Raw genomic sequence first — 57671 nt, forward strand, 5'->3', positions numbered from 1 at the left:
TACGCAAAAGGTAACAAGATGGCAGTGAAATGTGCAGCACCAACGGAAGTGGCTTCTCAGGACCGCTTCGACTACTTCTGGAACCTGCGCGGTGAATGGGTCGAAGAACCCAACGTCCGTCGCGGTGGTGAAAGTGGCGTGCAGCGCGTTATGGGCAGTGATGGACAGCAGCTCTACACCAAGCGTCAAACCGGGCATATCTATCGCAGCGGGTTACACCCGTTCGGTCGGCCGACGGTGTTGCGCGAGCGTGATGCGCTCATCGGTTTGCGCCTGCTTGATGTTCGTGTTCCGGAAATCGTTTTTTGCGGGGCACAGCGCGATCCCGAGAATAATGAATGGCGGGCATTGCTGGTTACCAAATCCCTGGATGGCTTTGAGGAAATCAAACACTGGTACGCGGGTGGTGGTCGCGAGCGTTACGGTGAGGAGGTGCATGACCGCGTGTTGAAGGATCTGGCTGACAACCTCACCCGTATGCACAAGGGCCGTTGGCAGCACAGCTGCATCTACATCAAGCATGTATTCGTGCGGGTCACCGGCGAAAGCGAGTCCGCAAAGGTCGAGGTGGCATTGATCGATCTGGAGAAATGTCGGCAGCGTTTGACCGCCCGTCAAGCGGCGGCCCATGACATGAAACAGCTGCGTCGCCACTCGTCGTTCAGCGATACGGACTGGAAAAAACTCGTCTATTTTTATGAGACGGCGTTTGGCAGCGCTATCAAAGGCTTATAACAATGAAACTCGAAATTGCACGAGGTTTGTTTTTAGCCGGAGCCTTGGCAGTTGCTTCATTGGCGGTGGCGGCTTGGGAGCAGCCCCGCACTCAAGTCCTGAGCTCCGTGCACGGTGACGCGCATTGTCCGTTGCCCCGGGTTGCCAAGGCACCCGTGGCCACTCAACCCGATCATGACTTGTTACTGTTCATGTTCGGACTTTCTCAGGGACTGAGGCCACAGAGTTGAACAAACTGAAGCCCAAATAAAAAGCCTCGCAGATGCGAGGCCTTTTTTGTATCCGTTGACTCAAGTCTTGCGCGATCCCTTGTGGGAGCGAGCCTGTGTGGGCGAGGGGGCTTGCCCCCGTTGGGTCGCAAAGCGGCCCCAAAACCTGCAATCGCGGTGTATCAGGTACACCGCATGCAATGTTTTGCGACTGCTACGCAGCCGAACGGGGCAAGCCTCCTCGCCACACAGGCTCGCTCCCACAGGATTATGGGTGTTTTTCAGGTTTATCGGGCTTGGCCAGCAACGTGTAGATGCACGGCAACACGAACAAGGTGAACAGCGTCCCGATCGACATCCCCGTCGCGATCACCGTGCCGATGTCGAACCGACTGACCGCCCCCGCGCCCGTGGCGATGATCAACGGCACCATGCCGAACACCATCGCCGCCGTGGTCATCAACACCGGACGCAGGCGAATGGCCGCCGCTTCCTCCACCGCTTCGCGAGGCGACAGCCCCTTCTCGTTGCGTAACTGGTTGGCGAACTGAACGATCAGAATCCCGTGCTTGCTGATCAGCCCGATCAACGTCACCAGTCCCACCTGGGTATAGATGTTCATGCTCGACCAGCCAAGGAACAGCGGGATCAATGCGCCGCAGATCGACAGCGGCACGGTCACCAGAATCACCAGTGGGTCGCGGAAGCTTTCGAACTGGGCCGCCAGCACCAGGAAGATGATCGCCAGCGCCAGGGCAAAGGTGACCCACAGCGCGCTGCCTTCCTGAACGTATTGCCGTGATGCACCGGCATAGTCGACGGCATAACCCGCCGGAGCTTCTTCCCGGGCGATCTGGCGCACGGTGTCGATGGCTTCACCCATGCTGACCAGCGGGACCCCGGAAAGAATTGCCGAGTTGAGTTGCTGGAACTGGTTCAACTGACGCGGTCGCGCCCGGTCGGTCACGGTGATCAGGGTCGATAGGGGCAGCAATTCGCCCTTGGTGTTCTTGACGTAATAATGGTTCAGCCAGTCGGGATTATCCCGGAAAGGCCGTTCAACCTGTGCAATGACTTTATAGCTGCGACCTTCGATGGTGAAACGGTTGATCTCCGCTTCACCCAGCAATGTTGCGAGGGTGCCCCCCAAGTCCTGCATCGATACACCCATCTGTGCGGCCTTGGCGCGATCGATATCCACCACGACTTCGGGTTTGTCGAAGGCCAGGTCGACGTCGACAAAGGCAAACTTGCCGGATTCCGTCGCTCTTTTTTTCACCCGGTCCGTCACTTCCAACAATGACTCATAGCTGTTGGCCGAGTTGATCACGAACTGAAACGGCAAGCCTTCACCCGTGCCCGGCAGGGAAGGCAGGTTGAAGCCGAAGATCTGTAAGCCCGGAATGCTTGCCAGTTTGCCCTGGACCTCGGGCAGGATCTGCATCTGGGTCCGGTCGCGTTCGTTCCAGGGTTTGAGCAGGAAGCCACCGATCCCCGATTGCACGCCATTGAAGCCGTTGATCTGGAACGAGGAGTAGTACTCGGGGAACTCCTTGAAAATCGCGAGGAACTCGTCGGTGTAGGTGTTCAGGTAGTCGAGGTTGGCTGGTTGCGGAGCACTGGCCATCATGAAGATGACGCCCTGGTCCTCGTCCGGCGCCAGTTCCGACTGGGTGAATTTGAGCAGCACCGGAATCAGGCAGAGCACGATCACTGCGAACACCAGTACCACCGGCCGGGTGTTGAGGGTGCCATGAAGCACACTCTGGTAACGACGCTTGAGGCCTTCGAAGATCATGTCCAGGCGATGGGCAAGGCCGGTAGGGTTTTCATCGTGGCGCAGCAGCAGGGCGCACATCATCGGCGACAGCGTCAGGGCTACGACGCCGGAAATCACCACCGCCCCGGCCAGGGTCAGGGCGAACTCCTTGAATAGCGCTCCCGTCAGGCCGGTCAGGAAGCCGATCGGCGCATAGACCGCCGCCAGGGTAATGGTCATCGACACCACCGGCATGGCGATTTCCGCAGCGCCTTCAAGCGCGGCATCCAGCGGTGTCTTGCCTTCTTCAATGTGCCGATGGATGTTTTCCACCACCACAATGGCGTCGTCCACCACCAGCCCGATGGCCAATACCATCGCCAGCAAAGTCAGCAGATTGATCGAGTAGCCCATCATCTGCATGAAGAACATCACGCCGATCATCGACAGCGGAATGGTGACCACCGGGATCACCACCGAACGCAGGGCGCCGAGGAACAGGAACACCACCACGATCACGATCAGCACCGCTTCGAACAGGGTTTTCACCACTTCGTCGATGGAGGCCTGGATAAACAGCGTGGCGTCGTAGGCGATTTCACCTTTCAGGTTCGGCGGCAGCTGGGCTTCCAGCTCCGGCATGATCTTGCGCACTTCCCTGATCACGTCCAGCGGGTTGGCGCCGGGCGTGGCCTTGATGCCGATGTACACCGAGGGCGTGCCGCCGAAGGAACTGATGGTGTTGTAGTTCTCTGCGCCCATCTCGACCCGCGCCACGTCCCGCAGCAGTACGCGACTGTCGCCCTCGACCTTGAGCGGGATCGAGCCAAAGGCCTCGGCGGATTTGAGTTCGGTGTTGGCGTTGATGCTGGTGACCACATACTCGCCTTTCACTTCGCCGGCGGCGGAGAGGAAGTTGTATTGGCGTACGGCGTTGGTCACGTCGCTGGCGCTCAGGCCGAAACCGGCGAGTTTCACCGGGTCCAGCCACAGGCGCATGGCGAACACCTGGTTGCCGAGAATCTCGGCTTCGGCCATGCCCGGCAAGGTCGCCAGTTTCGGCTGGATGACCCGTGACAGGTAATCGGTGATCTGCGGATTGCTCAGCTCGTCGCTGAAGAAGCTGATGTACATCAGCGCCGAGGCGTCGGCGGCTTCCTTGCTCAGTACCGGGTCTTCGGCGTCCTGGGGCAGCTGGTTCTTGACCTCGTTGGCCTTGGCCAGCAGTTCGGTGAACAAGCGGTCGCTGTTGGAACCGATGCGCGCGTAGATCGAGATCACCGAGAAGTTCTGGCGGCTGACCGAGGTCATGTAGTCGATGCCTTCGGCGCTGGCCAGGCTCTGCTGCATCGGTTGGGTGATGTAACCCTGGATGGTTTCGGCGTTGGCCCCGGGGTAAGCGGTGGTGACCGTGATCAGGGCGTTTTCCATTTGCGGGTATTGGCGCAGCGGCAACTTGCTCCAGGCCTGGAAGCCCAGCAGCACAATCAACAGGCTGACCACGGTGGCGAGCACCGGGCGGCGGATGAACGGGTCGGTAAAAGCCATGGGGATTCCTTGATCAGTCAGCGCGCGGCTGACTGCTCTTCTCGGCTAGGGTCTTGTCGTCGCTGATGGCAATGTGCGCGCCGTGGTCCAGTTTGATCTGACCCCCCGTGACCACTTTTTCGCCGTTCTGCACGCCTTTGGTGATCATGACCATTCCGTCGCGGCGCTCACCGGTTTCGATGAAGCGCCGCTCGGCGATCAGGATCGGCTGACCCTTGTCGTCTTTTTCGAGGCTGCCGTCTTCGGCCTTTTTCTGCGCGACGACGTACAGCGAGTTGCCATACAGGGTGTAGGTGATCGCGCTTTCCGGCACGACGATGCGTGGCTGCGGATCAGGCAATATCACCTGCAGGCTGGCGAACATCCCCGGCAGCAGTTTGTCATCGGGGTTGGCCAGGGTTGCGCGTACCAGCACGTTGCGGGTGCTGCTCTCGACCTTCGGGTTGATCGCACTGATAGTGCCGGGGAAACTCTCTGTCGGGTAGGCCGAGACAATGACTTGTACCGGTTGGCCGAGGGCGATTTTCGGCACCGATTGTTCGGGCACAAAGAAGTCGACGTAGAGGCTGCTGATGTCTTGCAGGGTGGCGATCATCGTGCCGCTGGCCACGTAGTCGCCGACGTCTACCTGACGAATGCCGATGGTCCCGCTGAACGGGGCGAGGATGCGTTTTCTTTCCAGTGCCGCCTTGAGTTGATTGACCGTGGCCCGGCTCTTTTGCAACACCGCCGAGAGTCGGTCGAACTCGCCTTTGGAAATAGCCTGGCTACCCACCAATTGGCTGCCGCGTCCGTAATCCAGTTGCGCCAGTCCCAGGTCGGCTTGAGCGGTTGCCAGCAGGGCAGTTTCAACGGCGGTATCGAGTTGCAGGATCGGCTGACCGGCCTTGACCTTCTGCCCCGACTCGAACTGCACCTCCTTGACGGTACCGGCGATCTCCAGGCTCAGGTCGACCCCTTGCAGCGCCGTGAGGGTGCCGACCGTTGGCAAACGGCTTTGCCACGGACGTTCGGTGGCAGTGGCCACGGCGACACTTATCGGCGGTTTCGGCGCGGAGAAGCCCTGCATCATCGTATAGATGGAGAAGGCTTTGTAACCGGCCAGGACCAGCACGATTAGCAGAACAACACCCAACATGATCAGCATGCGGCGACGCAGCATATTTCCAGTTCCTTGGAGAAAATCAGGTGAGACAGGCGGGAACATTACTCCGAGTGTAAGGGGGATTCCAACTGGCAGTTATTACAGAATGACGCAAACCCTGTAGGAGCGAAGCTTGCTCGCGAAAGCGGTGTATCAGCCAACTAATGCATTGACTGATACACCGCTTTCGCGAGCAAGCTTCGCTCCTACAAGGGGATGAAGTCAGATCAGATGAAGATGGTTGTCCCAGAGCCCCGCAGGCAATTCCAGAGGTTTTGCAACAAGGGTTGTCTGGCGGCAATCGTAGTACCGGCAACGGCCTTGGCCCGAGGTCACGACAAAACCATCGGCCACGGCGCCGACACCAGCGCAGTCGGGAAGTGGCGCATCCAGGCGTACTTCACCGCTGTCCAGGTCCCAGATAAAAAAGCGGTTGCCCCGCGGCGCGGTCAGGGCGACCAGACGCAGTTCGCTGTGTACGGCGACGCTGGCGGTGTAATGCCCCATGGCCTGCAACTGATGCTCGGGCACCGGGAACGCCACGAACGGTTGGCCGGGCCGCTTGATCGCCAGCAGCTCCGATGACTCGTGGGCAGCGCCCATGAACTGCTGGCCGGCGACGATGGTGCCGTCGCTGGCGACGCCCAAATGCCGCACGCTGTTCATCTGCTGGGCCAGTGTTTCCTTGCTCAACAAAGTGCCATCGCGCTGCATCAACACCAGGCTCGGTTCCATCGCGTTGAGGTTCATCTCGACCCGGCTTTCGGCCTCGGTGCGAATGCCGCCGTTGGCCACAATCAGCGTCTCGCCATCGGGCATCCACGACACCTGATGCGGGCCGACACCGTGGGTGGAAAGCTCGCCGCTGTGCACCAGTCGCTCACCTTCGAACTTATACACACCGAGCAGGCCACGGCCCGGATCGGAGGTGTCGTTCTCGGTGGCGTACAACCAGTCGCCGCTCTGGTGAATCACTGCATGACCGTAGAAGTGCCGGTTCGGCTGCGAGACCACGGTTTGCAGCAGCGTGCCGTCGCGCAGGTCGATCAGGTAACTCTCGGTGCCGGGACGTCGGGCAACGAACAGCGCTATCGGCAGCGTCGGATGGTTGATGATGTCGTGGCAACGCTGGCCGACCTGGGTGGCAAACACCCGGGTACCGTCCAGCCGATAACCGACGGCGTAATGCTTGCCGTCACCATCGTCCCGCGCCGAGAGCAGCAGCGGGCTTTTGTCCTTTTGCTTGAACAGCGTCCAGCCGCCCAGTGTCACCGCACCCAGCAGCAAACTCCCTAACGTCAGAGCCTGGCGTCGCAGCATGGCACTTGCCCTCATCAGTCACCGTCGTTGGCGTTGAAGCCCAGTTGGATGCCCAGCGCCTTGGCCAGTTCGCCTTCGTGCAGGCGATGGACAACGTTGAGGCTGTCGTAGATCGCGTTGAGCTGCTGGCGCCCGGCATCGTCGGTGAGCATGTCGGTCAGCGAGCGCTGGTTGCTGGCGAACAATTTCAGGGACGTTGCATAGGCCGCGTCGATCTTGTCGGCCAAGGGTTTCTGCTCGCTCGGCAACAGACCGCGCAAGCCTTTGTTGTCGACACCGACCCAAACGGTTTGCGCCGCGCTCAGGCTCGATTGCAGGCCTTGCAGCGACGATTGGCTGCGCCACGCATCGGCCTGGAACGGCTGTGGAGTACCCTTGCTCTGACGGCCCATCGGCGTGCCGAGTTTTTTCTTCAGGGTGTCCAGCGCCGTCACTTGCACGCGCAGCAGATCGGCGATCGCTTCGTGGGAGTCGGCGTAGCGCTGGTTCGGGAATTTGCTCATCTGCGCGAGCATGCCGTCGTTGGTGTTCCAGCGCGACAGGATCTCTTCGGCCAGTTGCTTCTGACGTTCGCCAATGGCCGTCAGCAGCGGGCAGTATTTGGCTTTCTGAGCGCTGTCGGCCATGTCGATCTTGCTGTCGAACAGAACATATTCATACGCCGAGAGGCCTTGAACCACGACGCTGGACTTGGCCAGGGCGGCGGCATCGATCTGCGGTTGCGTGGTGACCAGTTGCTCGACCTGACGGCCGACGAGGTTTTTCTTGTCCGGCCAGAACTGCACTTGCCACGAACGATTGCCCTCGGCCAGCGGCCCGATCAGCAGCGGTTGCAACTCGGCCCAGGCTTTCTGCGCGTGCAGGAAGTCGGCGCGGGCGGTGTCCAGGGTTTCCTTGCCTTGGCAGAACGCCAGGGCGCTGACCGCCAATTGACGGTCGGCTTCAACCCAGCGGCTGTAGGTCGGCAGGACTACTTGCTTGGCGATAGCCGCCGACGTGACCGCTTGCGGGTCCTGGGGCGAACAGGCGCCCAGGGCGAGGGCGGCAAGGCTAGTGAACAACAATTTGGGACGGAACATGTCGGGCTCCCGCTGAAGGAAAACGTATTAAAGAGAATTCAAAAACGCCAGCAACGCCGCGCGCTGCTCGGCATTGAAAGACAAAACCTGTTGCTGCGCCGCCTTTGCCTCGCCGCCATGCCAGAGCACGGCTTCGAGCACGTTACGGGCGCGGCCGTCATGCAAAAACTGGGTGTGGCCGCTGACTGCCTGGGTCAGGCCGATGCCCCACAATGGCGGGGTGCGCCAGTCGCGGCCGCTGGCTTGAAACTCGGTGCGGTTGTCGGCTAAACCGTCGCCCATGTCATGCAGCAGCAGGTCGCTGTAAGGGCGAATCACTTGATTGGCCAATTCAGGTTCCGCGGCGTTGGCGGCGGTGGTGTATTTCGGGGTGTGGCAGGACTGGCATCCCGCCTGGAAAAACAGATTCTTGCCGGCCAGCACTTGCGGCGCGCCGACATCGCGACGGGCCGGTACCGCGAGGTTACGGCTGTAGAACAGCACCAGACGCAGGATGTTGTCGCTGACTTCTGGCTCACCATCCGGGCCATTGCCGTTGGGCGCCTGCTTGCAAGCGGTTTGCGCGTCGGTGCAGTCATCAACGGTTCTCAGGCTGGTCGTGAGGCCCATATCACCAGAGAACGCGTGAACGTTTTGTTGATTGAGGTTCGGTTGCCCGGCCTTCCAGCCAAATCGCCCGAGGACGGTTTTCTGCTGCGCGTCGTCCCAGACCCGGTTCGGTCGTCCGGCGATGCCGTTCTTCTCGCGCGCCTGAGCCTCAGCGTTGGCCAGGATGGCCTCGTCGGGGATCGCTTCAAGCAAGCCCAGGCCAATCATCGGCGGTGCGATGCGCGCCGAAAAACGCGTGTCGGGGTGCATCGGGCCGTAGCCGAGTTGGGTGATCTGCAGGGTCGGCTTACGCAACTCGATTTCGCTGCCATCCTTGAAACGCACCGGGACCGGCGTGTAATCGACGCGCACCTTGCCTTCCGGGACGACGCCGGGCACCGACATGTCCTGGAACTGCCCGCCGTAAACCGGCTCCGGCACCACACCCAGTTGTTCGATGACTTTGGTGTAGGCCGGCGAATCAGGGATCGACAGACGCACCAGCATCGACACCGCATTCGGCGCATCGGGCGCAGGCGGGTGACCACGCCCGTCCTTGATGTGGCAGTTCTGGCAGGCGTTGGTATTGAACAACGGGCCGAGGCCATCGCGGGCGGTGGTGGTCGATGGGGCAATCACCCAAGGGCTGCGAAAGAAACTGTTGCCGACGCTGAAATCGACGCGCCGTGACGGCGGCAGATTGGCGGACGGCAGGGAGAACGCGTTCTGATCGGTCTTGCGCACCGTCGCACTGCCGCCGGAGCGGGCTTCACCGGGTTCGGCCTGGGTAAAACGCGGGGCGTCATCGCACGCACTCAGGCCCAGGGCCAGCAACAGTGCGGACAAGCGAAGAGGCAGCGAGGGCATCGGACATCCTGCAAGGCGAGCAAAACAAGGGCGCAAAGTCTAACAGGGCAGGGGAGTTTGAATAAGAGGAATTATCGTTTGGTTGATCTGAGGCGGGGATTGACTTGAGACCGTGTCGAGGCCATCGCGGGCAAGCCCGCTCCCACAGGGTCTTGCACTGAACCTGTGGGAGCGTGGCTTGCCCGCGATGAGGCCATCAGCGTCACTCAAAAATCAGGCATGAAAAAGGCGACCCGCAGGTCGCCTTTTTCATTCAGTCAGCGTTGATCAGAACTCGTGATCAGCGTTGTCCGGGTTCAGGTCGCTGATGCCCAGTTTGCCGGCGGCCGCTTCGATCGAACCGGTCTGCTTGACCAGCGAGGCGATGGCGTCGCGCACGATCTGGTTGCCAGCAGTGTTGCCCGCAGCGATCAGTTGGTCGTAGTGCTCACCCTTGTTGGCGTGATCGACCATGACCTGAAGCTTGGCTTCGGTGGCGGCCAGGTCGGCTTTCAGCGCGGTATCGGCTGCCGGGTCGGCTTTGGCGACCAGCGACGACAGGCTGGCGCCAGTCATTTTGCTGCCATCGACGCGGGTGTATTCGCCCAGGTACACGTTACGCACGCCTTTGGCGTCGTAGAAGTGCGAGTTGTGGGTGTTGTCGCTGAAGCAATCCTGTTCGTCTTCCGGGGAGTTGGCTTCCAGGGAAACCTTCATGCGCTCGCCCGCCAGTTCGCCCAAGGACAGGCTGCCCATGCCGAACAGCATTTTGCGCAGACCGGTTTCAGCCGGTTCCGCTTCCAGGGTGGCGCGGTAGTTGTCGGCCACGTTCGGCTTCCAGTTACCGACCATTTCCTGCAGGTCGTTGACCAGCAGTTGGGTCACGGATTTCAGGTAAGCGCGACGACGATCGTTGTGACCGCCGGTAGCGCCTTTGCCTTCCAGGTAGTCGGAAGCTGGACGGTTGCCGGCGCCAGGGCCGGTGCCGTTCAGGTCCTGGCCCCAGAGCAGGAATTCGATGGCGTGGTAGCCGGTGGCGACGTTGGCCTCGGAACCGCCCAGCTCGTTCAGGCTGGCGAGTTTTTCCGGGGTGATGTCTTTCACGTCGACCTTGTCTTCGCCGACCTGAACTTTAGTGTTGGCGATGATGTTGGCGGTGGCGCCCGGGTTACCCAGTGCGTGTTCGTAGGATTTGTCGACGTAGTCGATCAGGCCTTCGTCCAGTGGCCAGGCGTTAACCTGACCTTCCCAGTCGTCGATGATGGTGTTGCCGAAGCGGAACACTTCGCTCTGCAGGTAAGGCACGCGGGCCGCGACCCAGGCAGCCTTGGCGGCTTTCAGGGTGTCGGCGTTCGGCTTGGCGAGGAATGCGTCGACGGCGGTTTGCAGGGTTTTCGCAGTGGATTCGGCATCGCTGTAAACGGCGAAGACGATGTCGGCGTAGTGCGCGACCACAGCCTTGGCGGCGGCTTCATCGACTTTACCGGTAGCAGCAGGTGCAGCCGGGGCAGCGGTGCTGGCGGCCGGGGTCGGCGCTTGTGGAGCGGCAGCCTTGTCTTTGCCTTCGCCGCAACCGGCGAGGGAAATAGCGATGGCCAGCAGACTGGCGGTGGCCAGAGGCATACGAATCATGGCGAACATCCTGCTTCGGTGATTAATGGACGCGCGTGGAGGGCGCGCAAAACTGCGACATAATGCAAATCTTTCGCATTATGTGTAAAGGGTTGTGCTTGTAAATATTTCTTATTCGCGCGGAAGTTGTGTCATAGATCAAGAGATCGCAGCCTCGTTTCGCTCGACAGCTCCTACACAAGCACGCGGTTCATGTAGGAGCTGTCGAGTGAAACGAGGCTGCGATCTTTTGATCTTCTACAAAATAGCTGCGTTACTGCGTTGGGCTTGCTTGAGGTAGGCGCTCAATTCCCGTGCCGGCAGCGGTTTGCTGTAGTGATAGCCCTGACCTTCGTGGCAGCCTTCGGAGATGATGTAGGCCTCTTGCTCGGCGGTTTCCACGCCTTCGGCAATCACCTGCATGCCCAGGCTCTTGCCCAGCTGGATGATGGCGCGAACGATGGTCGCATCGTCGTCATCATCGAGCAGGTCCTGAACGAAGCTCTTGTCGATCTTGATCTTGTCCAGCGGCAGGCTTTTCAGATAACTCAGTGATGAATAACCGGTGCCGAAGTCGTCGATGGCGATCAGCGCGCCGGAGCGACGCAGGCTCAGCAGATGCTGGGCGGCGGTGCTGATGTCTTCCATCAGGCCGGTTTCGGTGACTTCCAGTTCCAGGCTGCGCGGTGGCAGGCGGTACATTTGCAGCAGGTTGTTGACCACCCGCGGCAACTCGGCGTGGTGCAATTGCACGGTGGACAGGTTCACCGCCATGCGCAGGTCGAAACCCTGATCGTGCCATTCGCGCAATTGTTTGCAGGCCTGATCCAGCACCCATTCGCCGATGGCGATGATGGTGCCGTTCTGCTCGGCCAGCGGGATAAACAGGTCCGGCGGCACCAGCCCGTGTTCGGGATGCTGCCAGCGAATCAACGCCTCGACGCCCACCACGCGATGATCGCGGTAGCTGATCTGCGGTTGATAAACGAGGTAGAACTGGTCGCGGATCAAGGCATCGCGCAAGTCTTTTTCCAACTCGCGGCGCCGCCGCATTTCCGTGTCGACGCTGGCGATATAGAACTGATAACGGTTGCGCGAGCGAGTCTTGGCCAGGGTCATGGTCTGCTCGGCTTTTTGCAGCAACTTCTCGGTGCTGTCACCGTCCTCGGGGAACAGGGTGATACCGATGGTGGCGCGCAGGCGGATTTCCTGATGATCGAGGGCGAACGCCGCTTCCAGATCATCGAGAATGCTTTGGGCCAGTTCGGCCGCTTCATAGGGTTGTTCGATGTCGGCCTGGACCAGTGCGAACTGGTCGCCACCCAAACGGGCGAGGGCGCCGAGTCGACCGCTGTGAGCCCGCAGACGATCGGCCAGGGCCAGCAGCAATTGGTCGCCGGTCTGATAGCTGAACTGTTCGTTGATGCCTTTGAAATCATCGAGCCCGACACACAGCACCGCTACCCGGCGCTGCAATTTGCCGGCGTCGACGAGGATTTTGTCCAGTTGTTGCTGCAATTGCTGGCGGTTCGGCAAACCGGTGAGAAAGTCGTACTGGGCCATGCGCAGCAGGCTGTTTTCCGCTTCGTGGCGCAGGTGAGTGTTGCGCTCGATGGATTCGAGCAACTGGTTGGCGGTGTTGATCCAGACCCCCAACTCGTTTCTCTCATGACCCTTGAGCTGCGGAATCTTGTGGGCACTGGGCCGGTCCGGGTTGATTTCGGTCAGGTGCTCGATAATCCGCGACAGCGGTTTGGTCAGCAGCCAGTGATAGACCAGATACAGCACCAGAGCCATGGCCAGGGCGCGCAATACGCCAGAGATGAAGATGATCACCGAGCTGACAATGAAGCCCTTGCCGTAGGTGGCCGTGTCGAGGGTAATGCTCAGGTCGCCGTAGTACTCGCTGTAGGGCCCGCGGCCCACCAGTTGGGTGGTGAAGGTGCGTTCGTTGCCGAGGATCAGGTCAGTCAGCCAGCGGCTGTTGGAGTGCTGCAGTTCACGGGTTTTTTGCGCAAGCATGGCTTCATTAGGATGGCCGATGGAGGCCATGCGCACGGCGTCGTCCTGAAACAGGCCTTCGATCACCTGCATACCCATTTCCCGGTCCAGGCTGTAGACGGCCTGGGTCGAGGGGTCACGGAACATATCGAGGATGCGCTGAGCATCGTTGGCCACGGCCTGGCGTGTTTTATAGGCATCGAAAACGATCTGCGCGCAGCTCAAGACCACGCCGACGATCAATGCCGACAGGAGCACGACCCGGAGCAACTTCACCGACAAGCTGTTCTTGAGTTCCAGCTTCAAAGGGTTATTCCTTGTTCCGTGCGGGTAGCGTCAAGTTGCCATGAGTATTGGCAATCCCGTGATCTCAGTCAAAGGGACAATCCAACCCAGGGGATTTTGCCGGTAGCTTGGCCGATATGCTGTTGTTTGGAGTATTTGCCCTATTAGCACTGTGTCGGTTGTTGAGGCCCTCAACTTGAGGGGAACGGGACAATTTTTCCTCGTAGTTGATGTTAGACCGCTGTGATGTGAGGGCAAGAGGGCGAATGCCACTCGCGTTGTGGGAAAGCGCCCTCCAACTGTCGGGCGCTGGATAACGTCGATCCGGCGTAGCTCTCAGATACACCGCAATACTGTGGGAGCGGGCTTGCCCGCGATGACGGCGGCACATCCAACATCCCTGAGCCTGATACACCGCTATCGCGGGCAAGCCCGCTCCCACAGGATTTGTGTCGTACACAGATTTTGTGACCGCTCCTTGTGGAGCGAGGCTTGCCCGCGAAGGCGGCTGTAGGAATGTACCCATTTCCCCTGCCCATAAAAAAACCCGGCCAAAGCCGGGTTTCTTGACTGGTGCGAAGCTTAAGCGGTGAAGGTTTTGCCTTCGAACTGCTCAGCTACGAATTTCCAGTTGACCAGGTTCCAGAACGCTTCGACGTACTTCGGACGAAGGTTGCGGTAGTCGATGTAGTAAGCGTGTTCCCAGACGTCGCAGGTCAGCAGCGGGGTGTCGCCGCTGGTCAGCGGGTTGCCGGCGCCGATGGTGCTGGCCAGGGCCAGGGAACCGTCAGCCTTTTTCACCAGCCAGCCCCAACCGGAACCGAAGGTGCCGATGGAGGTTTTGCTGAACTCTTCCTTGAACTTGTCGAACGAACCGAAAGCTGCGTTGATGGCATCAGCCAGCGCGCCGGTTGGTTGACCGCCGGCGTTTGGCGCCAGGCAGTTCCAGTAGAAAGTGTGGTTCCAGACCTGAGCGGCGTTGTTGAAGATACCGCCCGAGGAAGTCTTGACGATTTCTTCCAGGGTCTTGCCTTCGAACTCGGTGCCTGGCACCAGGTTGTTCAGGTTCACGACATAGGTGTTGTGGTGCTTGTCGTGGTGGTACTGCAGAGTTTCCTCTGAAATGTGCGGCTGCAGGGCATCGTGTGCGTAAGGCAGCGGCGGCAATTCGAAAGCCATGATGATTCTCCTAATCAGGTCAGTTGCGGTGAGCGCAAGGCCGATCACGGGCGGCCAGACATGCGCCGGGGAGTTTGTACTCTTTGCGGCGCAGGGATCGGATCATAGCACCGGGGGTGCGGCATAACCACGCAACAACTGTGTGGAATAGAGGTTCCAGAGCCTTTTGGAATAAATCATGAAGCGATGATTAACTGGAGCGCTACCGTGAACATCATGACGGCGACCAGCAGGTCGAGGATTCGCCAGGTGCTTGGCCGTGCCAGCCATGGTGCAAGCCATGCCGCGCCAAGGGCTAAAGTGAAAAACCACAACAATGACGCACTGGCCGCGCCCACCACATAAGCCCCGGGTTCTGTTTGTTGTGCGCCGAGAGAACCGATCAGCAACACGGTGTCCAGATACACATGCGGGTTGAGCAGCGTCACCGCCAACGCACTGAGCAGCACCGCCCGCAGTGAACGTACCGTCTGATTTTCACCCTGTTGCAGGCTTTGTTTCGAGCAGGCCCGACGCAACGCCAGGCTGCCGTACCACAGCAAAAACGCCGCGCCACCCCAACGGGCGATGGCCAGCAGGGTCGGATTTTGCGCCAGCACCGTCGCCAGGCCGAACACTCCGGCGGCCACCAGCAACGCATCGCAGGTCACGCAAAGCGCCGCCACCGGCAGGTGATGTTCGCGCCGAAGGCTCTGCGCCAACACAAACGCATTCTGGGTGCCGATCGCCATGATCAACCCCGCGGCCACCAACAGGCCGTTCACATAGCTTTGCCACATATGTATTACTCCGCGTTGGACGCCAGATCCCGCAGTACCTGCAGGGCGCGTTCGGCATCGGCCTGGCCGACGAACAAATGGTCGTGGTAATACCCGGCGATCACGTTGCAACTGATGCCGGCCTTGCCCAGTGCCGTGGCGAACGCGGCGGTCAGGCCGACGGCTTCGAGGGCCGAATGCACGTTCAAGGTGATCCAGGCGGCGACGTAGTCGAAGCTGAAACCGGCCTTTTCAGCGTGGGAACGTTCCAGAATCACCGTCAGGCCTTCCCGTTCACGAAAGCTGCCGACAATCTCAAGGCCGGCGGGCAACTTGCCGTCGCGTAACGTGCAAAACACGTATTCGCCGTCGTTGAGTTGCGGGCTCATGCTACGCAGCAGGGTTGCCAATGACGTTTCGCCAGCCATGTCGGTGATCCTTGTTCAAGAGTTCTTGCTGGCCATTCTCCGGCTGAACGCTGTATAAGAAAAACCAATAGTCCTGATCGCCCATTAGGAAAACTGATGTTCGACTACAAATTACTTTCCGCGCTCGCCGCCGTAATCGAACAGGCCGGATTCGAGCGCGCCGCGCAGGTGTTGGGTTTGTCCCAATCGGCCATCTCCCAACGGATCAAACTGCTGGAGGCACGGGTCGGCCAACCGGTGCTGGTGCGGGTCACACCCCCGGCGCCGACGGAGATTGGCCGGCGATTGCTCAACCATGTGCAGCAGGTGCGATTGCTTGAACGCGATCTACAAACGTTGGTCCCGGCGCTGGACGAAGAAGGCCTGCCGGAACGCCTGCGTATCGCGCTGAATGCCGACAGCCTTGCCACTTGGTGGGCCGAGGCGGTGGGGGATTTTTGCGCGGAACAACATCTGTTGCTCGACTTGGTGGTAGAAGACCAGACCGTCGGCCTCAAACGCATGCGCGCAGGCGAAGTGGCGGGGTGTGTCTGCGCCAGTGAACGGCCGGTGGCCGGTGCGCGCAGCGTTCTGTTGGGGGCGATGCGCTACCGTGCGATGGCGAGCCCGGCGTTCATTGCCCGGCATTTTCCCGATGGTGTGCGCGCCGATCAGTTAGCCAAAACCCCGGCTCTGGTGTTTGGCCCGGATGATTTCCTACAGCATCGCTACCTCGCATCCCTCGGTGTGGATGGCGGTTTCGAACACCATTTATGCCCATCCTCCGAAGGCTTTCTTCGTCTCACCGAAGCAGGGCTTGGCTGGGGCCTGGTGCCTGAATTGCAGGTGCGCGAGCAACTGGAACGCGGCCAATTGCAGGAGCTTTTGCCAGATAAGCCGATCGATGTGCCGCTGTACTGGCATCATTGGCGCAATGGCGGTCAGCTGTTGGGGTTACTCACCGATCAATTGGTGCGCTCGTCGAAGCAATGGCTGGTGCCGTTGGACTGACGGGCAGCGTCAAGACCTCACGCCCTACGCCCTACGCCCTACGCAATATGCAAAGCGCAAAACGCAAAACGAAATATTCGGAGCAATTCATGAAGATTCTGGTCACCGGCGCAAGCGGCTTCATTGGCGGACGCTTTGCGCGTTTCGCCCTGGAGCAGGGCCTGGACGTGCGGGTCAACGGTCGCCGGGCCGAAAGCGTCGAGCATCTGGTGCGCCGTGGCGCCGAGTTCATTCAGGGCGACTTGAGCGACCCGCAACTGGCGCGCGACCTGTGTTCAGACGTTGAAGCCGTGGTGCATTGCGCCGGCGCTGTCGGTTTGTGGGGGCGGTATCAGGACTTTCATCAAGGCAACGTCGAAGTCACCGAGAACGTGGTCGAAGCCTGTCTGAAACAGCGGGTTCGGCGTCTGGTGCACTTGTCGTCGCCTTCGATTTACTTCGATGGCCGCGATCATCTGGGGTTGACCGAAGAGCAGGTGCCCAAGCGCTTCAAACATCCCTACGCCGCGACCAAATACCTGGCCGAGCAAAAAGTCTTCGGTGCGCAGGAATTCGGTCTGGAAACCCTGGCCCTGCGCCCGCGTTTCGTGACGGGCGCCGGCGACATGAGCATTTTCCCCAGACTGCTGAAGATGCAGCGCAAAGGGCGCTTGGCGATTATCGGCAATGGCCTGAACAAGGTCGATTTCACCAGCGTGCAAAACCTCAATGAAGCGTTGCTCAGCAGCTTGCTGGCCAGCGGTTCGGCCCTGGGCAAGGCCTACAACATCAGCAACGGAGCGCCGGTTCCGTTGTGGGATGTGGTCAATTACGTGATGCGCCAAATGGATGTCCCACAGGTTACCCGCTACCGTTCCTACGGTCTGGCCTACAGCCTTGCCGCGCTCAACGAGGGTGTGTGCAAGCTGTGGCCAGGTCGTCCCGAGCCGACACTGTCGCGGCTGGGCATGCAGGTCATGAACAAAAACTTCACCCTGGACATCAGTCGCGCACGGCATTATCTGGACTACGATCCGAAAGTGAGCCTCTGGACCGCCCTCGATGAATTCTGCGGCTGGTGGAAGGCTCAGGACATTCGCTGACACACAAGGGGGACCCCTTACTGAACCGAGTTCGGGGTTCAGGGTCAACCGGTGCGGCAGCGGGGGTTATACTTCGCCGCATCAAGCCATCACCGCGTTCCACAAAGGTTGACCCTAATGCCCATGCGTAACGATGCCAACGACGACTTCGACGATGTCCCGAGCCTGCGCGCCGACAGCCTCGATGACGATGATTTTCCGACTACCGCTCGCACTGCCGTGCATTCGCGCACCACACCGATGGTCAAGGTCAAAGGCCCGAGCACTGGCCCTCTGTGGGCATTGGTCGGCGCGTTGTTCTTTGCCTTCGCCGGCCTTGCCTGGTGGAGTTTTCAGCAGATCTCGCTGATGGAACAGCAACTGGTGGCGACCCAGGAAAGTTTTGCGCGCATCAGTGAAGAAGCGGCGGGGCGCTTGCAGGACATTTCCGGCAAGGTCGTGGCCAGCCAGTCCAACGTCAGCACTGGCAGTGAAGCGTTGAAGCTGCAAATCAAACAGCTCGAAAGCAAACTCCAGGACCAGAGCAAGCAGCTGGAAAGCAAGCTTCAGGATCAGAGCAAACAGCAGTTGGGCGTACTCGGCCAGACCTCCGATCTGGACAAGCGCCTGGCGCAAATGACCGCGCAAGCCACCGAACAACAAACCGCCAATGCTCAGTTGCAGGCCCAGGTCAAAGCCTTGAGCGGCGAACTGGCCGCGTTGAAGAACGCGCCGGACGATTCCAGCAAATTCGACGCCCAACTCAAAAGCCTGGGCGCTGACATCGTCGCGCTGAAGAAACAAAACAACCCGAGCGCCGCCATCGAGCGCCTGGAGCAAGACATGATCGTGCTCAAAAGCCAACAGGACAACCGCCCGGCCGCCGCACAAGGTGGCACTAACACCGCCGAGTTCGACGCCTTCCGCGGCCAGGTCACCCGCAACATCAACACCCTGCAGGCGCAGATTCAGAATCTGCAACAGCAGCTGCGCGCCCGGCCTCAATAGCCCGATGCAGTGACGGGGCCTGTGTGGAGTGGGGCCTGTGGAGTGGGACTTTTGTGGCTAGGGGCTGGCTGTGGCCAGGTTTTTTGTGGCGAGGGGGCTTGCCCCCGTTGGAGTGCGAAGCGCTCCCCTACATTCTTCCGGCTGCACCGCATGCTCAGGTTTTACGACTGCTGCGCAGCCGAACGGGGGCAAGCCCCCTCGCCACACAAAGTCTCTTTAAAACAAACCCTCCCCACCGTTTCCTGAATATTCATACATAGCCCCAAGCCGTCTACGCTCTTGAAACACCAATAAGAACGGGGAATGCGCAATGGGGGTTCTTCACAAGCTAGCCTGGCTGGGCGGGTTGCTTTTGCTGTGCCTGGGGCCAGTTCACGCCGCCACAACGGAAAAGGATGGCAGCCAGGCCGCCAAAGCCTTGCTGGAAAAAGCCCTGGCCTATTACCACGAGCAGGGTGACAAGGCTTTCGCGGCGTTCAGCCGTCAGGGCGAGTTTGTCGACAAGGATCGCTATGTCTTCGTGGTCGACACCAAGGGCGTGATGCTCGCCAGCGGTGGGCCATCTTCGGCGTTGATCGGTCGTGATGTGTCCGAGGTGCTCGGGCCGGAGGTGCAAAAAGCCTTCAAGGACGCCTTGAAAGTGCCGGAGGGCAACGGCATTCAGCAAGCCGAATACCGCTGGCAGAACTGGGCCGACGGTAAGGTTGAACGCAAGCATGTGTTTTATCAGCGCATCGGCCAGCGGATTCTGGCGGTCGGTTACTACCTGCCACGGGCCTCGCCGCAACAGGCGCAAGCGTTGCTCGATAAAGCAGCGGTCGATCTGGCCAAAAACGAAAAGGGCACGCTCACAGCGATCAACTCCCTCAAGGGCGGTTACTTGCAGGATGACCTGTACGTGTTTGTCGTCGACCTGGATACCCAGCGTTATGTCGCCCACGGCACCAATTTGCGACTGATCAATACCGATTTCAGCAAGATCAAGGATCCGGAAGGTAAGCCGGTTGGGGAGCCGATCCTGGCGCTGATGGCAAAGCAGGACTACGGCGAATACGAGTACCGCTGGAAAAACCCGGTGACTGGCAAAGTGGAAGACAAGCATGCCTACCTGAAAAAGGTCGGGCATTTTCTGGTGGCGGTGGGGTATTACAGCCCTTGAAGGGTAGACGTTGATCGTTCCCACGCAGAGCGCGGGAACGATCGGTCGGAGGGGTTAGCGAACCGTGTCCTCCCGCCCCCGCAACACTCTGTTCGGCATGGCAATCGCCGCCGCCAGCCCCAGCAGCGACACCGCCGCGCTGACCATCAGCAAATGCCGGAAGGTCAGCAGCAGCTCAGCGCGCAGGGCGTTTTGTGCATCCCCCGGTGCGGCGTTCAAACCATCGAGCAAGACATTCCCCGAACGCTCTTCGGCCATCAGCGACGAGCCGGCCAAGTGAGCGAAACTCGAATCCTGCAGCAACGCCAGCAGCAGCGCCGACATTAACGCCACACCCACTGCGCCACCCAGGGAACGGAATAGATTGGTGGTGCTGGTGGCGACGCCGATGTCCCGTTGTTCCACCGAGTTTTGCGTGCCCACCAACGATGTCGGGAACTGCATACCGCTGGCGATGCCGCTGAGCAACATGAACAGGCTGCTCAGCACAAACGCCTGAGGCGCACTGAACGCCATGCCGAGAATCGAGAACGGCATGAGCAGGGCACCGGTCAGGATCATCGGTTTATAACGACCGCTCACCGAGGTCTGGCGTCCGGCGAAATACGCGCCTATCGGCAAACCCATGGCCAGCGGCAACAGATGCAGCGCGGCGCTGTCGGCCCCGGCGCCGGTGACGCTCTGGAAGCGCAGCGGCATCAGCACGATCAAGGAAATCGCCTGGAAACTGGTGAAGAAAATCGTACACCAGCAAAGAATCGCACTGCGGTTGGTGAACAAGTGCATCGGCAGCAACGGTTCCCGCGCCCGCCGTTCATGCCAGACGAACACGGCCAGCACCACCACCGCACAACCGAGCAAACCCGACACTTCGGTGCTGCGCCAGGAATGGCCCTGGCCGACCTGAGTGATGCCCAGCAACAACGCCGTCAGGCCGATGATCATTAGCAAGGTGCCGAAGTAGTCGATGATCGGCTTGCGCTGCGGCACTGGCAAACCCACCAGCGTGCGGTGGGCTACCAGCCAGGCACCCAGGCCCAATGGAAGATTGATCAGGAACACCCAGCGCCAGGACAGGTATTCGGTCATGTAGCCACCGAGTACCGGGCCGGCCACGCTGGCCACCGCGTACATGCTGCTGAAGTAACCCTGATAGCGACCCCGTTCGCGGGGCGGAACGATGTCGCCGATAATCGCCTGGCTCACCGAAATCATCCCGCCGGCGCCGATACCCTGAAGGATCCGCGCCAGCACCAGTTGTTCCATGCTTTGTGCCATGCCGCAGAACAACGACGCCAGGGTGAACAGCCCCATGCCGAACAGCATCAACTTGCGGCGGCCATAGAGATCGCCGAGTTTGCCGTAGATCGGCACCGCCACGGTCATCGCCACCATGTACCCGGAAATCACCCAGGCCAGCAGGCTGACATCCTTGAGCTGCGCGGAAATGGCCGGCATCGACACGGCGACGATGGTCTGGTCCAGCGCGCCCAGAAAGATCGCCAGCATCAGGGCGATAAGAACGCTGCGAATGGCCGGTTTGGGCGTTTCAGGCTGGTTGAGATTGGTCACGGGTAAAACCTGCGGGCAGTAATGGACCCGCAGCAGGCAAGGCGAGCGGGATGCTCGCCAGTGTAAGTCGATAGGAGGCTATTCGATAGCCTCATATGGAAGCCCGACGTAATTTTCGGCAATGGTTTTTCGACCCGCCTCGGAGTCCACGAAATAGGCCAGCTCCGATTCGCTGATGCGCTGGCTGAACGCGTCGTGCTCGTCGAAGCGATGCAACATCGAGGTCATCCACCAGGAAAACCGCTCGGCTTTCCACACCCGCCGCAAGCAGACTTCGGAATACTTCTCCAGCAAATCCACACGGCCTTCGCGGTAAACCTTCAGCAGAATATTGAACAACGTACTGACGTCGCTGGCCGCCAGGTTCAACCCCTTGGCGCCGGTGGGCGGAACGATGTGCGCGGCGTCGCCGACCAGGAACATCCGCCCGTATTGCATAGGCTCGACCACGAAACTGCGCAGCGGAGCGATGCTTTTTTCGATTGACGGGCCGGTCACCAGCGCGCCGGCGAGGGCGGCCGGCAGGCGGGATTTGAGCTCATCCCAGAAGCGCTGATCGGACCAGTCTTCGACTTTGTCCTGGGCCGGAACCTGGAGGTAGTAACGGGTACGTGTCGGCGAACGCATGCTGCACAGCGCAAAACCCCGTTCATGCCGCGCGTAGACCAATTCTTCGTGGACCGGTGGCGTGTCGGCGAGAATCCCCAGCCAGCCGAACGGATAAACCCGCTCGAACACTTTCAGGCAATCCGTAGGAATCGACTGCCGCGCCACGCCATGGAAACCGTCGCAGCCGGCGATGTAGTCACAATCGAGTCGATACGTTTCGCCGTCCTTGTCGAAGGTGACAAAGGGTTCGGCGGTTTTCATGCCGTGGGGGACGACATTGCTGGTTTCGTAGATCGTCTGCGCACCGGCGTCCCGACGAGCGGCCATCAGATCGCGGGTGACCTCGGTCTGGCCATAGATCGTTACGGTTTTGCCGCCCGTCAACGCCTGCAAATCGATGTGTACCCGGCGCCCGTCGAGGGCCAGTTCGAAGCCTGTATGGACCAGCCCTTCGGCGTCCATGCGCCGACCCACTCCGGCCTGACGCAACAGCTCTACCATGCCTTGTTCGAGGACACCGGCGCGGATGCGTCCGAGCACGTAGTCCGGGGTCTGGCGTTCGAGGATCAGGGTGTCGATGCCGGCGTTATGTAGCAATTGGCCGAGTAGCAAGCCAGAGGGGCCGGCACCGATGATCGCGACTTGGGTTTTCAGTGTTTTCATTGTTTTTATGACTCGCAAGCTCCACACGGCCAAGACCGGTGAATGATTTTTATGGATCGAGTACTTGCATTTTTCACTTGCGAGTCTGTCAATTGAAGGGGAAAACTGAGCCGATACCTGTACATTCTGCCAATCGGTGCGATTATCGCCCCGTTACTCTCGAGGCCTGGATTGAAGTGATGAACAAGCCTGACCTGCCATCGATTCCGGTGTTCAAACTCTACGGTGAAAGCCTGGACTGGCCGACCCCTGACTTATTGCACTGTGAAACCATTTCCAAACGCAGCCGCGAACATCAATGGGAAATCAAACCCCACCGCCACGCCGATTTGTGTCAGTTACTCTTCGTTTTCAAAGGTCAGGCAGAGCTTGAAATCGAAGGCAAACGCTCACAATTGACCGAGCCGGCAATCCTGATTCTGCCGCCGTTATCGGTGCATGGTTATCGGTTTTCCGAGGACGTCGAGGGTTTCGTCGTCACGCTGGCCGCGCCGCTGATCGCCCACTTGCAAGCACAACTGGGCAATTCGGTGAACGCTCTGGCACAGGCCGAAAGCTACCCGGCGGGCAAGGACAGCGAGTACCTCAACAGCCTGTTTTCAGCGCTGCAAAGCGAGTACACCGGCCATCAACCGGCGCGGGAAATGCTCATGCATTCGCTGGTCAGCGTGATCATGGTGTGGATCAGCCGTCAGGTGATTCAGCGTCAAACCGCCACCCAGCGTCCGCAGCGGGCCCGGGAATACCTCAACGGCTTTATTCAACTGGTGGAAGAGACCTATCGCCAGCACGTCAAGGTCGAGGACCTGGCTCATCGGCTGGGGATTTCCGTGTCCCACCTCAACGGCACATGCCGTGAACTGGCGGGGCAACCGGCGTTGCAGATCATGCATGAGCGTCAGTTGCTGGAGGCCAAGCGCTTGCTGACCTACACCAGCATGACCATTTATGAAATGTCCGATGTGTTGGGGTTTTCCGATCCGACCAACTTCACTCGCCTGTTCAGGCGTCGCGTGGGGATTTCGCCCAAGGCTTTTCGCGACCGCTTGAAGGCCGATCAGGACAACGACGCCTGAACCTTGTGGCGAGGGAGCTTGCTCCCGTTCGGCTGCGAAGCAGTCGTAAATTTCGTTGAGTTCAGTTTCTCAGAAGTTATCCAATCGCAGGTTTTGGGGCCGCTTCGCCGCCCAACGGGGGCAAGCCCCCTCGCCACAGGGTGTTCGTTACCGGAGGGCGTTGAGGGTCGCGTTGTGGGGAATGCAGCGCTCGAAGTTGCAACTCGCGTATTCACGGGGAACTTGTCGCAACTGCTCGACACGCCAGGCGGCTGTGCCATACAGCGCCAATGTCGCCGCGCAAGTGATGAAAATGGCGAGGTATCTTTTTGTTTTGATGTTCATGGCGTTGACCTCTGAACGAATACCTTTCGGTACTGCTTTGAGCATAGGTCAGCGCGGGTGAGTTGTGTAGGAGCTGCCGAAGGCTGCGATCTTTTGATCTTGATCTTCTCGGCGCCGCTGAAGATCAAAAGATCGCAGCCTTCGGCAGCTCCTACAGGGTAATGCATTCCAAATCCAGGAGTTGGCGAAGCCTTAAAGCCCGATATCCCACTCCGGTTCTTCCGGAAATCTAAGCACCAGAAAATCCAGCATGCTGCGCAACGCCGCCGGCATGTGTTTGCGTGAGGCATACACCGCATAGATGCTCAGCTGCCGGGGCTTGGCCTGGGGCAACATGCGGATAAGTTCGCCGCTGTGGATATGCACGCCGGCCAGGTAACTGGGCAGCATCACCACGCCAGCCCCTGCCATCGTCGCGCGCAACAGCGTGCTGGCTTCGTTGGCGCTGATGTTGCCCTGCACCGGCACCGAGACGGGCTCGCCGTCCTGTTCGAAATGCCAGAGGCTCTTGCCGAAGTAGGAATGGGTCAGGCAGTTGTGCAGGCTGAGGTCCTCGACCCGTTGCGGTGTCGGGTGCTCACGCAGGTACGCGGGGGAAGCGCAGATCACCGAGCGGCAGACCGTCAGCCGCCGGGCGATCAGGTTCGGGTCCAGGTCGTTGCTGGTGCGGATGGCCAGGTCAATACGTTCATCCACCAGGTTCACCGTGCGGTCGAGCATTTGCATATCGATGCTGACGCCGGGGTAACGTTTGACGTAGGCCGCCATGGCGTCCGCCAGTTGCGCTTGGCCGAATGAGGTGCTGACGCTGATCCGCAACAGGCCTCGCGGTGCGTCGTCCGGTTCGCTGACGGCGGCTTGCATGTCGGTGGACAAATCGAGCATCTGCCGACAGCGAGGCAGGATCTCACTGCCGGCGGCGGTCAGACTCAATTTGCGCGTGGTGCGATGCATCAGGCGCGCGCCTACCCAATCCTCCAACTCCGCCAGATAGCGTGAAACCACCGGCCGTGACAGGTCCAGGTGATCGGCGGCGGCCGATTGGCTGCCCAGGTCCACCACCGTGACGAACACCCGCATTGCTTGTAGACGATCCATGATTTGCCCGATTTCAGAAACAAACTATGTTCAAGCATCGCATTTTTTGTATCGAACCAGGCAACTAAGCTCTGTCCCATCGCCAAGCATGGCATTCGGACAACGGAGCAACAGATGATCGGCTTCACTTCACTCAAACGCATTCTTCTGGCAACCGCCACGCTCGGCTTCGCAGCCCATGCCGCTGCGGCGTCCACCCTGACGCTGGACGTCTACAACCCTGGCACCAACGCGATCTTCCCGGTGACCTCGGTGCTGGTCAGTGGCGAGAAGGAAGCGATTCTGGTGGACGCGCAATTCGGCAAAGCCCAGGCCGAACAGGTGGTGGAAAAAATTCGCGCCAGTGGCAAGCAACTGACCACCATCTACATCAGCCACGGTGACCCGGATTACTACTTCGGCCTCGACACCGTCACCAAAGCGTTCCCGAAAGCCAAGGTGCTGGCCTCGCAACCGACGGTTGATCACATCAAAAAAACCGTCGACGGCAAACTGACGTTCTGGGGCCCGAAAATGGGCGCCGACGTACCGAACAAAACCATCGTGCCGCAGGTGCTCAAGGGCGATAGCCTGATGCTGGAAGGGCAGAAACTGCAGGTGATCGGCCTGGACGGCAAGCAGCCGGATCGTAGCTTTGTGTGGATCCCGTCGATCAAGGCTGTGGTCGGTGGCGTGGTTGTCGCTGAAAACATTCACGTGTGGATGGCCGACACCCAGACCCCGCAATCCCATGCCGATTGGCTGACGACGTTGCATGCGATCGAAGCGCTGAAGCCGAAAACCATCGTGCCGGGTCACTACCTCGGTGAGAGCGCGCGTTCTCTGGCGGCGGTGCAATTCACCGCCGATTACATCAAGGCTTTCGACGAAGAAACCGCCAAGGCGAAAGACGCTGCCGAACTGATCGCCGCAATGAAAAAACGCTACCCGACCCTGGGCGAAGAAAGCTCGCTGGAGCTGAGCGCCAAAGTCGCCAAGGGCGAGATGAAGTGGTAATCCGCTGCAGCTGAAACTGCTTACCTGTGGCGAGGAGCTTTGTGGCGAGGGGGCTTGCCCCCGTTGGAGTGCGAAGCGCTCCCCTACATTCTTCCCGCTGCACCGCATGCTCAGGTTTTACGACTGCTTCGCAGCCGAACGGGGGCAAGCCCCCTCGCCACACTGATCAATGCAAACCAAGTAACTTCGCGTACACCCAAACCAACTGGAGAACGTCATGAGTAACATCGCAATCATCGGTGCCACCGGTCGTGCCGGTAGCCAACTGTTGGAAGAAGCCCTGCGTCGCGGTCACAGCGTCACTGCCATCGCCCGCGACACCTCGAAAATCGCGCCGCGTGCCGGTGTGGTGAGCAAAAACGTAGACGTGCTCGACGCTGCTGCATTGCAAGCCGCCGTGGCCGGGCATGATGCGGTGATCAGCGCCGCGCATTTCTCCACCATCCCTGCCAGCGCGATTATCGAGCCGGTGAAGAAGGCCGGGGTCAAGCGTCTGCTGGTGGTCGGCGGTGCCGGTTCGCTGTTGCTGCCGAATGGCTCTCGGGTGATCGACAGCGAAGGTTTCCCGGAGGAATACAAGGCCGAGGCCAGCGCCGGTGCCGCGTTCCTGAATACTTTGCGTCAGGAAAAGGACCTGGACTGGACCTTCCTGTCGCCGTCGGCAGAGTTTGTCGAAGGTGAGCGCACCAGCACGTTTCGGGTCGGCAAGGATGACTTGCTGGTGAGTGCCGAAGGCCGTAGCTGGATTACCTTTGCTGACTTTGCGATTGCGCTGATCGATGAAGTGGAAACGCCGAAGCATTCACGGCAGCGGTTTACTGTCGGGTATTGAGTTCACTGATCACTTGTGGGAGCGAGCCTGCTCGCGAAGGCGGACTTACATTCAACATTGATGTCGACTGTACGGCCTTTATCGCGGGCAAGCCCGCTCCCACAGGACAGCGGATATCCTGTGGGAGCGGGCTTGCCCGCGATGCTTTTTGGGTTTCAGCGGCTCTGAGCCTGTTCCACCAACCACCCCATCAATTCGCGCAACTTCGGCGAAGGCTCCGGTTTTTCGGGGAACACCAAGTAATACGCCAACCCTGTTTTCACCTTCAAGTCAAAGGGCATGACCAGCCGTCCGGCACTCAGGTCATCGCCGATCAACGACCAATCGCCAATCGCAACCCCCGTTCCCTGAGACGCCATCGACATCGCCAGGTCCAGGGTTTCGAAATGCTGACCTTTGCCGACATTGCTCAGCCGAATATCCGCAACCTTCAGCCAGGCATTCCAGTCCCGTTCATCGCGGGTGGGGTGCAGCAACAAGTGTTGCTGCAGATCGGCCGGTGTCTGCAAAGCCATCGGCCCTTCAAGCATCGGTCGGGAACACACGGGCGTCAGTTGCTCATCGAACAGATGCCGGGAGGCCAGTGAGCTGTCCGGCGGCGCGCCATACATCACCGCCGCATCGAACTGCTCGCGATGAAAATCCACGCCGTGTTTCACCGTGGTGGTCAATTCCACCGGTACATCCGGGCGTTCCTTTTGCCACTGCAACAGGCGTGGCAACAGCCAGCGCATCACGCAGGTCGGGGCTTTCAGTTGCAGGGTTTCGCGCTTCTCGCCGATCTGCTCCACCGCCTCGTCGATCAGGCCGAAAATCTGCTGCACCCGTGGCAGCCATTCCCGTCCTTCGGCGGTCAGGCTCAAGCCCCGCGCCTGGCGAATGAACAGCTCATAACCCAGATGATCTTCCAGCCCGGCGATCTGCCGGCTCACCGCGCCTTGGGTGATGTGCAATTGTTCGGCGGCCCGGGTGAAGTTGCAGCACTGCGCGGTGATCAGAAAAGTGTGCAGCGCCGGCAGGGGAGGCAATCGTTTCATTGGGATCCAAGGTATGACGTGAGGACATGGCTAGTATGACTTTTTATCCATTGTTGCGGCTACGTGTCGCCCGTTCCAATGAGGCCATCCCTGGACCTGCCAACCCATCATAAACACTGCGCAGGCCCGGCGTCTCAAACGAACAAAAAGGGCAAAGACATGGCGACGTGCGGCGAAGTATTGGTCAAGTTACTCGAAGATTACGGGGTCGAGCAGGTGTTCGGCATTCCCGGGGTGCATACCGTGGAGCTGTATCGCGGGCTGGCCCGTTCGAGCATCAACCACGTCACTCCGCGTCACGAACAGGGCGCCGGTTTCATGGCCGACGGTTATGCGCGCACCAGCGGCAAACCGGGTGTGTGCTTCATCATCACCGGCCCTGGCATGACCAACATCACCACCGCCATGGGCCAGGCTTACGCCGACTCGATCCCGATGCTGGTGATCTCCAGCGTGCAATCGCGCAGCCAATTGGGCGGCGGTCGCGGCAAGCTGCATGAACTACCAAACCAGAGCGCACTGGTCGGCGGCGTGGCAGCGTTCTCCCACACCTTGATGTCGGCAGCTGAATTGCCGGGCGTGTTGGCCCTTGCCTTCGCGCTGTTCCAGGCTGGCCGTCCGCGTCCGGTACACATCGAAATCCCGTTGGACGTGTTGGTCGAAGAGGCCGATGACTTGCTCGCCAGCGTGCCGGTGAACATTGATCGCGCCGGTGCTTCGCCAAGCGCGATCAGCCGCATGACCGACTGGCTGGCCGGGGCCAAGCGCCCGTTGATTCTCGCTGGTGGCGGTGCCATCGACGCGGCGGCCGAGCTGACCGAATTGGCGGAACTGCTGGATGCGCCGGTGGCCCTGACCATCAATGCCAAGGGCATGCTCGAGTCCAGTCATCCGCTGCTGATCGGCTCGACCCAAAGCCTGGTAGCCACTCGCGCGCTGGTCGCCGAGGCCGACGTGGTGCTGGCCATCGGCACCGAACTGGCCGAAACCGATTACGACGTCACCTTCGCTGGCGGCTTCGACATTCCCGGCGTGCTGCTGCGCGTGGACATCGACCCCGACCAGACCGTGCGTAATTACCCGCCGAAAGTCGCGTTGGTGGCCGATTCGCGCAACGCCGCTCAGGCCTTGCTGAGTGCGCTGTCCCACAAGTCGCTGGCCGAGCGTCGCAACGATTGGGGCCAGGTGCGTGCCGCGCGTTTGCGCGATGAACTGGCTGCGACCTGGGACGCCCCGACGCTGGCCCAGACTCGCTTCCTGGAAACCGTTTTGCACGAATTGCCGAACGCGGTTTTTGTCGGCGATTCGACCCAACCGGTGTACACCGGCAACCTCACATTCAACCCGGAACGCCCGCGCCGCTGGTTCAACTCGTCCACCGGTTACGGCACCCTCGGTTACGCCTTGCCGGCAGCGATTGGTGCCTGGCTTGGTGGCAGCATCGAAGGCGGCGCACGGCCTCCGGTGGTGTGCCTGATCGGCGACGGTGGTCTGCAATTCACCCTGCCGGAACTGGCCAGTGCGGTGGAAGCACGCACCCCGGTGATCGTCCTGTTGTGGAATAACCAGGGCTACGAAGAGATCAAGAAATACATGGTCAACCGCGACATCGAGCCGGTTGGCGTGGACATCTACACCCCGGACTTCATTGGTGTGGCCAAGGCTCTGGGCTGCGCGGCCGAGGCGGTCAGCGGTGTCGAAGAACTGCGCAGTGCATTGCGTCTTGCCACCGATCGCCAGGGTCCGACCCTGATTGAAATCGATCAGACCCAGTGGATGAAGGCGGTGTCGAAATGAGTTCTTCTACAACGTTCCCGACCACGCTTGATGGCCTGTACATCGACGGCCAATGGTCGGCAGGCAACGAACATTTGCGCGTGATCAACCCGGCGACCGAAGCACTGCTGACAACCGTCAACGGCGGCGATGAACACGCTGTCGATCAGGCCGTCACGGCGGCGACCAACGCTTTCAAAGCGTGGTCGAAAACCACCGGTACCGAGCGCGGGGCGATCCTGCGCAAAATCGCCGCAGGCGTGCAGGCCGGTCGCGAACAGTTGATGAAATTGCAGTCGAGCAACAACGGCAAACCGCTGTTCGAAGCGGCCATTGATGTCGACGATGTAATCGCCACGTTCGAGTATTACGCCGATCTGGTCGAAGGCCTGGACGCGAAACAGGACAGCGCGGTGGCGTTGCCGAGCGACGATTTCAGCGCCCGTTTGCGCCGCGAGCCGTGCGGTGTGGTGGGGCTGATCGTGCCGTGGAATTTCCCGATGGTCACCACCGCCTGGAAACTCGCCCCGGCCCTGGCCGCCGGTTGCTGCGTGGTGCTTAAACCGTCGGAAGTGACGCCGCTGCCGGAGCTGGAACTGGCGACGATCATTGCCGAGGCCGGTCTGCCAAACGGTGTGTTCAATCTGGTCTGCGGCACCGGCCTGGCTGTTGGCGCACCACTGTCGGCTGACCCACGCATCGCCAAGATTTCCTTCACCGGCAGCAACGCAGTGGGGGTGCAGGTGATGCAGCGGGCGGCGGAAACCGTGAAGGGTGTGAGCCTGGAACTGGGCGGCAAATCTTCGCTGCTGGTACTCGCCGATGCCGATATCGAATTGGCGGTCGAAGTGGCCTGTGGCGGCGGTTTCTTCAACGCCGGGCAGATGTGTTCCGCCACCAGCCGCGTGCTGGTTGCCGAGGAGTTGGCGGATCAATTTGTAGCGCGATTGAAGGCGCGTGCCGAAGCCATTCGCGTGGCCGACCCGTTCGACCCGAGCGTGGAAATGGGCGCACTGGTCAATCAGGCGCAATACCAACGCGTGCTGGGCCACATCGATCGTGGTTTGAGCGCTGGGGCGAAGCTGATCTGCGGCGGTAATCGCCCGGCAGACCTGCCACGCGGCTATTTTTTGCAGCCGACCATTTTCATCGACGTGCCCCTCGACAGTGCGCTGTGGTGCGAAGAGATTTTCGGCCCGGTGATCTGCGTGCGCAGTTTCAGCTCTGAAGCCGAGGCGATTGCCCTGGCCAATGACAGCCAGTTCGGCCTGGTGGCCAGCGTGGTCACTCGTGACAGCGAGGCTGCGGATCGCGTCGCCAACGCTTTGCAGGCGGGGCTTGTGTGGATCAACGCGCCGCAAGTGATCTTCCCGCAGACGGCCTGGGGTGGCTACAAACAGAGCAGCATCGGCCGCGAATTGGGGCCGTGGGGCTTGCAGGCTTTCCAGGAAATCAAACACGTGATTCGGGCCGTCTGACAGCACGAAAAAGGTGAGCGCATGCCTCGCGATGAGGCATGCGCCAGCGTCATGGCTTCAATGAGTTTTTATCGATAGTCAGGTGTTTTGCACGACCTCAGGATGAACCCGCTGGCATCGCCAAGGCCCATTGAACCGGGGGCTTGAAGCTGATCTGGCCGCGCGGATGCAACGGTTGCGACCAACCTCATACTTAAAAAAACAAAGGGAGTCCTTCATGGGCGAGCACGATCTGAACAGACGTCAATTCATCAAAACCGTGGGCGTGGCGTCCGTGGCTGCGGCGGCCATGAGCATGCCGTTCATCAAGGCCAATGCCAGCGATACGCGCTTCCAGGGCAAGACCCTGCGTTTGCTGACCTGGTCCGATGACACCGGCCTCGCGGCACTGCGCAACATCGCGGCAACCTTCGAAGCCAAGTACGGCTGCAAGGTCATCGCTGACCGCACCGGCAGCACCTCGGAAATGGTCGCCAAACTCAAGGCCGGCGGTGATCGTCCGCAGTACGACATCATCACTCTGGCCGGCGTCGGCGCCGAAGGTCTGGCCGCCGCCAACCTGCTGGAAAAACCCGATCTCAACCGCATCCCTAACCTGATCGACGTGCCGGAGCAATACCGCACCGGCGCCAACGGTCACGGCATCGGTTACCTGCTGTGGTGCAACAGCCTGGTCTACAGCACCCGCACCATCAAAGAAGCGCCGGACAGCTACGCCGCCCTGTGGGACGCAGAACTGTCGCCGAACATCTTCCTGCCGCCACCGAACTGGACCGAGGCCATGGACCTGATCATCATCGCCGCCAAACTGGCCGGTGGTGACGAACACAACATCGAGCCGGGCTTCAAGAAACTCGCCGAGCTGAAAGATCGCGTCGTGACCTTGGGCGAAAACCCGAACCAGATTGCCGAGCTGTTCCGCACCGGTTCCCTGGACATGGGCGGCTTGTACGCGCCGGCGTTTTTCCCGAAACAGATTCGCGATCCGGCCTACGGCCTGGGTGCCACGTTCGGCATGAAGGAAGGCTTCTACACCGACCTGATGTTGTCGGTGATGCCGAAGAATCGCCCGGGCGATATCGACCTGGCCTACGCCTTCATCAACCACTCTCTGGACCCGCTGGTGCAGGGCAAGATGGCCGAAGACATCTACAACGGCCCGGTCAACGCCAAGGCGATCATCTCCGCCGAAGCGCGCAAGAGCCCGTACATCCTCACGCCGGAGCAGATTGCCGAGAAGGCGATCATGCACGACAACGCCTTCCTGGCCACCGTGCATGACCAATGGATTCGTCGTTACACGGAAATCTTTTCTTCCTGATCGAGTGGCGAACACAGTTCTTTAGAACACTGCAAAACACTGTGGGAGCGGGCTTGCCCGCGATGATGGCCTCCCTGTCGATAATGATGTGACTGACAGATTGCTATCGCGGGCAAGCCCGCTCCCACAGGGTTCACGGTGGTTTCGAAGGTTGTGCTCGCTCAGCTGCTTTCCATTGACGAGACCCTTGCTATGGAACACCAACCTCTGACCCATCCGGTAAGCGCCGCACCCGTGCGCATAAATCGGGGTGTCTCACCTACGGCGCGTGCCTGGTTTTTCCTCTCGCCGTCGATGCTGTTTCTCGGCGTGCTGATTGCCGCCAGCCTGCTGGTGCTGCGCATGAGCGTCGGCACCAAAGGCGCGGAGTGGACCGGGTTCAGCCTGGCCAGTTACGCCCAATTGCTGGAACCCTATTACCTCAAATCGTTGCTGCTGACGTTGCGCCTGGCGCTGATCAGCGCGGTGATTGCGGTGCTGCTGGCGATCCCGGTGGCTTACACCATGTCACGGCTGACCTCGCCATTTGTGCGGCGGATCTTCCTCGCGGCGGTGCTGCTGCCGTTGTTGGTCAACCTGTTGCTGCAAAGCTACGGCTGGCTGGTGATCCTCGGGCCGGGCGGGATGCTCAATCAGGCGCTGATGGGCCTGGGCCTGATCAAGCGCCCGATCATGCTGCTCTACAACCAGAATGGCGTGTTGATGGGCCTGGTGCAAACCGCGTTCCCGTTGGCCGTGCTGCCGATTGCCAGCGCCATGCGCGGCGTCGCCCGCACTTACGAAGAAGCCGCTGCCACCCTCGGCGCCAGTCGCTTGCAGGTGTTTCGCCAGGTGGTGTTGCCGATGAGCTTGCCGGGGATTATCACTGGCGCGACGTTGGTGTTCGCCTACAACGCCAGCAGTTTTGTGGTGCCGCTGCTGCTCGGTGGTCGGCGCGTGCCGATGCTGGCGGTGATGGTGCATGACCAGATCGCTCCGCTGATGAACTGGCCCGCTGCGTCTGCTGCTGGTGTGGTGCTGATCGTTACCACCCTGGCGATCATGACCTTGTCCGAATACATCACTGGCCGTCGTCGGCGCATGCTGGAGGCTTCCCAATGAGCACCCTGATCAAGAAGCGCCACTCGCTGCTGCCAGGCGATACCGGCAAGTTCGCCGGCATCCTGTCGGGCTTCATTCTGCTGCTGGCGGTGCTGCCGATTTTGACCATGATCGTCATGTCGTTCAGCGGTGCGTCGAACCTCGACTTCCCGCCCAGCAGCTATAGCCTGCAATGGTACAAGGCTGCCTGGAACACCTTCGTGTCACCAGACTCCAGCGATGTGTTGAGCCTCGGCAAAGCCATGACCACCAGTTTGATGGTGGCCTGTCTGACCATGATTTTCGCGACAATCATCGCGGTGCCGGCAGCCTACGCCCTGACCCGTTGCGAGTTCCGTGGCAAGTCCGTGGCGCTGCAATTGATGTCGCTGCCACTGGTGTTCCCGATGGTGGTGTTGGGTCTGGCTTTGCTGCTGGTGTTCGACAGCCTGCCATTCCACATCACCACCTCGCGATTGGTAATTGCCCACGTGATTCTGGCGCTGCCGTTCGTGGTGAAAAACTGCACCGCGGCAATGCTCTCCATCGGCAGCGAAGTCGAAGAGGCCGCGCAAATGCTCGGCGCTTCACCGACTCGGGCGATTGTCGATGTGGTGGTGCCGTTGATGAAATCAGGGATTCTGGCGGGCATGCTGCTGGCGTTCATCGTCTCGTTCAACGAATTCACCGTGACCTATTTCCTCTACACCATCGACGTCATGACCGTGCCGATCTGGATGTACAGCCGCACCGTGTCTTCGCTCGACCCTACCGTTTTCTCGTTTGCCGTGCTGATCGTGCTGATCGACTTCGTCCTCATTTGGGCGTTGGAGAAGCTGGTCGGTGAAGGTGGCGTTTCGTTCTGATTCTTGAGGTGCAACATGACTGGTCTGATTCTGGAAAACGTCGAGAAACATTACGGCTCGGCCTGCGCGGTAAAGGATGTGAACCTGCATTTGCCTGAGGGCAAACTGGTGTGTTTTCTCGGCCCTTCGGGCTGCGGTAAAACCACCTTGCTGCGGATGATCGCCGGGCTTGAAACCCTGACCGGTGGCGAGATTCGCCTGGACGGTGAAGACATCGGCCATACGCCGGCGCACCAGCGCAATTTCGGTATGGTGTTTCAATCGCTGGCGCTGTTTCCGCACATGACCGTGGGGGAGAACATCGCCTATCCGCTGAAACTGCGCGGGGTCAGCAAGGCTGATCAACAGGCACGGGTGGTGGAGTTGCTGGAGCTGATTCAGCTACAGGAAATGATTGATCGCCCGGTGGCGAAACTCTCCGGCGGTCAGCGTCAACGCGTGGCGATTGCCCGGGCGATTGCCTCGCGGCCGAAAATCCTTCTGCTCGACGAACCGCTGTCGGCGCTGGACGCCAAGCTGCGTGAGTCGATGCAGGTGGAAATCCGTCAGCTGCAACAGCGTTTGAACATCACCACGATCATGGTCACCCACGACCAGCGCGAAGCCATGACCATGGCTGACATCGTGGTGGTGCTAGGTGAGCATCGGGTGCAGCAGGTGGGTACGCCGATTGAAATCTATCGGCATCCGGCCAATGAGTTCGTCGCGGACTTTATTGGTTCGGGAAACATTTTCCCGGCCACGGCGCTGGGCAACGGCAAGGTCAGTTTGCCCGGTGGCGATGCGCTGCAAGTGCCAATCTGCAGCAGCATTGTGGTGGGGGAAAAGGTGAAAATGCTGATTCGCCCGGAAGACCTGCAACTGTCGCAACCCCAGGCGACGGCGGGGAATCGGTTGCTCGGGAAGGTGACGTTTGTGCGGGATATCGGGGCGACGATTGAAACCACCGTCGAGTGTTCCGGGGTGTCGTTTACCGCGTTGAGCACGCCGTGTCAGGGGGTTGGTTTGAGCATTGGCAATCCGGTGTCGGTGACGTTGCCGGCGGAGGCGTGCCGCGTGTTGAGCGCCTGATCCAGATTTGATGTTGGCCTTTCTGGCCTCATCGCGGGCAAGCCCGCTCCCACAGGGGTTGGTGTACACCGGTCCAATGTGGGAGCGGGCTTGCCCGCGATGGGGCCATCAGCCACACAACAAATGTCAGATCAAACCGACAACCGCAACCGCGCCAAATCCCGGAGCGGCGGCGCGCCAAACAATCGGCTGTACTCCCGGCTGAACTGGGAGGGGCTTTCATACCCCACCCGATAACCCGCCGCCGAAGCTTCCAGCCCTTCGGCCAGCATCAACCGCCGCGCCTCTTGCAGGCGCAACTGCTTCTGATACTGCAGCGGACTCATCGCCGTCATTGCCTTGAACCGGTGATGCAAAGTCGACACGCTCAGGTTCACTTCCCGCGCCAGATCATCGATGCGCAGCGGTTGCTCATAATTGCCGTTGAGCCATTTGATCGCCTGGCTGATGCGATGGCTCTGGCTGTTGGCGATGGCAATTTCATACAGCCGATGACCCTGCTGGCTGCGCAACAGCCGATACAGAATCTCTCGACGAATCAGCGGCGCCAGCATGGCGATGTCTTTAGGTGTGTCCAGCAAACGTGCCAGACGCAGCACGGCATCGAGCATTGCCGTGTCGATCTGCTCGACATACAGGCCACGGCCAGTAGGCCGTGTGGGTACGCCGATGGGGCCGGCGTCGGCAATCAACGCGCTGATTTCCGCCGGGTCGATGTCCAGCCGCACGGCGAGGATCGGCTCCTCGGGCGAGACATTCACCACCCGCCCGCTCAAAGGCATCGAGACCGAGACCACCAGATAATTCAGCGGGTCGTAATTGAAGTATTCATCCGCCAGCCGCACTTCCTTGCGCCCCTGGGCCATGATGCACAGGGCCGGTTGCGCCAGCACCGGGGCGAAGTCGTGGTTTTGACTGTGGCGCGACATGAACAGCGAACCGACGGCGGTGGCATAAGTGCCATCCTCCATCGTGTTACGGCGGATGAGGGCGGCCAGTTCCGCGCGCTGTTTTTCCATGTCGGCATCCAGCGGGACTTGAAAATGATCGAGCGACGACATGCAGGGCATCCTCGGTGACGCGTTGGTAATGGGCTGAGCTTAAATTTGTGCAAGGGACAGCGGTAGACACATCCTGCCAAAAGCTTGCCTGATTCTGCACGAGGTAAATACGCGAGGCTGCTATGGCAGGTCAGCGCCGGGAAAACTTGCTTGAAAGTCGTGTTGCAGCGATGTGACAGTGGTTTACATGTTGTTACAGACGTTTTTTGCAGCCGCGCAGGATTGTGCAACAAGCCGGCAGGAATCGACTAACGACGACCAGGGCGCGCCGCCTAATCTTGGATCCTGTCGCAGCCCGTCCCTGGCTGCCACTGAATGACCTGGGAGGGTTGAACATGTCTACGCAAATCCCCGTCAGTCATATGGCCTTCGTCCGCGCCCGCGCCGGGCGTTCGGCAGAACTCGGTGCGCGCTTGAGCGCCCTGATCGAGCCATCGCGCAACGCGCCGGGTTGCCTGAGCTTTGCCCTGCAGCACTCGCAATGCGATCCGGAGCTGTGGCTGGTGTCCGGTTTCTGGGACAACCAACAGGCCATGACCGCTTACTTCGGCAGCCCGTCGATGCAGATTTTTGCCGAGCTGGTGCAGGAGTTGGTGGTCAATAGCCTGGATTTCCATACCTTCAAGGATGTCTCGGCGGCCCAGGCCCTTGGCCAGTCCAAGGCAGCGGTACACAAACTCGCCGGTTGAGGGTTTAATGGCGCAATTCTCCATTAGCCAGGATCCGCGACATGGCACGCAAAGCCTTTGAACACTTCGAAGCCGTTTCAGCAGTAGTACCGGGCGAGGGCGGTTACCACGCCGCGATTGCCGTCAAAGCCCTCGGCGGTTCCGGTGCCCCGCGTTTTCACAAAGTGCTGGAAAGCCAGACCTTCAAGACCGCTCATGAAGCCGACGAGGCCGCGGCCAAAGAGCTGACCCGCCTCAAAGACGTTAAAGAAGACGCCGACCTGCTCTGGTAATTACTTGACCGCCCCGGGGCGGAACATCTTGAACAATGCCTCTGACCCCAGCTGAAAGTAATCCGCCGGCCCGCCGCCGCGCAGAATCGGTTCTGCCGCGGCGGTGTCGTATACCCCATCCTTCAACAGCCATTTGGCGATGTGCACGGCGACCACTTCGCCGAGAATCAGCCAGCTCGGCACCACTTCCTTGTTTGCGCGCTGCAACTGAATGATCTGCGTGACCTTGCATTCAAAGGACACCGGGCTTTCGGCAACCCGTGGCACCTGAATGATTTTCGACGCGGCGGTGGTCAGCCCGGACAGTTCAAACTCATCGACCTCCGGCCCGACCATGGCGCAGCTCTGGTTCATCTGCTCGGCCAGTGGGCGGGTCGCCAGGTTCCAGGCGAATTCGCCGGTCTGCTCGATGTTGTTCAGGCTGTCTTTGCGCCCGACGCTGGAAAACCCAATGATCGGGGGGATGTAGTTGAAGGCGTTGAAAAAGCTGTAGGGCGCCAGGTTCAGGCGACCATTGGCGTCCTGGGAGGAAATCCAGCCGATAGGGCGCGGGCCGACGATGGCGTTGAACGGGTCATGCGGCAGGCCGTGGCCGTTGGCGGGTTCGTAGAAGTGGATGTCGTCGGGCATACAGTGAATTCCTGGAGCGTTCGGGAGGTGATCATGGTGCAAGGGCCCGCGGCATATTTCCAGCCCATCCTCGATCACTGTGGGAGCGGGCTTGCCCGCGATAGCGGTTTAACAGTCAACACAGATGTTGAATGTTATGGCCTCATCGCGGGCAAGCCCGCTCCCACAGGTTTTTGTGTGCTTCCCCAGAAATGACTAAGCCCGGCGAAGGCCGGGCTGTGGTGTTGCGTTCAGGGATCAGTTGGTGCGGGCAGAGTCATCTTGAGACCGAGTCGCGGCCATCGCGAGCAGGCTCGCTCCCACATTGGATCTGCGTACACCAGACCTTTGTGGGAGCGAGCCTGCTCGCGATGAGGCCAAAACAGCCACCATCAATGAAACTGTCAGTCCGTCTCGATCCGCGAATGCTTGCGGGTGTCTTTCATGGTCACGTACACCAGCAACGACACCGCGATGCATGCCGTGACATACCAGTAGTAACCGGTTTCCATGCCGATGCTCTTGAACCACAGCGCGATGTATTCAGCGGTGCCGCCGAAGATCGACACGGTCAGTGCGTACGGCAGGCCGACGCCCAGCGCACGGATTTCGGTCGGGAACAGTTCGGCTTTGACTACCGCGTTGATCGAGGTGTAGCCGCTGACGATGATCAGCGCCGCCATGATCAGGAAGAACGCGCCCCACCAGGTCTGGACGGTGTGCAGGGTGGTCAGGATCGGTACGGTGAACAGTGTCCCGAGAATACCGAAGGCGATCAGGATCGGCCGACGACCGACTTTATCCGACAGCCCACCGATGATCGGTTGCAGGCACATGAACAGGAACAGCGTGGCTGCGGAAATCGTGGTGGAGTCGGAGATGCTCATGCCGACGGTGTTCACCAGGTATTTCTGCATGTACGTGGTGTAGGTGTAGAACGCCAGCGTGCCGCCCATGGTCAGGCCGACCACGGTCATCAGTTCCTTCGGATGGCGCATCAAGGTGCGCATCGCGCTTTCCTTGGCTTTCTCTTTCTTGGTGAACGACTCGGTTTCTTCCATGCCACGACGCAGGTAGAGCGCGACCACGGCACACAGCGCGCCGATGGCGAACGGGATGCGCCAGCCCCAGGCGTACAGCTCTTCAGTGGTCAGGGTCTGTTGCAGCACGATCAGCACTGCCAAAGCGATGAGCTGGCCGGAGATCAGGGTCACGTACTGGAAGCTGGAGTAGAAGCCGCGACGATCCTTGGTCGCCATCTCGCTGAGGTAAGTCGCCGAGGTGCCGTACTCGCCACCGACCGACAGGCCTTGCAGCAAACGGGCGAAAATCAGCAGAATCGGTGCGCCGATACCAATGGTTTCATAACCCGGGCTCAGGGCGATCAGCAGCGAGCCGAAACACATCAGGTACACCGAAGCCATCAGCGCTTTCTTGCGACCGGCCTTGTCGGCGTAGAGACCCATCAACCAGCCACCGATCGGGCGCATCAGGAAGCCCACGGCGAAGATCGCGGCGGTGTTGAGCAGTTGTGCGGTGGTGTCGCCTTTGGGGAAGAAGGCTTTGGCGAAGTACAGGGAGAAGGCGGCGTAGACGTACCAGTCGTACCACTCGACCATGTTGCCGACAGAGCCGCTGAAGATCGATTTGATCCGGCTAGCGGTGGTTCTTTCTTTAGCCGGCGCGGCAGCCGACCCAAGAGGCAGGGCGTTAGAGTTATCCATTGAAGGATCCTTCGTTTAATTGTTTTTGTGGAGCGCGTTAAAACGCAGCCTGCTGGAGCTATAGCAGGAGCTGTGCCAAGGAGAGGAGGGCCGGTTTAGAGGGGGTAGCTGGATTTATTGAGCGGAAATCCGCTTATTCAGGGGCGGGTGCGAGCGGAAAACCGCTTATAGGGTCATGGGTTTCTTTGCCTGTGCCGGCCTCATCGCGGGCAAGCCCGCTCCCACAATGATCGAGTCGAACACAGATTTTTTGCATGACACCGATCCTGTGGGAGCGGGCTTGCCCGCGATGAGGTCCATACAGACACCACAAAAATTCAGCTGTCCTGCAAAAACATCTCACGGCTCAACCCATGCCGCTGCATCTTTTCATTAAAGGTCCGCCGCGGCAGTTGCAGTTCTTCTAGCACCGCTTTCACATCACCCTTATGCCGGGTCAACGCCGCGCGCAAGCAATGCGCTTCGAAGGCTTCCTGCTGCGCCGCCAGTGACTGGCCGGGGTCGATCCCCGCCGGTTCCGGTTCGCCAAGGCCCAGCACTTGTCGCTCGGCGACGTTCGCCAGTTCGCGGACATTGCCCGGCCAGTCGTGGCTCAGCAGATGGCTCAGTTGCGGCCCGCTCAAGGGCGCAAAGGTGCGGCCCAAACGCTCGGCAGCACTCTGCGCGAAGAACTCGAACAGCAGGGGAATGTCTTCACGCCGGTCACGCAACGGCGGCAGACGCAACTCGGCGACATTCAGTCGATAGGCCAAGTCTTCACGAAAACGTCCGGCCCGGGCTTCATCCAGCAAGTCGGGTTTGGTCGCGGCAATGATCCGCAAGTCCACGTGGATGCTCTGGTTGGAACCCAATCGCTCAAGCTTCTGCTCCTGCAATACCCGTAGCAGTTTCACCTGTTGGGCCAACGGCATGCTTTCGATTTCATCGAGAAACAGCGTGCCGCCGTCGGCGTATTCGAGCTTGCCGATGCGTTTACCCTGGGCGCCCGTGAACGCGCCGCTCTCATGACCGAACAGTTCGGCCTCGAACAACTGCTCGGGAATCGCTGCACAGTTCAGCGCCACGAAGGGCTTGTCCGCGCGGGGACCAAAGTCGTGCAGGCAACGGGCAACCAACTCCTTGCCGCTGCCGGTTTCGCCCCGGATCAGCACATTGACCGGCAACGTCGCCAGGTCCAGCACCTGCCGACGCAGCGTCTGCAAGCCACGGGAAACCCCCAGCAGGGTGGCATCGAGTTTGGCGCGATTGTCCGCTTGCTCGTGCAAGGCACGGTTTTCCAGCACCAGCCGACGCTTGTCCAGAGCCCGGCGCAGGCTGCTCAGCAGGGTTTCCGGACTGAAAGGCTTTTCGAGGAAATCGTAGGCGCCATCGCGCATCGCTTCGACGGCCATCGGCACATCGCCGTGACCGGTCAGCAAGATCACCGGCAAGTCGGCATCGCGACGCTGGACTTCGGCCAGCAGCTCCAGCCCCGTCATGCCAGGCATGCGCACGTCGCTGAGAATCACCCCGGGGAAATGTTTCGGCAGTTGCGCCAGACACTCGTCGGCGCGACTGAACAGTTGCACCTCGAACCCCGAAAGGCTCAGCCACTGTTCGACGGCGCTGCGGATGCTGCTTTCGTCATCGACCACCATCACCGAATTGAGCATCAAGCAGGCACCTCCAGATCAATGGGCAACGTCAGGGTGAACACCGCGCCGTTTTCACCATTATCGGCACTCAGGCGGCCGCCTGCTTCGTGAGCGATAGCGAACGAAACGGCCAGCCCGAGGCCCAGACCATCACCCACCGGTTTGGTGGTGAAGAATGGATCGAACACCTTGCCCAGATTCTCTTCGGCAATGCCGCCACCGTTATCGGCGACGGTCAGACGCCACAATTGTTCATCGGCTTCGAGGCGGATTTCCAGACGCTTGCAGGCTTTGTCGTGCATCGCATCCAGGGCATTGCGCAGCAGGTTGATCAGCACCTGTTCCAGACGAATCGCATCGCCACGCACCCAAGCCGGGCGAGTCAGATGTAGCACGGTGCTGATGTGCTCGTCACGCAGGCGCGCATCCAGCAACTGCAAGGATTGATCGACCACCGCCGCCAGGTCCAGCCGTTCGCGCAAACCGCTGGGGCTTTTGCGGGCGAAGGTTTTCAGGTGGCCGGTGAGGGCGGCCATGCGCGTGAGCATGTCGTCCACCGGTTTGAGCGCCTTGTAGGCATCGTCGACCCGACCGTGATCGAGTAGCAGCCTCAGAGTAGCAAGCTGCATGCGCTGGGCGGTCAGTGGTTGATTGATTTCATGGGCCAGCGCCGCAGACATCTGGCCGAGGGCTGCGAGTTTGGCTGATTGCACCAGCCCGTCCTGAGCGGTGCGCAAATCCCGGGTGCGTTCTTCCACCAGTCGCTCGAGTTCTTCACGGCTGCGCTGACGCATCTTGGCCAGGCGCCAGCGTTGGTTAAGGAATAGCAACAGAAACACCAGCGTCAGCCAGGCCCCAGCCGCGGCGAGCCCGGCGTTGCGGCGATCTTCGAACGCGACTTGCGGGCGACGCAATAGATGCAGCGTCCAGCCTTCGGCGGCCAGCGGCAGCGATTCCCAGAGGTAATCCGCCGTCCCGTCGGGACCAACGACCCGGGTCAGCGCACTGTTGTCGTCGAAGTGTCGCAGCGATTGATAGTCAAGCGGGGTCAGCGGTTGTTTATCGTATTGGCGGGTGGCTTTGAGCTCGGCGCGGTCGCTGTCGCTCAGCGGTTTCAATTGGCGATAGCGCCAGCCGGGCTGATTGGCGATGAAGATGATCCCGCGCGCATCGCTGACCAGCAACGTGTCACTGCCCTGACGCCATTCGCGCTCAAGTTCCGGGAACTCGAGTTTCACCACCATGGCCCCGAGGAACTCACCACCGTCGCTGGTCACCGCGCTGGACAGAAAGTAGCCGGGAATGCCGCTGGTCACACCCACCGCGTAAAAGCGCCCGGTGCCTTGGGTTCGGGTCTGGCTGAAGTAGGGGCGAAAACCATAGTTGTGGCCGACGTAGCTGCTGGGCAAACGCCAGTTGCTGGCGGCCACGGCCAGACCGGTGCGGTCGAGCAGTTCGAGGGTCGAGGACCGCGCGGCGCCGTTGATTTTCTCCAGTTTGCGATTCAACGCAAGCTGCTCTTCGGGGCTCACTTCACCGTTTAGCGCGGCGCGCAATTCCGGGTCCAGCGCCAATACGGCGGGCAGGGCGCGGTAGCGGTCGATCAGGGTGTGCAGGGAGTTGGCGTACAGCGCCAATTGCTGATTGGCCCGCGCGGCATCTTCCACCAACGCTTGGCGTTCGGTGTGACGGATGGCCAGGGTGGCGGCCAAGGCTGCACCCGCGATGATCAGCAGGGTATAGAACGACAGACGCAAGGTACGAGAAGTCGGCAGCATACTGTGGGAAACAGGTTGAAGGACGGGCGGGCACCATACCATGGGCCCGCGTTTCCTTCGTCCCGACATCACGTGTTCAGACGGAAGTAAATTTACTCGATCGAGAGCGCAACATGGTCTGGGTATACGCCAATTCGTTAGTGACCTCTGCTTAGATCGAAGGATTAAATCGATATCCAAAAAAAGGCCGGGTCGTCTGGGGAGACGGCCCGGCCTTTTTGGCAGTGAGGGAGGTGCTTACTGCACTTCCACCGCCAGGCTTTCACTGATCTTTTTCTGCCAGATCGCAGGACCGGTGATGTGTACAGACTCGCCTTTGCTGTCGACCGCAACGGTCACAGGCATGTCTTTTACGTCGAACTCGTAGATCGCTTCCATGCCCAGTTCGGCGAAAGCTACCACGCGGGATTTCTTGATGGCTTGCGCCACCAGATAAGCCGCGCCGCCGACAGCCATCAGGTAAACGGCTTTGTGGTCCTTGATCGCTTCGATTGCGGTAGGGCCGCGCTCGGATTTGCCGATCATGCCCAACAGGCCGGTTTGCTCGAGGATCTGACGGGTGAACTTGTCCATCCGCGTGGCGGTGGTAGGGCCGGCAGGGCCGACCACTTCGTCACCGACCGGATCGACCGGGCCGACGTAGTAGATGAAGCGACCTTTCAGGTCCACCGGCAGGGTTTCACCCTTGTTCAGCATCTCGACCATGCGCTTGTGCGCAGCGTCGCGACCGGTGAGCATTTTGCCGTTGAGCAGGACGGTTTCGCCCGGCTTCCAGCTCTGCACTTCTTCCGGGGTCAGGGTGTCAAGGTTGACGCGACGAGCCGACGGGCCGGCTTCCCAGACGATTTCCGGGTAGGCGTCCAGCGGTGGCGCTTCCAGCGAGGCCGGGCCGGAACCGTCGAGCACGAAGTGCGCGTGACGGGTGGCGGCGCAGTTGGGGATCATGCACACCGGCAACGAAGCGGCGTGGGTCGGGTAATCCATGATCTTCACGTCGAGCACGGTGGTCAGACCGCCCAGGCCCTGGGCGCCGATGCCCAGTTGGTTGACCTTCTCGAACAGTTCCAGACGCATCTCTTCGATACGGTTGGACGGGCCGCGCTTCTTCAGCTCGTGAATGTCGATGGATTCCATCAACACTTCCTTGGCCATGACGGCGGCTTTCTCGGCGGTACCGCCGATGCCGATGCCGAGCATGCCCGGTGGGCACCAGCCGGCGCCCATGGTCGGAACGGTCTTCAGTACCCAGTCGACGATCGAGTCGGACGGGTTGAGCATGGCCATTTTCGACTTGTTCTCGGAACCGCCGCCCTTGGCTGCCACGTCCACTTCCACGGTGTTACCCGGAACGATGGAGTAGTGAATAACGGCCGGGGTGTTGTCCTTGGTGTTTTTACGAGCGCCCGCCGGGTCGGCGAGGATCGAGGCACGCAGGACGTTTTCCGGCAGGTTGTAAGCCCGGCGCACGCCTTCGTTGATCATGTCGTCCAGGCCCATGGTGGCGCCATCCCAACGAACGTCCATGCCCACGCGCACGAACACGGTAACGATACCGGTGTCCTGGCAGATCGGGCGGTGGCCGGTAGCGCACATGCGCGAGTTGATCAGGATCTGCGCCATGGAATCGCGGGCTGCCGGCGATTCTTCACGCAGGTAGGCCTCGTGCATCGCCTGGATGAAATCCACGGGGTGGTAGTAGGAAATGAATTGCAGGGCGTCGGCAACGCTCTGAATCAGGTCGTCTTGCTTGATCACGGTCATGAGTCGCGCTCCTCTAAAAGACGGGAACATTCAATAAGGTGCTTGCAGCTTGGGTGCATCGGTCGGTTGCAAGCACCTTTCAAGGCACGCCGGGCATGCTGGCGCGACGCTAAAAAGGCGCGGCAGTATACCGCGCCTCGATGGCGGGCACATCCGTTGACAATCAAACGTTGGTCGCATAGGTCGGAAGGTTCTGATTGCCAGTTATCGCACGACGCGCACCCGTAGGAGCTGCCGAAGGCTGCGATCTTTTGACTTTGCTCTTTTTGAAGTGCCGAAGAGCAAGATCAAAAGATCGCAGCCTTCGGCAGCTCCTACAGGGGGAATCGGGTCATGGCTTTGACGCCAGTTTTTTGCCCCTAAAATTGAATGGTCATTTATCAGACACGCCACTAAAGTGGCATCCGGCCTGTAGAGTAGGACACTCCGACAGCCCCCTTTCCCACGGTGAATCAACGATTGACCCATAACGCCATCCAGCGGCTTTTGCTCAAACGCTTTGCCCTCGCAGCTGGCACCTACGCCCTGGCTTTGCTGCTGCTGTGGCTGGCGTTTTTCACCGGTCACTACCAAGAATCCGTCACCGGCATGGCGATCGGGAGCGCGTTGGTGGTATTCAGCCAGGCGGTGTTGTTCGTGGTGTTTTCCAGCGGCCGCAACCTGCGCTTTTCCGACCCGAGCCTGACCGAAGTGCAAATACTGCTGGGGCTGGGTTGGCAAACCTGGCTGATCGCTCATCTGGATGAGGCGCGTGGCGCGTTTCTGGTGTTTTACCTGCTGATTCTGTTGTTTGGGTTGTTTCATCTTTCGCGCACGGCTTTCGCCCGTTGCGCGTTTCTGGTGTTTTTCAGTTTCAGTGCCATCACCTTGTGGGAGGGCTACCACTTCCAGCTACCCAACCCGACGCTGGCGCTGTTGCAGGTGTGCGTGCTGTTTGTGGTGCTCGTGTGGCTGGTGCTTTACGCCCGTTACGTCCAGATGTCGCGCCAGCGTATGCGTCAGCGGCGGTTCGCCTTGCAGGCGCATCAGGACACCCTGCGCGGAATGATGCGCCAGCTCGAAGGCCTGGTGGCAACCGACGAACTCACCGGGCTGTTTAACCGCCGGCATTTCCTGCGCCTGGCCTCCCGCGAGTTGAACGCCATGGAAGCCGACGTGGTGCATGGCCTGGCGTTGATCGACCTCGACCACTTCAAACGCATCAACGATGTTCACGGCCATGCCGCCGGCGATCAGGTGCTGCAAGCGTTTGCCGGAGTGGCCACCGCCTGTCTGCGCGATGGCGATATTCTGGCCCGCTATGGCGGCGAAGAGTTCGTGGTGCTGTTGCCCGATTGTGATCCCGAACGTCTGACCGCTTGCTGCGAACGGTTGCGCGTTGCCTTTATGGATGTGGAGATGATCGGCCTCAATGTTCACCACCTCAGCCTGTCGGCGGGCATGACGTTATTGACGCTTGGCGACGATCTGGATGACGCCTTGCACCGCGCCGATCAGGCGCTGTATCGCGCCAAGCGTGACGGCCGTAACCGTTGCGCGGCGGCCTGGGAGAATGTCGATGCCTGAGTTACGGGTCGGCGAACGCCAATGGACGGTAGCGGCGGGGAGCAACCTGCTCGATGCCTTGAATCAGAACGGCGTGTCGGTGCCCTATAGCTGTCGCGCCGGCAGCTGTCATGCGTGCCTGGTTAAATGTGTCGAGGGCTTGCCCAGCGACAGCCGTCCCGATGCCTTGAGCAATGAGCAGCGTCAGCAGGGTTGGCGGCTGGCCTGTCAGTGCCAGGTGGTCGACGATCTGCAAGTCGAAACCTTTGATCCGCTGCGTGATGGGCTTGCCGCCCAGGTGACCGCCAGCGATTGGCTGAGCCCCAGCGTTTTGCGTTTACGCCTGACCAGCGAGCGACCGTTGCGCTATCAGGCGGGGCAGCATCTGGTGTTGTGGGCGGGTCAGGTGGCGCGGCCGTATTCCCTGGCCAGTCTGCCGGAAGAAGATCGCTTTCTGGAGTTCCACCTCGATTGCCGTCAGCCGGGGGAATTCAGTGATGCGGCACGCCAGTTGAAAATTGGCGATCCGATCCGCCTCGGCGAGTTGCGCGGCGGAGCGTTGCATTACGACCCGGACTGGCACACCCGACCTCTGTGGTTGTTGGCGGCAGGCACCGGTCTGGGGCCGTTGTTCGGTATTTTGCGCGAAGCATTGCGTCAGGATCACCAGGGCGCCATCCGTGTCATTCATCTGGCCCATGATGCGGGTGAGCATTATCTGGCCAAGCCCCTGCAAGCCATGGCCGACGGCCGTGAAAACCTGACGGTGGAGCTGTGGACGGCGGCCGAGTTGCCCGCGGCTTTGGCACAACTGCGCCTTGTTTCGCGGCAAACCCTGGCCTTAGTCTGCGGGGCCCCCGACAGCGTTGATGCCTTTGCCCGGCGTTTGTACCTGGCCGGTTTGCCGCGTAATCAACTGCTGGCGGATGTCTTTCTACCCCGTGGTTGAGCGCTGATTTTTGTGGCAAGCGAGCTTGCCACAATTGATCCTCTCAGATCAGGACACGCCATGCCCGATACCATCCGATTTGAACGCGAGCGCGGCCTGCTGACCCTGCGCATCAATCGCCCCGAAAAGAAAAACGCCCTGACTCGCGCCATGTACAGCCACTTGGCCGAGGCCCTGAAGCAAGCCGATACCGACCCCGAAATCAATGCGGTGCTGATCACCGGTGGCGCTGAGTGTTTCACCGCCGGCAACGACATCCTTGATTTCCTTCAGCAACCCCCGAGCAACCTCGAAAGCCCCGTGTTCCACTTCATGCTCAATTTGCTGGAGTGCCGTAAACCGGTGATCGCCGCCGTGGCCGGTGCGGCGGTGGGGATCGGCACGACGATGCTGCTGCATTGCGACCTGGTTTACGTCAGCACCGACGCCCGGTTGCGTATGCCGTTCGTCAACCTCGGGTTGTGCCCGGAGTTCGGTTCCAGCCTGATCCTGCCGCGTTTGCTCGGCCATGCCAAAGCCGCGCAGTTGTTGCTGCTCGGCGAGGGTTTCAGTGGTGAACAGGCGGCGGCGTGGGGGATAGCGACTGAAGCCTTGGGCAGTGGCGAAGCGGTGTTGGCCAAGGCGCGGGAGATGGCGTTGCGATTCGAGTCGTTGCCAGCGGAGGCCGTGCGCATCAGCAAGCAATTGATGAAAGCGCCGAATCGGGAACAGTTACGCAAGGTGATAGAAGAAGAGGGTGCATTGTTCACCCAGCGGCTGCGTTCGCCGGAAGCGATGGCGGCGTTGACCGGATTCATCAAACGGCATTGAGTTTTTCGCTGACTGTACTGGCCTCATCGCGGGCAAGCCCGCTCCCACAAGGATTGCAGGTGTCCACAAATCGAATATCAACCCAAATCCTGTGGGAGCGGGCTTGCCCGCGATGAGGTCGGCCCAGACAACAATTTTCCAGGATCAGAATGCAAAAAGCCCCGCCATTCACATGGCGGGGCTTTTGTTTTTCAGCGAGCGATCACTCAGACCATCGGGTCGCCAACGTGCAGGATTTTCATCCCGTTGGTGCCGCCGGTGGTGTGGTAGCTGTCGCCCTTGGTCAGGATGACCCAGTCGCCTTTCTCCACAACGCCGCGTTTGAGCAACTCGTCGATCGCGGCCTGGCTGACTTGCTCAGGCGGCAGCGATGCCGGGTCGAACGGTACGGTGTAGACGCCACGGAACATGGACGCGCGGGCCTGGGTTTCGCGGTGCGGGGAGAACGCGTAGATCGGCACCGAGGAACGGATGCGCGACATGATCAACGGCGTGTAGCCACTTTCGGTCAAAGCGATGATCGCTTTCACGCCCGGGAAGTGGTTGGCGGTGTACATGGCCGCCAGCGCGATGCTCTGGTCGCAGCTTTCGAAGACCTTGCCGATGCGGTGGCTGGAGGTCTTGCTGGTCGGGTGCTTTTCAGCGCCGATGCAGATGCGCGCCATGGCCTGTACGGCTTCCAGCGGGTACAAACCGGCAGCACTTTCGGCCGAAAGCATCACGGCGTCGGTGTAGTCGAGTACGGCGTTGGCTACGTCGGACACTTCGGCGCGGGTTGGCATCGGGTTCTGGATCATCGACTCCATCATCTGGGTCGCGACGATCACCGCTTTGTTGTGGCGGCGTGCGTGCAGAATGATTTTCTTCTGAATGCCCACCAGCTCGGCGTCGCCGATTTCCACACCCAAGTCACCACGGGCAACCATCACCGCGTCGGAGGCTTTGATCAGGCCGTCGAGGGTTTCGTCGTCGGCCACGGCTTCAGCGCGTTCGATCTTCGCCACCAGCCAGGCAGTACCGCCGGCTTCGTCGCGCAGTTGACGGGCGTATTCCATGTCGGCGGCGTCACGCGGGAAGGACACCGCGAGGTAGTCGACTTCCATTTCCGCAGCGAGCTTGATGTCGGCCTTGTCTTTCTCGGTCAGGGCCGGTGCGGTCAGGCCGCCACCGCGACGGTTGATGCCTTTGTGGTCCGACAGCGGGCCGCCGATGGTCACGGTGCAATGCAACTCGGTGGCGGTGGCGGTATCGACGCGCATTACCACGCGGCCATCGTCGAGCAGCAGCTCGTCGCCCACGCCGCAGTCTTTCACCAGGTCCGGGTAGTCGATGCCGACCACTTGCTGGTTGCCTTCGGTCAACGGATGGCTGGTAGAGAAGGTGAATTGATCACCGATCTTCAGCTCGATCTTCTTGTTGGCGAATTTGGCGATACGAATTTTCGGGCCTTGCAGGTCACCCAGCAGGGCGACGAAGCGGCCGTGCTTGGCAGCGAGGTCACGCACCAGCTTCGCGCGAGCCTTGTGCTCGTCGGGGGTGCCGTGGGAGAAGTTCAGACGGGCGACGTCCAGGCCAGCCAGAATCAACTGTTCGAGAACTTCCGGCGAGTTACTGGCCGGGCCAAGGGTAGCGACGATTTTGGTACGACGGACGGACATGCAAAGACTCCTGAGTTCAAGCGCTAGCAGAGGCTACTATGGTCTTTGGGTGTAGTCATTGTTCGTTTGCACTACTTATTGGTTTCTTTATTGAACCCCGACAACTTTGCAGCAACATCCTGAAGATTTCAGACAACGGGTCGATACAGAGCGCAAGACAGGAGATCCCCCCATGCGATTCGTGCTCATTGCCGTCCTTGCCCTCAGTGTTGTGGGCTGCACCCGTTGGTCGATGAACCATCATTTGAATAATGCCTACAGCGCCTATGAGCGCGGCAACTGCGAGCAAGTGATGCTCGAGCTGTCCAAGGTCGAGCGCGCCAGCCGTGCGCGGCCTTATGTGTGGCCGGAAGTGTCGATGATGCGCGGCCAGTGCCTGGAACGGCAGAAAATGTTTGTCGACGCGGTCCAGACTTACCAGTTCATCATCGCCTCGTACCCGCAGAGCGAATACGCCTACCGCGCCCGTGCCCGCCTGGAAACCTTGCAGAGCCTGGGGCATTACCCGACCCGCAGCGCGGCGGTCGTGAGCCCGACCCGGTTCTGATTGAAGCGGCTGGCTGACCGGCGGCGGTGAGCTATAGTCGAATAAATCGGTTTAGAGCCTTGTTTCTAATTCGAGGTAACACCTGTGATCGGCAGCAGTAAGCGGCAGCGGAAGGATGGACTGTCGCACCGGGAATCGGGGAGAGCGCGGCTTATGCCTATAAAGCAATAGAGCAGGCCCGTTCCGAAGCATTAGTGCGGCCCTGCTTAAGGGCCTTGCGTAGCGAAATCAGCATGTTCACTGACCGCCGGATCGAGCGGCATCAACTGCCGTATTTTCTCAAAGTGTTCAACAGCGTCACCGACAAGCCCATTGGCTTTCTGGGCAATCTGTCCGAGGACGGGCTGATGTTGATCAGCCAGTTGCCAATGATGGTGGGCGCCGATTTTAATCTGCGCCTGAAAATCCCCATGGATGGCCATTGTCAGCAGGTGATCGACCTCAACGCCTGCTGTCTGTGGTGCCACGAGGACGAAACCCCTCACCACTATGACGCCGGCTTCAGCCTGCAACAGGCACCGCCGGAATATGGGCAATTGGTCGAGGCACTGAAGCAGTACTTCAGTTTTCAGCCTTTGCCTGCTTCGGCCTGAAGGCTGCTGCGCTTTCACAATCGCCATCGCGGGCAAGCCCGCTCCCACAGTGGTCAGCGTCGTTCACAAAAAGTATGTTCACCGAAGATCCCTGTGGGAGCGGGCTCGCCCGCGATGGGGTCAGACCAGACGGCCAATACTTAAAGGCTAGGCCGGGCTGATCGCCCGCTCAATATCCAGCGACCGCTCCACCAGCATCAACCCCAACTCACTCATCTGATAAATCGCCATAGCCAGATGCCGCTGCTTGTCGTCCAGGCTTTCCGCCAGGTCGAGCAGCAAAATGCTGACCGAGGAAAAGGTTTCATAGGTCTGGATGGCGAGGGCTTCGGGATTGGCATTGGCTACGACGGTGAACATCTTCATGGATCGTTCCTCGGTGGTGCGTTCGTCGGCAAAGCACGGTTTAGTGTTTTCCCGTTTGAGATAGTGATCTAGGGCCCTGTCGGCAGCTTCGTGGAGTTTTCTCGAGTCGAGGGTGCTGTAGGGCGAACGGGCGGTGGTTTTGAGTAGATTGGGTCGGGGCGTTATCACGGTTAACTCCTTGTTGGGGCTGCCACCGATTCGGAAATAACGAAAGGGCGGCGGCGACAGGAGAACCTTATGTCGGGACGGACACCACCCACAATCAGACTGGGTCGCTGATATTTGTAGGCAGAGGCGCTTCATTCTGTAGTCATTAGCGCGGTTATTTGAGACGCCTGATGGGAGAGTACAAAAAGCAAATTGCCGGCCATGAACGTCAGTTTTTACACGGCAGAGCTTATTGCCCCTCGTTACTACACGATCAGGAACATCGGGTAACACCTAGGAGAAACTACAAATATTGAAGGTTAGCTAGCCATTAGAATCAGGCCTTTTTGGAATCTGTGATTCTTGAAAATCGGTGGAGATAGAAATAAGTGCCAAAGATATAAAGTCCTGGTTTACATCTAGCGTTTGTAAGGCACATCGGACGTTATCCGCTATTTCGGCAGCTCCTTGCTGCGCCACCCAATTCGATAGTTCCTCTACAGCGGCTCGCAATGCCAGTTGGTTGTCATTGATCTGCGTGATCACTGACGCGAATAGTTTTGCCTCGTCCATGATTGATTCCTTGTGATAGAGCTATCAGATTCTTGGGTGGGGTTGCTTCTCGTAATTACTCTGGGATGAGAGCTAGTCGTACGTGCTCGCACATCATATTCATATGGAATCGTGCGATTGGCCATTACATCGTTCCAGCTTTTTTCCATCCCAAATACCGCGTCACCATCTCGGTCCCCAGTTCTGAGGGCCGAGCATCCAGCACCGGAACTCCATGAGCACTCAACCGCTCATGGAGCTCTGCCCGTACATTCATATAATCCACTGTTCCGCAATAGGCCAGCGCCTCGGGCAATGTTTGTACCGGCGCGTGCCGCAGACTGTCGAGCACCTCTTCTCGTAGGCTGCCCACCAATACCCGATGCTGACGGCTCAGCCGTTGGACGGCGGCAAGCAGTTGTTCGTCATCTTCATCCCTCAGGTTGGTCACCAGCACCACCAGTGCCCGGCGTTTTTGTCTAGCCAATAACTGGTTGGCGGCGGCCAGATAGTCGGCGGGGCATTGTGTGCTGTCGAGATCGTAAACACTGCTGAGCAACACGTTGAGTTGACCAGTGCCTTTGACCGGGGCGAGGTAGCGCGGCTGATGGCTGGCGAAGGTGCTCAGGCCCACCGCATCACCCTGACGCAGTGCCACGTAGCTCAGCAGCAAACAGGCATTGAGTGCATGGTCGAAGTGCGACAACTCATCATCCTGGCTACGCATGCGCCGCCCGCAATCAAGCATGAAGATGATCTGTTGATCGCGTTCATCCTCATACTCACGGGCAATCGGTGTGCGTTGGCGTGCCGTGGCTTTCCAGTCGATCTGGCGCAGGCTGTCGCCTTCTCTGAATTCGCGCAGTTGATGAAACTCCAGACCCAGACCGCGTCTCTGGCGTTGACGTACACCGAGCTGGCTGAGCCAGTTATCCACAGCCAGTAGTTGGCCGCCGTAGAGGCGGGCGAAGTCGGGGTAGACGCGGGTGTTGTCGACTACGTTCAGTAGACGTTTGCCTGACCATAGGCCCATTGGGCTTGGCAGGCTGATTTCGCAGTGTTCGAAGGTGAAGTGGCCGCGCTTGAGTGGGCGCAGGCGATAGCCGATCTGGCTCTGTTGGCCGGGTTGCAGTTCGACCGACAGGGGAAGGAGTTCGAAGTCCAGGCCGTGCGGCACATGGTCGTAGATGTGTACGTTCAGCTGTTGAGCAAAATCGTGCTCGACCTCCAGTCGCACTTCGCCCCATCGACCGAGCGCCAGGCTGCCGGGCATTTGCCGTTGCACGCGGGGCGGGGGCAGGCGTTTGAGGCGGATGGCGTCGATGATCGCCAATGCCAGCAGTGCTAACAGTAATCCCCAGTTGATCGCCAAAAGGCTCGATGGAACTGCGATGTCCAGTGCCCGCAATGCGCCGAGCACGATGCCGATGGCCAGCAGTACTGCGAGCCAGATCAGCAGAAGTCGGGACGGTTTCATGGTGTGACACCGTGTTGCCTGCTGAAAAGATCGCAGCCTTCGGCAGCTCCTACAGGAGACCGCATTCGGCGTAGGAGCTGCCGCAGGCTGCGATCTTTTCTTGGGGCGACGCGGATTTCGATCACGGTGTTCACAGCCGCGGCGCCGGGACTTGATCGAGCAGTTGCTTGAGTACCTGATCGACTTCCAGCCCTTCGATGTCCAGCTCCGGGGCAATTCGCACGCGGTGACGCAGAACGGCCAGCGCGCAGCCTTTGATGTCATCTGGAATCACAAATTCGCCGCCGCGCAACAAGGCCCGGGCGCGGGCGCAACGTACCAGGGCGATTGATGCGCGTGGCCCGGCGCCCAGGGTCAACCCCGGCCAGGTTCGGGTGGTGCGGGCCAGGCGCACCGCGTAATCGAGTACCTGATCGTCCATTGGCAGATCACTGGCAATGCGCTGCAAGGCCAGCACGTCCTTGGCTTGCAACACGGTGCGCAGCGGTTGCACATCAAGCATGTCGGCTCGGGTCGAGCGGCTGACCTGACGCACCATGTTCAATTCCTGCTCGGCTTCGGGGTAGTCCATGCGCACCTTGAGCATGAAGCGGTCGAGTTCGGCTTCCGGTAACGGGTAAGTGCCTTCCTGTTCGATGGGGTTTTGCGTGGCGAGCACCATGAACGGTTGCGCGATGGGCAGGGCGCGGCCTTCGAGGGTGACTTGGCGTTCCTGCATGGCTTCGAGCAGCGCCGCCTGGGTTTTCGCCGGGGCGCGGTTGATCTCGTCTGCCAGCAGCAGGTTGGTGAATAGCGGGCCTTTGCGCAGTTTGAATTGCTCGGTTTGCAAGTCGTACACCGCGTGCCCGGTGACATCGCTGGGCATCAGGTCCGGGGTGAACTGGATGCGTGCGAATTCGCCGCCGAAGCAGCGGGCGAGGGCGCGCACCAACAACGTCTTGCCCAACCCCGGCACGCCTTCGAGCAGTACATGGCCGCCGGCGATCAGGGCGGTTAGCACATCGTCGATCACGATGTTCTGGCCGATCACGGCTTTTTGCAGTTCCGTCCTTATCGCTTGGGCCAACTGGCTGGCGCGCTGGCGTTGCTGGACGGCGTGGGTCTGTGTGCCGGGCTCGATCTGTTCACTCATAAGGCGTTCCTCAAGGTTTGCAGGTGGGCGACCTGACGGCTGAATTCAGCGCTGGGCAGCCGCTGCTTCGGTCGCGGGCTCATGGCCTGGCTGATGGCGCGTGTGGGTTGGCCAGTCAGGCGTGCGAGCACCAGCCATTGTTCGGCAACGCCGAGTTGTTCAAAACCGGGATGACGGTGACGGACACGACGCAGGATGTCTTGTTGCAAGGCTTGCAGCAGGCTGTGCTGACCGTTGTGGCGGAGCATGAAATCGGCGCTGGCACGCAGGTGTTCCTGAAGCTGGCGGCGGGCTCTCGTGGCCGGCTCCAGCAACGGGCCGTTACGCACGCCCACATGCCAGAACCCGAAAACGATCAAGGCGATCAGGGCCACCAAGGCTTGTGGAAAATAGCGCCACAGCAAGGTCGGCAAGCTGTCGTGATCGGTATTGAACAGCAGGGTCACGTCTGTGTCGGCCGTCAGGTACCACAGTAGCCAGGCGTTGTCGTACTGGTCGATGGCCGGGGTTTTCCAGAGGTCGGCGTCGGTGACCACGGTAATCGAGCCGAGCCCGTGACTCAGCTGCATCATGTGCGTGGCCTTGCCGCTGTTGGCCCAGGCCTGGGCGAGGTTTTTCGGGTCGTCGAGGTGGAACGCGGTATCGAAGTTGAAGTAGGCCGGCGCCTCTTCGTTTTCCAGGTAGAGCTTGGTCAGTTTGGGGTAAGGATCGTCAATAGGATCGGGCGGCGGTTCCTTGAGGTCTTTGCTCAGGGACTGGTGCAGCTGCACCCGGTCGAGCAGCAGGTCGTTGCTCTGACCGGTCTTCTCATCCCACAGGGCTTCGGCGACGAATAAAAGACGTCCACCGGCCCGGGTCCAGTTCAACACCTGATTCACCTGTCGTGGCGACATGTTCGTTCGATCGCCGAGCAACAACAAACTGCGCTGATGAGGCTCGAGCGTCGGCAAGATGTCGAGGCTGTTGGCGTGGTTGACGGTCAGGCCCTGTTTGCGCAGAAAGTGCTCGGCCGCCAGATAGGGGTTGGCTTGGGCTTCGGGCGATGGGCCGTGATCGATTTCTGCTGGATAGGGTATGGCCTTGAAATACAGGTAAACACTCAGCGCACACACTAGCAGGGCGATGAACGCACCGACTGAAAGCCACAAGCGCCGGTTCAACGGACCGCTCCCGGGCCGAACAACGTGCGCCAGCCATCACAGAGTTCCTGTTGCAAATGCGCGGGGGGCAATCGATGCCCATACGCCATGTTTTGCCAGTGCCCGGTGAGGTTTTTACTGAAGGCCAGCAAGGCAGGTTGTTGCAATTGTTCAACGCGCTGAAGAACTTCGCCTTCGGTGTCGGCGGGTTTGAGCGCCATGTTGAAATCGTGCAGCAAGTGGCTGAGGAGGGCGCGATAGAGCAACCCGAGGGCTTCACGGGGATTTGTCTGCCAGAGGCTTTCGGCGCTGGCTGCGATGTCGGCGGGCAGGGTTTCGCGGTTGAGGTCCAGGCCGAACGCCTGCTGCGGTAATGGCCGCGCGACTTTGCGATTTAACGGGGGGCGGCGGCTGACGAAGGCCTGCAGCCAGTCGCGGTAACGCCAGATCAATAGCCCAATGGCGCCGATCACTGTGCCCCACAGCAACACTTCGATCAGGTTGGCCAATACGCCAAAGCGTTGGCTGTCCAGCAAGCTGAACAGCGCCTTCAGCCAGGCGGGCGTTTGACCATTGTCCGCAGTGTCGGGGGCGGGTTTGTCTTCGCCAAAGCGATAGCGCGTTACCGTTTCCTTATTCTTGAAGGGGGGCTGGTCGAGGATGGCCTTGATGCTGTCCCGGGACGCCTGGCTGGTCAGTGACTGGTCCAGCAGACGCGCAGAGTCCGGTGAAATAACCGGTTCGGCAGCCCAGACGCTTTGCGCCGTCGGCACCAGCAGGATCGCGGCCAGCAGCAGCGTGACAACCGTGCTGGTCAAGCGTTGGCGCAATCGGCGAAAGACCAGCTCGATATCCCAGGCTTCCAGCCGCGTGCGCCGGTTCAGATAAAGGCTGAAACCGCAGGCCACATAGATCGGTTCCCAGACAATCAGCACCAGAACGTAAAAGGTATTGGTCAGGTGTTCCAGCCAGAGCCAGTCTTGGGTGGCGGCGGTAATCAAGGTCTGCCAGCCCCAGTCGAGTTCGACCTGTTGCGGCAAGAGCATGTAGAACAGCACCATCAAGCCGATCCACAGCGCGGTTTCCAGATGCACGCCGATGATCGTCAGCCACTGGGCGGCGCCCGCGTTGCGCTGCAGCAACACGCGCAAACGTTGTTGGCGTTCTTCGCCCGCCAGGCCTTCGAGTTGCACCACCGGCATCAGAAAACTGCGGCTCAGACTCAGGCGGCGCCAGGTCAGGCTGGCCAGCAGTTGCGGTTTGAGCAGCCGTGGCCATTGGTGCAGGGCCTGTTTCAGTGTGGGGGTTTCGCCGAACATGGCTTTGGACAGGATGTACAGCGGCAGCCGATCGAACGCCGGTTTGAGCCACCAGAACAGGAACACGGCGAGGGAGGGTGAATCCCACAGCAGCAAGGTGAGCAGGGCAAAGACCGGCAAGGTCACGATCGCCCAACTGGTCATCAACAGGCGTCGATGGCGCTGACTCAGCAGCACTCCCAGGTCCATGGCTTCCCAGGTTGTGCGCGGGCGGATCACCACACTGGCATCACTCAGGCGCATGACGGGTCCGTCCGGCAAATAGCAGATAAGTCGCCACCAAACACCAGAGCGCCGCGCCGACCAGGTATTTGGTCAGCGGCGTGAGCCCTGTCCGCGACGACCAGTAGGCTTCGATAAACGCCGCAATCAGCAGAAACAGCATGACCCCGCAAATCAGCA

Annotated in this window: 52 protein-coding genes (2 of these 52 running past the window's edge); 23 read left to right on the plus strand and 29 right to left on the minus strand. The window is 60.1% G+C overall.

Annotated features, from left to right (window positions below):
- The 3 genes in view from JFU11_RS10040 to JFU11_RS10050 are tightly spaced (at most 4 nt apart) and all read left to right on the plus strand, a layout consistent with a single transcriptional unit that may run on beyond the window.
- Positions 1-14, plus strand: the final stretch of a protein-coding gene (locus JFU11_RS10040; RefSeq protein ID WP_123719341.1) for a class I SAM-dependent methyltransferase. It extends 655 nt beyond the left edge of the window; the window shows 14 of its 669 coding nt (coding positions 656-669); its start codon lies off the left edge, out of view; its stop codon occupies positions 12-14.
- A gap of 4 nt (positions 15-18) precedes the next feature.
- The gene (locus JFU11_RS10045) at positions 19-735 is read left to right on the plus strand and encodes a lipopolysaccharide kinase InaA family protein (RefSeq protein WP_201060536.1); all 717 of its coding nucleotides are present in this window, start codon (positions 19-21) and stop codon (positions 733-735) included.
- Positions 736-737: 2 nt separating this feature from the next.
- Entirely contained in the window at positions 738-965 is a 228-nt protein-coding gene (locus JFU11_RS10050) for a hypothetical protein (RefSeq protein ID WP_026331876.1), read from the plus strand.
- A gap of 247 nt (positions 966-1212) precedes the next feature.
- Here the strand turns inward: JFU11_RS10050 and JFU11_RS10055 are convergent, their stop codons facing one another.
- The 10 genes from JFU11_RS10055 to JFU11_RS10100 all read right to left on the minus strand — a co-directional run bounded on the left by JFU11_RS10055 (position 1213) and on the right by JFU11_RS10100 (position 15490).
- The gene (locus tag JFU11_RS10055) at positions 1213-4251 is read right to left on the minus strand and encodes a multidrug efflux RND transporter permease subunit (RefSeq protein ID WP_201060537.1); all 3039 of its coding nucleotides are present in this window, start codon (positions 4249-4251) and stop codon (positions 1213-1215) included.
- A 13-nt stretch (positions 4252-4264) separates the two neighbouring features.
- The gene (locus JFU11_RS10060; RefSeq protein WP_123719338.1) at positions 4265-5413 is read right to left on the minus strand and encodes an efflux RND transporter periplasmic adaptor subunit; all 1149 of its coding nucleotides are present in this window, start codon (positions 5411-5413) and stop codon (positions 4265-4267) included.
- A 204-nt stretch (positions 5414-5617) separates the two neighbouring features.
- Positions 5618-6715: a DUF1513 domain-containing protein gene (locus tag JFU11_RS10065; RefSeq protein WP_123719337.1), complete on the minus strand. Its 1098-nt coding sequence runs from the start codon at positions 6713-6715 to the stop codon at positions 5618-5620.
- A 14-nt stretch (positions 6716-6729) separates the two neighbouring features.
- Positions 6730-7794: an imelysin family protein gene (locus tag JFU11_RS10070; protein ID WP_201060538.1), complete on the minus strand. Its 1065-nt coding sequence runs from the start codon at positions 7792-7794 to the stop codon at positions 6730-6732.
- 27 nt (positions 7795-7821) lie between these two features.
- On the minus strand, positions 7822-9249 hold the full coding sequence (locus tag JFU11_RS10075; RefSeq protein WP_201060539.1) for a di-heme oxidoredictase family protein: 1428 nt from the start codon (positions 9247-9249) through the stop codon (positions 7822-7824).
- A gap of 267 nt (positions 9250-9516) precedes the next feature.
- Complete coding sequence (locus tag JFU11_RS10080; protein WP_123719334.1) at positions 9517-10860, minus strand: imelysin family protein; 1344 nt, start codon at positions 10858-10860, stop codon at positions 9517-9519.
- Positions 10861-11097: 237 nt separating this feature from the next.
- A complete protein-coding gene (locus tag JFU11_RS10085) occupies positions 11098-13146 on the minus strand; it encodes a bifunctional diguanylate cyclase/phosphodiesterase (RefSeq protein ID WP_123719333.1) in 2049 nt (682 codons plus the stop codon).
- A gap of 561 nt (positions 13147-13707) precedes the next feature.
- On the minus strand, positions 13708-14304 hold the full coding sequence (locus JFU11_RS10090; protein ID WP_007898423.1) for a Fe-Mn family superoxide dismutase: 597 nt from the start codon (positions 14302-14304) through the stop codon (positions 13708-13710).
- A gap of 176 nt (positions 14305-14480) precedes the next feature.
- Positions 14481-15083 carry a LysE/ArgO family amino acid transporter gene (locus JFU11_RS10095; protein ID WP_123719332.1) on the minus strand — a complete coding sequence of 201 codons (603 nt, stop codon included), beginning with the start codon at positions 15081-15083 and terminating at the stop codon, positions 14481-14483.
- A 5-nt stretch (positions 15084-15088) separates the two neighbouring features.
- Positions 15089-15490: an ACT domain-containing protein gene (locus JFU11_RS10100; protein ID WP_123358009.1), complete on the minus strand. Its 402-nt coding sequence runs from the start codon at positions 15488-15490 to the stop codon at positions 15089-15091.
- Positions 15491-15586: 96 nt separating this feature from the next.
- Between JFU11_RS10100 and JFU11_RS10105 the strand changes: the two genes are divergently transcribed.
- From JFU11_RS10105 to JFU11_RS10120, 4 genes are all read left to right on the plus strand, one after another.
- Complete coding sequence (locus tag JFU11_RS10105; RefSeq protein ID WP_048395587.1) at positions 15587-16480, plus strand: LysR family transcriptional regulator ArgP; 894 nt, start codon at positions 15587-15589, stop codon at positions 16478-16480.
- 89 nt (positions 16481-16569) lie between these two features.
- Positions 16570-17562, plus strand: coding sequence for an NAD(P)-dependent oxidoreductase (locus tag JFU11_RS10110; RefSeq protein WP_007898415.1), 993 nt, complete (start codon positions 16570-16572; stop codon positions 17560-17562).
- 117 nt (positions 17563-17679) lie between these two features.
- The gene (locus tag JFU11_RS10115) at positions 17680-18549 is read left to right on the plus strand and encodes a hypothetical protein (RefSeq protein WP_201060540.1); all 870 of its coding nucleotides are present in this window, start codon (positions 17680-17682) and stop codon (positions 18547-18549) included.
- A 310-nt stretch (positions 18550-18859) separates the two neighbouring features.
- On the plus strand, positions 18860-19708 hold the full coding sequence (locus tag JFU11_RS10120; protein WP_201060541.1) for a cache domain-containing protein: 849 nt from the start codon (positions 18860-18862) through the stop codon (positions 19706-19708).
- A 54-nt stretch (positions 19709-19762) separates the two neighbouring features.
- Here JFU11_RS10120 and JFU11_RS10125 read toward each other — a convergent pair whose 3' ends face one another.
- Together JFU11_RS10125 and pobA are read right to left on the minus strand one after the other, a co-directional pair.
- Positions 19763-21280, minus strand: coding sequence for an MDR family MFS transporter (locus JFU11_RS10125; protein ID WP_201060542.1), 1518 nt, complete (start codon positions 21278-21280; stop codon positions 19763-19765).
- Positions 21281-21358: 78 nt separating this feature from the next.
- Entirely contained in the window at positions 21359-22552 is a 1194-nt protein-coding gene (gene pobA / locus JFU11_RS10130) for a 4-hydroxybenzoate 3-monooxygenase (RefSeq protein ID WP_201121283.1), read from the minus strand.
- A 179-nt stretch (positions 22553-22731) separates the two neighbouring features.
- Here pobA and JFU11_RS10135 point away from each other — a divergent pair, with 179 nt between their 5' ends.
- Positions 22732-23628, plus strand: coding sequence for a helix-turn-helix domain-containing protein (locus JFU11_RS10135; RefSeq protein WP_123719327.1), 897 nt, complete (start codon positions 22732-22734; stop codon positions 23626-23628).
- Between the two features lie 147 nt (positions 23629-23775).
- Here JFU11_RS10135 and JFU11_RS10140 read toward each other — a convergent pair whose 3' ends face one another.
- Together JFU11_RS10140 and JFU11_RS10145 are read right to left on the minus strand one after the other, a co-directional pair.
- Positions 23776-23952: a hypothetical protein gene (locus JFU11_RS10140; protein ID WP_167344819.1), complete on the minus strand. Its 177-nt coding sequence runs from the start codon at positions 23950-23952 to the stop codon at positions 23776-23778.
- Between the two features lie 192 nt (positions 23953-24144).
- Positions 24145-25050, minus strand: a complete 906-nt coding sequence (locus JFU11_RS10145) for a LysR family transcriptional regulator (protein ID WP_201060543.1) — start codon at positions 25048-25050, stop codon at positions 24145-24147.
- 114 nt (positions 25051-25164) lie between these two features.
- Between JFU11_RS10145 and JFU11_RS10150 the strand changes: the two genes are divergently transcribed.
- Both JFU11_RS10150 and JFU11_RS10155 read left to right on the plus strand, forming a co-directional pair.
- Complete coding sequence (locus tag JFU11_RS10150; protein WP_201060544.1) at positions 25165-26046, plus strand: MBL fold metallo-hydrolase; 882 nt, start codon at positions 25165-25167, stop codon at positions 26044-26046.
- Positions 26047-26263: 217 nt separating this feature from the next.
- Entirely contained in the window at positions 26264-26878 is a 615-nt protein-coding gene (locus tag JFU11_RS10155; RefSeq protein WP_201060545.1) for an NAD(P)-dependent oxidoreductase, read from the plus strand.
- A gap of 155 nt (positions 26879-27033) precedes the next feature.
- On the opposite strand, the gene JFU11_RS10160 is transcribed toward JFU11_RS10155, so the two are convergent.
- Positions 27034-27915: a LysR substrate-binding domain-containing protein gene (locus JFU11_RS10160; protein ID WP_123719321.1), complete on the minus strand. Its 882-nt coding sequence runs from the start codon at positions 27913-27915 to the stop codon at positions 27034-27036.
- A 159-nt stretch (positions 27916-28074) separates the two neighbouring features.
- On the opposite strand from JFU11_RS10160, the gene JFU11_RS10165 reads away from it, so the two are divergent.
- From JFU11_RS10165 to JFU11_RS10190, 6 genes are all read left to right on the plus strand, one after another.
- Positions 28075-29712 (plus strand): 5-guanidino-2-oxopentanoate decarboxylase, encoded by a 1638-nt coding sequence (locus JFU11_RS10165; RefSeq protein ID WP_201060546.1) that lies wholly within the window; start codon positions 28075-28077, stop codon positions 29710-29712.
- A complete protein-coding gene (locus JFU11_RS10170; protein WP_201060547.1) occupies positions 29709-31169 on the plus strand; it encodes an aldehyde dehydrogenase family protein in 1461 nt (486 codons plus the stop codon). Before JFU11_RS10165 ends, JFU11_RS10170 begins: the two co-directional genes overlap by 4 nt.
- Positions 31170-31386: 217 nt before the next feature.
- A complete protein-coding gene (locus tag JFU11_RS10175) occupies positions 31387-32490 on the plus strand; it encodes an ABC transporter substrate-binding protein (RefSeq protein ID WP_007898368.1) in 1104 nt (367 codons plus the stop codon).
- A 192-nt stretch (positions 32491-32682) separates the two neighbouring features.
- The gene (locus tag JFU11_RS10180) at positions 32683-33591 is read left to right on the plus strand and encodes an ABC transporter permease (protein WP_052967302.1); all 909 of its coding nucleotides are present in this window, start codon (positions 32683-32685) and stop codon (positions 33589-33591) included.
- The gene (locus JFU11_RS10185; protein WP_123719318.1) at positions 33588-34436 is read left to right on the plus strand and encodes an ABC transporter permease; all 849 of its coding nucleotides are present in this window, start codon (positions 33588-33590) and stop codon (positions 34434-34436) included. The genes JFU11_RS10180 and JFU11_RS10185 overlap by 4 nt, the downstream gene beginning before the upstream one ends.
- Before the next feature lie 15 nt (positions 34437-34451).
- Complete coding sequence (locus JFU11_RS10190) at positions 34452-35507, plus strand: ABC transporter ATP-binding protein (RefSeq protein ID WP_052967300.1); 1056 nt, start codon at positions 34452-34454, stop codon at positions 35505-35507.
- A 131-nt stretch (positions 35508-35638) separates the two neighbouring features.
- Here JFU11_RS10190 and JFU11_RS10195 read toward each other — a convergent pair whose 3' ends face one another.
- On the minus strand, positions 35639-36568 hold the full coding sequence (locus JFU11_RS10195; protein WP_052967299.1) for an AraC family transcriptional regulator: 930 nt from the start codon (positions 36566-36568) through the stop codon (positions 35639-35641).
- A 335-nt stretch (positions 36569-36903) separates the two neighbouring features.
- Between JFU11_RS10195 and JFU11_RS10200 the strand changes: the two genes are divergently transcribed.
- Complete coding sequence (locus JFU11_RS10200) at positions 36904-37257, plus strand: antibiotic biosynthesis monooxygenase family protein (RefSeq protein WP_123719317.1); 354 nt, start codon at positions 36904-36906, stop codon at positions 37255-37257.
- A 41-nt stretch (positions 37258-37298) separates the two neighbouring features.
- Positions 37299-37529, plus strand: coding sequence for a hypothetical protein (locus JFU11_RS10205; protein WP_030128151.1), 231 nt, complete (start codon positions 37299-37301; stop codon positions 37527-37529).
- Here the strand turns inward: JFU11_RS10205 and JFU11_RS10210 are convergent, their stop codons facing one another.
- From JFU11_RS10210 to JFU11_RS10230, 5 genes are all read right to left on the minus strand, one after another.
- Positions 37530-38159 carry a flavin reductase family protein gene (locus JFU11_RS10210; RefSeq protein ID WP_201060548.1) on the minus strand — a complete coding sequence of 210 codons (630 nt, stop codon included), beginning with the start codon at positions 38157-38159 and terminating at the stop codon, positions 37530-37532.
- 383 nt (positions 38160-38542) lie between these two features.
- Positions 38543-39862 (minus strand): MFS transporter, encoded by a 1320-nt coding sequence (locus tag JFU11_RS10215; RefSeq protein WP_123719316.1) that lies wholly within the window; start codon positions 39860-39862, stop codon positions 38543-38545.
- 317 nt (positions 39863-40179) lie between these two features.
- Entirely contained in the window at positions 40180-41514 is a 1335-nt protein-coding gene (locus JFU11_RS10220) for a sigma-54 dependent transcriptional regulator (protein WP_052967295.1), read from the minus strand.
- Positions 41514-43274: an ATP-binding protein gene (locus tag JFU11_RS10225; RefSeq protein ID WP_201060549.1), complete on the minus strand. Its 1761-nt coding sequence runs from the start codon at positions 43272-43274 to the stop codon at positions 41514-41516. Before JFU11_RS10225 ends, JFU11_RS10220 begins: the two co-directional genes overlap by 1 nt.
- A 237-nt stretch (positions 43275-43511) precedes the next feature.
- Positions 43512-45035, minus strand: a complete 1524-nt coding sequence (locus tag JFU11_RS10230; RefSeq protein WP_123719314.1) for a fumarate hydratase — start codon at positions 45033-45035, stop codon at positions 43512-43514.
- Between the two features lie 459 nt (positions 45036-45494).
- On the opposite strand from JFU11_RS10230, the gene JFU11_RS10235 reads away from it, so the two are divergent.
- Genes JFU11_RS10235 through JFU11_RS10245 form a run of 3 tightly spaced genes read left to right on the plus strand, consistent with a single transcriptional unit; the run spans position 45495 to position 48339 of the window.
- Complete coding sequence (locus JFU11_RS10235; protein WP_201121284.1) at positions 45495-46601, plus strand: GGDEF domain-containing protein; 1107 nt, start codon at positions 45495-45497, stop codon at positions 46599-46601.
- Entirely contained in the window at positions 46594-47529 is a 936-nt protein-coding gene (locus tag JFU11_RS10240; protein ID WP_201060551.1) for an iron-sulfur-binding ferredoxin reductase, read from the plus strand. Before JFU11_RS10235 ends, JFU11_RS10240 begins: the two co-directional genes overlap by 8 nt.
- Positions 47530-47589: 60 nt before the next feature.
- Positions 47590-48339, plus strand: coding sequence for an enoyl-CoA hydratase-related protein (locus tag JFU11_RS10245; protein ID WP_201060552.1), 750 nt, complete (start codon positions 47590-47592; stop codon positions 48337-48339).
- A gap of 206 nt (positions 48340-48545) precedes the next feature.
- On the opposite strand, the gene pyk is transcribed toward JFU11_RS10245, so the two are convergent.
- Positions 48546-49997 carry a pyruvate kinase gene (gene pyk, locus JFU11_RS10250; RefSeq protein ID WP_123719309.1) on the minus strand — a complete coding sequence of 484 codons (1452 nt, stop codon included), beginning with the start codon at positions 49995-49997 and terminating at the stop codon, positions 48546-48548.
- A gap of 172 nt (positions 49998-50169) precedes the next feature.
- On the opposite strand from pyk, the gene JFU11_RS10255 reads away from it, so the two are divergent.
- Together JFU11_RS10255 and JFU11_RS10260 are read left to right on the plus strand one after the other, a co-directional pair.
- Positions 50170-50544 (plus strand): hypothetical protein, encoded by a 375-nt coding sequence (locus JFU11_RS10255; protein ID WP_201060553.1) that lies wholly within the window; start codon positions 50170-50172, stop codon positions 50542-50544.
- Positions 50545-50777: 233 nt separating this feature from the next.
- Positions 50778-51137, plus strand: coding sequence for a PilZ domain-containing protein (locus tag JFU11_RS10260; RefSeq protein WP_038981931.1), 360 nt, complete (start codon positions 50778-50780; stop codon positions 51135-51137).
- 147 nt (positions 51138-51284) lie between these two features.
- Here JFU11_RS10260 and JFU11_RS10265 read toward each other — a convergent pair whose 3' ends face one another.
- The 7 genes from JFU11_RS10265 to JFU11_RS10295 form a co-directional block, all read right to left on the minus strand.
- On the minus strand, positions 51285-51671 hold the full coding sequence (locus JFU11_RS10265; protein ID WP_123719307.1) for a DUF6124 family protein: 387 nt from the start codon (positions 51669-51671) through the stop codon (positions 51285-51287).
- A gap of 303 nt (positions 51672-51974) precedes the next feature.
- Entirely contained in the window at positions 51975-52223 is a 249-nt protein-coding gene (locus tag JFU11_RS10270) for a hypothetical protein (RefSeq protein WP_123719306.1), read from the minus strand.
- A 124-nt stretch (positions 52224-52347) separates the two neighbouring features.
- On the minus strand, positions 52348-53679 hold the full coding sequence (locus JFU11_RS10275) for a DUF58 domain-containing protein (protein ID WP_201060555.1): 1332 nt from the start codon (positions 53677-53679) through the stop codon (positions 52348-52350).
- A gap of 130 nt (positions 53680-53809) precedes the next feature.
- On the minus strand, positions 53810-54811 hold the full coding sequence (locus JFU11_RS10280) for a MoxR family ATPase (RefSeq protein WP_123719303.1): 1002 nt from the start codon (positions 54809-54811) through the stop codon (positions 53810-53812).
- Positions 54808-55971 (minus strand): DUF4350 domain-containing protein, encoded by a 1164-nt coding sequence (locus JFU11_RS10285; protein ID WP_201060556.1) that lies wholly within the window; start codon positions 55969-55971, stop codon positions 54808-54810. The genes JFU11_RS10280 and JFU11_RS10285 overlap by 4 nt, the downstream gene beginning before the upstream one ends.
- Positions 55968-57512 (minus strand): DUF4129 domain-containing protein, encoded by a 1545-nt coding sequence (locus JFU11_RS10290; RefSeq protein ID WP_201060557.1) that lies wholly within the window; start codon positions 57510-57512, stop codon positions 55968-55970. The genes JFU11_RS10285 and JFU11_RS10290 overlap by 4 nt, the downstream gene beginning before the upstream one ends.
- Positions 57499-57671, minus strand: the 3' end of a protein-coding gene (locus JFU11_RS10295; protein ID WP_201121285.1) for a stage II sporulation protein M. It continues 805 nt past the right edge of the window; the window shows 173 of its 978 coding nt (coding positions 806-978); its start codon lies off the right edge, out of view; its stop codon occupies positions 57499-57501. Before JFU11_RS10295 ends, JFU11_RS10290 begins: the two co-directional genes overlap by 14 nt.

The sequence above is a fragment of the Pseudomonas sp. TH37 genome (assembly GCF_016650735.1).
GTDB classification, from domain to species: Bacteria; Pseudomonadota; Gammaproteobacteria; order Pseudomonadales; family Pseudomonadaceae; genus Aquipseudomonas; species Aquipseudomonas farris.

Bases quoted from the DNA above. Each gene is read 5' to 3' on its own strand.
- JFU11_RS10045 (WP_201060536.1), top strand. From the start codon at position 19: ATGGCAGTGAAATGTGCAGCACCAACGGAAGTGGCTTCTCAGGACCGC.
- JFU11_RS10050 (WP_026331876.1), top strand. From the start codon at position 738: ATGAAACTCGAAATTGCACGAGGTTTGTTTTTAGCCGGAGCCTTGGCA.
- JFU11_RS10055 (WP_201060537.1), bottom strand. From the start codon at position 4,251: ATGGCTTTTACCGACCCGTTCATCCGCCGCCCGGTGCTCGCCACCGTG.
- JFU11_RS10060 (WP_123719338.1), bottom strand. From the start codon at position 5,413: ATGCTGCGTCGCCGCATGCTGATCATGTTGGGTGTTGTTCTGCTAATC.
- JFU11_RS10065 (WP_123719337.1), bottom strand. From the start codon at position 6,715: ATGCTGCGACGCCAGGCTCTGACGTTAGGGAGTTTGCTGCTGGGTGCG.
- JFU11_RS10070 (WP_201060538.1), bottom strand. From the start codon at position 7,794: ATGTTCCGTCCCAAATTGTTGTTCACTAGCCTTGCCGCCCTCGCCCTG.
- JFU11_RS10075 (WP_201060539.1), bottom strand. From the start codon at position 9,249: ATGCCCTCGCTGCCTCTTCGCTTGTCCGCACTGTTGCTGGCCCTGGGC.
- JFU11_RS10080 (WP_123719334.1), bottom strand. From the start codon at position 10,860: ATGATTCGTATGCCTCTGGCCACCGCCAGTCTGCTGGCCATCGCTATT.
- JFU11_RS10090 (WP_007898423.1), bottom strand. From the start codon at position 14,304: ATGGCTTTCGAATTGCCGCCGCTGCCTTACGCACACGATGCCCTGCAG.
- JFU11_RS10095 (WP_123719332.1), bottom strand. From the start codon at position 15,083: ATGTGGCAAAGCTATGTGAACGGCCTGTTGGTGGCCGCGGGGTTGATC.
- JFU11_RS10100 (WP_123358009.1), bottom strand. From the start codon at position 15,490: ATGGCTGGCGAAACGTCATTGGCAACCCTGCTGCGTAGCATGAGCCCG.
- JFU11_RS10105 (WP_048395587.1), top strand. From the start codon at position 15,587: ATGTTCGACTACAAATTACTTTCCGCGCTCGCCGCCGTAATCGAACAG.
- JFU11_RS10110 (WP_007898415.1), top strand. From the start codon at position 16,570: ATGAAGATTCTGGTCACCGGCGCAAGCGGCTTCATTGGCGGACGCTTT.
- JFU11_RS10115 (WP_201060540.1), top strand. From the start codon at position 17,680: ATGCCCATGCGTAACGATGCCAACGACGACTTCGACGATGTCCCGAGC.
- JFU11_RS10120 (WP_201060541.1), top strand. From the start codon at position 18,860: ATGGGGGTTCTTCACAAGCTAGCCTGGCTGGGCGGGTTGCTTTTGCTG.
- pobA (WP_201121283.1), bottom strand. From the start codon at position 22,552: ATGAAAACACTGAAAACCCAAGTCGCGATCATCGGTGCCGGCCCCTCT.
- JFU11_RS10135 (WP_123719327.1), top strand. From the start codon at position 22,732: ATGAACAAGCCTGACCTGCCATCGATTCCGGTGTTCAAACTCTACGGT.
- JFU11_RS10140 (WP_167344819.1), bottom strand. From the start codon at position 23,952: ATGAACATCAAAACAAAAAGATACCTCGCCATTTTCATCACTTGCGCG.
- JFU11_RS10145 (WP_201060543.1), bottom strand. From the start codon at position 25,050: ATGGATCGTCTACAAGCAATGCGGGTGTTCGTCACGGTGGTGGACCTG.
- JFU11_RS10150 (WP_201060544.1), top strand. From the start codon at position 25,165: ATGATCGGCTTCACTTCACTCAAACGCATTCTTCTGGCAACCGCCACG.
- JFU11_RS10155 (WP_201060545.1), top strand. From the start codon at position 26,264: ATGAGTAACATCGCAATCATCGGTGCCACCGGTCGTGCCGGTAGCCAA.
- JFU11_RS10160 (WP_123719321.1), bottom strand. From the start codon at position 27,915: ATGAAACGATTGCCTCCCCTGCCGGCGCTGCACACTTTTCTGATCACC.
- JFU11_RS10165 (WP_201060546.1), top strand. From the start codon at position 28,075: ATGGCGACGTGCGGCGAAGTATTGGTCAAGTTACTCGAAGATTACGGG.
- JFU11_RS10170 (WP_201060547.1), top strand. From the start codon at position 29,709: ATGAGTTCTTCTACAACGTTCCCGACCACGCTTGATGGCCTGTACATC.
- JFU11_RS10175 (WP_007898368.1), top strand. From the start codon at position 31,387: ATGGGCGAGCACGATCTGAACAGACGTCAATTCATCAAAACCGTGGGC.
- JFU11_RS10180 (WP_052967302.1), top strand. From the start codon at position 32,683: ATGGAACACCAACCTCTGACCCATCCGGTAAGCGCCGCACCCGTGCGC.
- JFU11_RS10185 (WP_123719318.1), top strand. From the start codon at position 33,588: ATGAGCACCCTGATCAAGAAGCGCCACTCGCTGCTGCCAGGCGATACC.
- JFU11_RS10190 (WP_052967300.1), top strand. From the start codon at position 34,452: ATGACTGGTCTGATTCTGGAAAACGTCGAGAAACATTACGGCTCGGCC.
- JFU11_RS10195 (WP_052967299.1), bottom strand. From the start codon at position 36,568: ATGTCGTCGCTCGATCATTTTCAAGTCCCGCTGGATGCCGACATGGAA.
- JFU11_RS10200 (WP_123719317.1), top strand. From the start codon at position 36,904: ATGTCTACGCAAATCCCCGTCAGTCATATGGCCTTCGTCCGCGCCCGC.
- JFU11_RS10205 (WP_030128151.1), top strand. From the start codon at position 37,299: ATGGCACGCAAAGCCTTTGAACACTTCGAAGCCGTTTCAGCAGTAGTA.
- JFU11_RS10210 (WP_201060548.1), bottom strand. From the start codon at position 38,159: ATGCCCGACGACATCCACTTCTACGAACCCGCCAACGGCCACGGCCTG.
- JFU11_RS10215 (WP_123719316.1), bottom strand. From the start codon at position 39,862: ATGGATAACTCTAACGCCCTGCCTCTTGGGTCGGCTGCCGCGCCGGCT.
- JFU11_RS10220 (WP_052967295.1), bottom strand. From the start codon at position 41,514: ATGCTCAATTCGGTGATGGTGGTCGATGACGAAAGCAGCATCCGCAGC.
- JFU11_RS10225 (WP_201060549.1), bottom strand. From the start codon at position 43,274: ATGCTGCCGACTTCTCGTACCTTGCGTCTGTCGTTCTATACCCTGCTG.
- JFU11_RS10230 (WP_123719314.1), bottom strand. From the start codon at position 45,035: ATGACCGTGATCAAGCAAGACGACCTGATTCAGAGCGTTGCCGACGCC.
- JFU11_RS10240 (WP_201060551.1), top strand. From the start codon at position 46,594: ATGCCTGAGTTACGGGTCGGCGAACGCCAATGGACGGTAGCGGCGGGG.
- JFU11_RS10245 (WP_201060552.1), top strand. From the start codon at position 47,590: ATGCCCGATACCATCCGATTTGAACGCGAGCGCGGCCTGCTGACCCTG.
- pyk (WP_123719309.1), bottom strand. From the start codon at position 49,997: ATGTCCGTCCGTCGTACCAAAATCGTCGCTACCCTTGGCCCGGCCAGT.
- JFU11_RS10255 (WP_201060553.1), top strand. From the start codon at position 50,170: ATGCGATTCGTGCTCATTGCCGTCCTTGCCCTCAGTGTTGTGGGCTGC.
- JFU11_RS10260 (WP_038981931.1), top strand. From the start codon at position 50,778: ATGTTCACTGACCGCCGGATCGAGCGGCATCAACTGCCGTATTTTCTC.
- JFU11_RS10270 (WP_123719306.1), bottom strand. From the start codon at position 52,223: ATGGACGAGGCAAAACTATTCGCGTCAGTGATCACGCAGATCAATGAC.
- JFU11_RS10275 (WP_201060555.1), bottom strand. From the start codon at position 53,679: ATGAAACCGTCCCGACTTCTGCTGATCTGGCTCGCAGTACTGCTGGCC.
- JFU11_RS10280 (WP_123719303.1), bottom strand. From the start codon at position 54,811: ATGAGTGAACAGATCGAGCCCGGCACACAGACCCACGCCGTCCAGCAA.
- JFU11_RS10290 (WP_201060557.1), bottom strand. From the start codon at position 57,512: ATGCGCCTGAGTGATGCCAGTGTGGTGATCCGCCCGCGCACAACCTGG.